Annotated in this window: 33 protein-coding genes, 4 tRNA genes and 3 pseudogenes; 14 read left to right on the top strand and 26 right to left on the bottom strand. The window is 58.7% G+C overall.

Annotated features, from left to right (window positions below):
* Nucleotides 1-634 precede the first annotated feature (634 nt).
* A complete protein-coding gene (gene aceA, locus FSO04_RS33345) occupies nt 635-1,939 on the top strand; it encodes an isocitrate lyase (protein WP_054041024.1) in 1,305 nt (434 codons plus the stop codon).
* A 260-nt stretch (nt 1,940-2,199) separates the two neighbouring features.
* On the opposite strand, the gene FSO04_RS33340 is transcribed toward aceA, so the two are convergent.
* Nucleotides 2,200-2,634, bottom strand: coding sequence for a universal stress protein (locus tag FSO04_RS33340; protein WP_097389632.1), 435 nt, complete (start codon nt 2,632-2,634; stop codon nt 2,200-2,202).
* Nucleotides 2,635-2,868: 234 nt separating this feature from the next.
* Nucleotides 2,869-3,780 (bottom strand): LysR family transcriptional regulator, encoded by a 912-nt coding sequence (locus FSO04_RS33335; protein ID WP_093633358.1) that lies wholly within the window; start codon nt 3,778-3,780, stop codon nt 2,869-2,871.
* Between the two features lie 178 nt (nt 3,781-3,958).
* On the opposite strand from FSO04_RS33335, the gene FSO04_RS33330 reads away from it, so the two are divergent.
* Complete coding sequence (locus FSO04_RS33330; RefSeq protein WP_154565827.1) at nt 3,959-4,819, top strand: (S)-2-haloacid dehalogenase; 861 nt, start codon at nt 3,959-3,961, stop codon at nt 4,817-4,819.
* Nucleotides 4,820-4,902: 83 nt separating this feature from the next.
* A complete protein-coding gene (gene aceB / locus FSO04_RS33325; RefSeq protein WP_154565826.1) occupies nt 4,903-6,519 on the top strand; it encodes a malate synthase A in 1,617 nt (538 codons plus the stop codon).
* Between the two features lie 246 nt (nt 6,520-6,765).
* On the opposite strand, the gene FSO04_RS33320 is transcribed toward aceB, so the two are convergent.
* The gene (locus tag FSO04_RS33320; RefSeq protein ID WP_154565825.1) at nt 6,766-7,167 is read right to left on the bottom strand and encodes a gamma-glutamylcyclotransferase family protein; all 402 of its coding nucleotides are present in this window, start codon (nt 7,165-7,167) and stop codon (nt 6,766-6,768) included.
* Between the two features lie 54 nt (nt 7,168-7,221).
* The gene (rraA, locus tag FSO04_RS33315; RefSeq protein WP_154565824.1) at nt 7,222-7,716 is read right to left on the bottom strand and encodes a ribonuclease E activity regulator RraA; all 495 of its coding nucleotides are present in this window, start codon (nt 7,714-7,716) and stop codon (nt 7,222-7,224) included.
* A 221-nt stretch (nt 7,717-7,937) separates the two neighbouring features.
* Here rraA and FSO04_RS33310 point away from each other — a divergent pair, with 221 nt between their 5' ends.
* Nucleotides 7,938-8,807, top strand: coding sequence for an AraC family transcriptional regulator (locus FSO04_RS33310; protein WP_154565823.1), 870 nt, complete (start codon nt 7,938-7,940; stop codon nt 8,805-8,807).
* 39 nt (nt 8,808-8,846) lie between these two features.
* On the opposite strand, the gene FSO04_RS33305 is transcribed toward FSO04_RS33310, so the two are convergent.
* The 5 genes from FSO04_RS33305 to FSO04_RS33285 form a co-directional block, all read right to left on the bottom strand.
* On the bottom strand, nt 8,847-9,311 hold the full coding sequence (locus FSO04_RS33305; RefSeq protein WP_054041032.1) for a GNAT family N-acetyltransferase: 465 nt from the start codon (nt 9,309-9,311) through the stop codon (nt 8,847-8,849).
* Nucleotides 9,312-9,464: 153 nt separating this feature from the next.
* Nucleotides 9,465-9,541, bottom strand: a tRNA-Asp gene (locus FSO04_RS33300).
* 82 nt (nt 9,542-9,623) lie between these two features.
* Nucleotides 9,624-9,699, bottom strand: a tRNA-Glu gene (locus tag FSO04_RS33295).
* A gap of 61 nt (nt 9,700-9,760) precedes the next feature.
* Nucleotides 9,761-9,837, bottom strand: a tRNA-Asp gene (locus tag FSO04_RS33290).
* A gap of 82 nt (nt 9,838-9,919) precedes the next feature.
* A tRNA-Glu gene (locus FSO04_RS33285) sits at nt 9,920-9,995 on the bottom strand.
* A 1,040-nt stretch (nt 9,996-11,035) separates the two neighbouring features.
* On the opposite strand from FSO04_RS33285, the gene FSO04_RS33280 reads away from it, so the two are divergent.
* A complete protein-coding gene (locus tag FSO04_RS33280) occupies nt 11,036-11,296 on the top strand; it encodes a hypothetical protein (protein WP_199203076.1) in 261 nt (86 codons plus the stop codon).
* Nucleotides 11,293-11,853 carry a hypothetical protein gene (locus tag FSO04_RS33275; RefSeq protein ID WP_154565822.1) on the top strand — a complete coding sequence of 187 codons (561 nt, stop codon included), beginning with the start codon at nt 11,293-11,295 and terminating at the stop codon, nt 11,851-11,853. The genes FSO04_RS33280 and FSO04_RS33275 overlap by 4 nt, the downstream gene beginning before the upstream one ends.
* A 53-nt stretch (nt 11,854-11,906) precedes the next feature.
* Here FSO04_RS33275 and FSO04_RS33270 read toward each other — a convergent pair whose 3' ends face one another.
* Both FSO04_RS33270 and FSO04_RS33265 read right to left on the bottom strand, forming a co-directional pair.
* Nucleotides 11,907-12,680: a DUF2971 domain-containing protein gene (locus tag FSO04_RS33270; RefSeq protein WP_233465060.1), complete on the bottom strand. Its 774-nt coding sequence runs from the start codon at nt 12,678-12,680 to the stop codon at nt 11,907-11,909.
* Nucleotides 12,681-13,195: 515 nt separating this feature from the next.
* On the bottom strand, nt 13,196-13,411 hold the full coding sequence (locus FSO04_RS33265) for a hypothetical protein (RefSeq protein WP_154565820.1): 216 nt from the start codon (nt 13,409-13,411) through the stop codon (nt 13,196-13,198).
* A gap of 221 nt (nt 13,412-13,632) precedes the next feature.
* Between FSO04_RS33265 and FSO04_RS33260 the strand changes: the two genes are divergently transcribed.
* The gene (locus FSO04_RS33260; protein WP_154565819.1) at nt 13,633-14,394 is read left to right on the top strand and encodes a DUF4145 domain-containing protein; all 762 of its coding nucleotides are present in this window, start codon (nt 13,633-13,635) and stop codon (nt 14,392-14,394) included.
* Between the two features lie 992 nt (nt 14,395-15,386).
* Here the strand turns inward: FSO04_RS33260 and FSO04_RS33255 are convergent.
* From FSO04_RS33255 to FSO04_RS33210, 10 genes are all read right to left on the bottom strand, one after another.
* Complete coding sequence (locus FSO04_RS33255) at nt 15,387-16,325, bottom strand: restriction endonuclease (protein ID WP_154565818.1); 939 nt, start codon at nt 16,323-16,325, stop codon at nt 15,387-15,389.
* A 344-nt stretch (nt 16,326-16,669) separates the two neighbouring features.
* Entirely contained in the window at nt 16,670-18,334 is a 1,665-nt protein-coding gene (locus FSO04_RS33250) for an ATP-binding protein (RefSeq protein ID WP_233465059.1), read from the bottom strand.
* A 33-nt stretch (nt 18,335-18,367) separates the two neighbouring features.
* A complete protein-coding gene (locus FSO04_RS33245) occupies nt 18,368-19,579 on the bottom strand; it encodes a DUF4297 family anti-phage-associated protein (RefSeq protein WP_154565816.1) in 1,212 nt (403 codons plus the stop codon).
* A 291-nt stretch (nt 19,580-19,870) separates the two neighbouring features.
* The gene (locus FSO04_RS33240; protein ID WP_154565815.1) at nt 19,871-23,347 is read right to left on the bottom strand and encodes an ATP-binding protein; all 3,477 of its coding nucleotides are present in this window, start codon (nt 23,345-23,347) and stop codon (nt 19,871-19,873) included.
* A 3-nt stretch (nt 23,348-23,350) separates the two neighbouring features.
* Nucleotides 23,351-24,601, bottom strand: a complete 1,251-nt coding sequence (locus FSO04_RS33235) for a metallophosphoesterase family protein (protein WP_168435936.1) — start codon at nt 24,599-24,601, stop codon at nt 23,351-23,353.
* Between the two features lie 130 nt (nt 24,602-24,731).
* On the bottom strand, nt 24,732-26,981 hold the full coding sequence (locus FSO04_RS47125) for an alpha-ketoglutarate-dependent dioxygenase AlkB (protein ID WP_199203075.1): 2,250 nt from the start codon (nt 26,979-26,981) through the stop codon (nt 24,732-24,734).
* Nucleotides 26,982-27,001: 20 nt separating this feature from the next.
* Nucleotides 27,002-28,090 carry an ATP-binding protein gene (locus FSO04_RS33225; RefSeq protein WP_154565814.1) on the bottom strand — a complete coding sequence of 363 codons (1,089 nt, stop codon included), beginning with the start codon at nt 28,088-28,090 and terminating at the stop codon, nt 27,002-27,004.
* Entirely contained in the window at nt 28,071-28,898 is an 828-nt protein-coding gene (locus FSO04_RS33220) for a small ribosomal subunit Rsm22 family protein (RefSeq protein ID WP_154565813.1), read from the bottom strand. Before FSO04_RS33220 ends, FSO04_RS33225 begins: the two co-directional genes overlap by 20 nt.
* Nucleotides 28,899-29,332: 434 nt before the next feature.
* A complete protein-coding gene (locus tag FSO04_RS33215; RefSeq protein WP_154565812.1) occupies nt 29,333-29,485 on the bottom strand; it encodes a hypothetical protein in 153 nt (50 codons plus the stop codon).
* 57 nt (nt 29,486-29,542) lie between these two features.
* Nucleotides 29,543-29,788 (bottom strand): hypothetical protein, encoded by a 246-nt coding sequence (locus FSO04_RS33210; RefSeq protein ID WP_154565811.1) that lies wholly within the window; start codon nt 29,786-29,788, stop codon nt 29,543-29,545.
* Between the two features lie 401 nt (nt 29,789-30,189).
* Between FSO04_RS33210 and FSO04_RS33205 the strand changes: the two genes are divergently transcribed.
* From FSO04_RS33205 to FSO04_RS33185, 5 genes are all read left to right on the top strand, one after another.
* Entirely contained in the window at nt 30,190-30,381 is a 192-nt protein-coding gene (locus FSO04_RS33205; RefSeq protein ID WP_154565810.1) for a hypothetical protein, read from the top strand.
* A gap of 179 nt (nt 30,382-30,560) precedes the next feature.
* A complete protein-coding gene (locus FSO04_RS33200; RefSeq protein WP_325063543.1) occupies nt 30,561-31,190 on the top strand; it encodes an SET domain-containing protein in 630 nt (209 codons plus the stop codon).
* A gap of 808 nt (nt 31,191-31,998) precedes the next feature.
* The gene (locus FSO04_RS33195) at nt 31,999-32,832 is read left to right on the top strand and encodes a DUF932 domain-containing protein (RefSeq protein ID WP_154565808.1); all 834 of its coding nucleotides are present in this window, start codon (nt 31,999-32,001) and stop codon (nt 32,830-32,832) included.
* Between the two features lie 133 nt (nt 32,833-32,965).
* The gene (locus tag FSO04_RS33190) at nt 32,966-35,206 is read left to right on the top strand and encodes a ParB/Srx family N-terminal domain-containing protein (protein ID WP_154565807.1); all 2,241 of its coding nucleotides are present in this window, start codon (nt 32,966-32,968) and stop codon (nt 35,204-35,206) included.
* A 78-nt stretch (nt 35,207-35,284) separates the two neighbouring features.
* A complete protein-coding gene (locus tag FSO04_RS33185) occupies nt 35,285-35,530 on the top strand; it encodes a hypothetical protein (RefSeq protein ID WP_154565806.1) in 246 nt (81 codons plus the stop codon).
* 29 nt (nt 35,531-35,559) lie between these two features.
* On the opposite strand, the gene FSO04_RS33180 is transcribed toward FSO04_RS33185, so the two are convergent.
* The 3 genes from FSO04_RS33180 to FSO04_RS33170 are packed head-to-tail and all read right to left on the bottom strand — an operon-like array spanning nt 35,560 to nt 37,393.
* On the bottom strand, nt 35,560-36,234 hold the full coding sequence (locus FSO04_RS33180) for a hypothetical protein (RefSeq protein WP_154565805.1): 675 nt from the start codon (nt 36,232-36,234) through the stop codon (nt 35,560-35,562).
* Nucleotides 36,227-36,919, bottom strand: coding sequence for a nucleotide-binding protein (locus tag FSO04_RS33175; RefSeq protein WP_154565804.1), 693 nt, complete (start codon nt 36,917-36,919; stop codon nt 36,227-36,229). Before FSO04_RS33175 ends, FSO04_RS33180 begins: the two co-directional genes overlap by 8 nt.
* A gap of 9 nt (nt 36,920-36,928) precedes the next feature.
* Nucleotides 36,929-37,393 carry a hypothetical protein gene (locus FSO04_RS33170; protein WP_154565803.1) on the bottom strand — a complete coding sequence of 155 codons (465 nt, stop codon included), beginning with the start codon at nt 37,391-37,393 and terminating at the stop codon, nt 36,929-36,931.
* Between the two features lie 549 nt (nt 37,394-37,942).
* On the opposite strand from FSO04_RS33170, the gene FSO04_RS33165 reads away from it, so the two are divergent.
* Nucleotides 37,943-38,308, top strand: a complete 366-nt coding sequence (locus FSO04_RS33165) for a hypothetical protein (protein WP_154565802.1) — start codon at nt 37,943-37,945, stop codon at nt 38,306-38,308.
* 303 nt (nt 38,309-38,611) lie between these two features.
* On the opposite strand, the pseudogene FSO04_RS33160 reads toward FSO04_RS33165, so the two are convergent.
* Nucleotides 38,612-39,637: pseudogene (locus FSO04_RS33160) on the bottom strand (IS110 family RNA-guided transposase).
* A 133-nt stretch (nt 39,638-39,770) separates the two neighbouring features.
* Between FSO04_RS33160 and FSO04_RS33155 the strand changes: the two are divergent.
* Nucleotides 39,771-40,781: pseudogene (locus FSO04_RS33155) on the top strand (ISNCY family transposase); the annotation flags it as partial.
* Nucleotides 40,782-41,303: 522 nt separating this feature from the next.
* Here the strand turns inward: FSO04_RS33155 and FSO04_RS47800 are convergent.
* Nucleotides 41,304-41,640: pseudogene (locus FSO04_RS47800) on the bottom strand (hypothetical protein); the annotation flags it as partial.

The raw sequence follows: 41,640 nt of genomic DNA, 5'->3' as shown, positions 1-41,640 counted from the left end.
GGCGGCGGCTGGGCTGGCAAGTCGGCTGGCGGCGGTTCGCGTGAAGGCGGCTTCGGCGGCGGTTCGCGTGACGGTGGCTACGGCGCACGCCGCAGCGACGGCCCGCGTACGGCGCGTCGCGGCAGCTAAGCAGCGACTGCTTGGCAGTCATCAGGCAAGCCTACTTACGTGGCTCGTTTAGCGCGTAAGGCAGCCTGAAAAGACCCGGACGGCCCCGCGCCATCCGTCAGTCGAAAGAAACCGGTGCTCAGGCACCGGTTTTTTTTCGTCCACACTTTGGGCACCGGCGAAATTTCACGATGTGGAAAATTTTTTTGCGTCGTAAAAAATCGTGCTGCAAGGCACAACAGGGCCTATTGCAAGATGGAAAAAGACGTTTCTTAATGCGAAACGCGTGATGCAAGCATTTGATTTTTAACAAAAATAAATATTCGAAAAACGCTCCTTGGCGGCTATTGCGCGGCGATCGATTTGCCTAGACTCTTATATAAGACTTCACGAAACGAAACGCCTCAAACGGCCAGCCGCTTCGACGAAGACCGCAAGTTTCTTGCATGGGACCAGAGTAAGCGCTAAAGCGCCAACTCTGGTCGACAGAGTCACCTATCCATTACAGGCAACCAAGGAGCACACCATGTCGCGCGAACAACAAGCCAAGCAACTCCAACAGCAATGGGAAACCGATCCGCGCTGGAAAGGCGTGAAGCGTACGTACACGGCCGAAGACGTGATCCGTCTGCGCGGCTCGCTGCAAGTGGAGCACACGCTTGCCAAGCGCGGCGCGGAAAAACTGTGGGAAAGCGTCAACAACGAGCCGTTCGTGAACTCGCTCGGCGCGCTGACCGGCAACCAGGCGATGCAACAGGTCAAGGCCGGCCTGAAGGCGATCTACCTGTCGGGCTGGCAAGTGGCGGGCGATGCGAACGTGGCCGGTGAAATGTACCCGGACCAGTCGCTGTACCCGGCGAACTCGGTGCCGCTCGTCGTGAAGCGCATCAACAACACGCTGACGCGCGCTGACCAGATCCAGTGGTCGGAAGGCAAGAATCCGGGCGACGAAGGCTATATCGACTACTTCGCACCGATCGTGGCCGACGCGGAAGCCGGTTTCGGCGGCGTGCTGAACGCATTCGAACTGATGAAGGCGATGATCGAAGCAGGCGCCGCAGGCGTGCACTTCGAAGACCAACTCGCTTCGGTGAAGAAGTGCGGCCACATGGGCGGCAAGGTGCTCGTGCCGACCCGCGAAAACATCGCCAAGCTGACCGCCGCACGTCTGGCCGCCGACGTCTCCGGCACGTCGACCGTGCTGCTGGCTCGCACGGACGCGGAAGCCGCCGACCTGATCACGTCCGACGTGGATGACAACGACAAGCCGTTCCTGACGGGCGAACGCACAGTGGAAGGTTTCTATCGCACGAAGCCGGGTCTGGAACAGGCAATCTCGCGTGGCCTCGCCTACGCGCCGTACGCCGACATGATCTGGTGCGAAACCGGCAAGCCGGACCTCGAGTTCGCGAAGAAATTCGCCGACGCGATCCACAAGGAATTCCCGGATCAACTGCTGTCGTACAACTGCTCGCCGTCGTTCAACTGGAAGAAGAACCTGGACGACGCAACCATCGCCAAGTTCCAGCGCGAACTCGGCGCAATGGGCTACAAGTTCCAGTTCATCACGCTGGCCGGCTTCCACGCGCTGAACTACTCGATGTTCAACCTGGCGCACGGCTATGCCCGCAACCAGATGACCGCCTTCGTCGAAATGCAGCAGGCTGAATTCGCTGCGGCCGAAAAGGGTTTCACCGCGGTCAAGCACCAGCGCGAAGTCGGCACCGGCTACTTCGACGCCGTGACGCAAACGGTCGAGCGCGATGCATCGACGACCGCGCTGCACGGTTCGACGGAAGACGAACAGTTCTTCGACAAGAAGGTCGCTTAAGTACCCTGTGGTCTGATCGCGGGAACGGCAAGGCAGAAAAAAAGCGGCTCCGTTAGAGAGCCGCTGTCAGGGAGGAGCAGCCATCAGGGCCGAAGCACGCCGGTCTGCCCTGATGGCTGGAATCTGGGAGAGATGGCGGTAGTGCAAACAAAGCCAGCACAACGCATTGTGCGGCGAGCATAGGACGCGCCGGCCTCATCGTCGGCGCGTTTTTTTTGCTATGCCGTTTTTTCCCGCGACGGGAATCGCGAGTGCGCACCTCAGCGGTACACGATGACTGGGATCTTCGTATGCGTCAGGACCCGCTGCGTCTCGCTGCCGATCAGCAAACTGCCGAGACCGCGTCGCCCATGCGATGCCATGAAAATCACGTCGCAGCCGCCCTGCTCGGCCGCTTCGATGATGCCGAGGTACGGCGCCGGATGCACGCTGGTACGACTGTCGAACGCGACGCCGACGCGGCGCGCGGCCAGTTCCACTTCTCTCAGGTGCACCTGCGCTTCACGCTCGCTGCGCTGCAGAAACTCGACCGGCGGCTCGATCACCACGTCGGAGAACGGCGAGTACGGATATTGCGGCAGACACGCGTAGGCGGTAACGCGAGCGCCGACGGCCTGCGCGAGATCGATGGCGCCGTCTATCGCTTTGCGTGACAGGTCTGAACCATCGGTCGGAACCAGGATGTGCCTGAACATGATGCCCTCCGTCGCCGGCTGCGTGCAGCGCGGCGTCAGCGTCCCACGAGGCGCGGCTTGAAAGCCGCTTCAATCGATTGTAGGTCGCAGAAACGCGGTCAAGGCCGTCGTGCGGGTCTGTCCGCATATCGGAAACCCGCTGCGCCGGTCCGCGTGGGAGTCGTGTGTGGCGGTTGTGCAGGACGGCATAAGGATCGTTGCGCCGGTCGCCGGTCACCGGGCCGCAGCCGCAACTCAGCCGCCCTCGCCCCAGTAATCAGGATGGCCGTACGTATGCTTGAGAAAGTCCAGAAACAGCCGGACCCGCAGCGGCAAATGCCGGCGCTGCGGAAAAACCGCATGGATGCCGATCGGCGGCGCGGCGAACTCGTCGAGCACGCTCACCAGCCGGCCGGCCGCGATGTCCGTGCCGACCTCCCACCACGAACGCCATGCGAGCCCGTAACCCTCGAGGCACCACTCGTGCAGCACGGCGCCGTCCGAGCATTCCATCGTGCCGGACACCTTGATCGACACGACCTTGTCGCCCTGCTGAAACATCCAGCCGCGCTGCTGGTTGGCGCTCGCGCCGAGCGCGAGGCAGTTGTGATGCGCGAGATCGGCCAGCGTATGCGGCGAACCGCGCCGGCTCAGATACGACGGCGAAGCCACGCACACGCGCCGGTTCTCACCGAGCTTGAGCGACACCAGCGACGAATCCGGCAATTCGCCGAGGCGCACAGCGCAGTCGAAGCCCTCGTTGACGAGATCGACCAACCGGTCAGACAGGTCGAGCGTAATGGATACATCCGGATGCGCAACGGTGAAGGCCGGCACCAACGGCGCAACATGCCGGCGGCCAAACCCGGCCGGCGCCGACAGCCGCAAATGGCCGCTCGCCTTCACGCCGCCTGCCGACACACTGGCCTCGGCGTTCTGCATGTCGTGGATGACGCGCTGGCAATCTTCGAGAAACGCCGAGCCTTCGAAGGTCAGCGTGATCTTGCGCGTCGTGCGCACCAGCAGTTTGACGCCAAGGCGCTCTTCGAGCGCATCGATGCGGCGGCCGATGATGGCGGGCGCGACGCCCTCGGCGAGCGCCGCGGCGGACAGGCTGCCCTTGGCTGCGACGGTAACGAAAGTCTCGATCTGCTTGAAACGATCCATGGGGAGCGGAGCTGCGACGCCTCGAAGGATGTCCCCTTGGGGGCGTTGTGCAGGAAAGTGGTCGGTGCGCGTCAGATTAGGTGTATGAAAGTAAAAGATCAAGTGATGTTTAGCCTCTTTTTTAGCGTGGAGCATCACTAATACAATCCATCCTGACCTCTGATAGGAGTGCACGGCAATGTCGGCCACAACGACACCCTTCCCCAAAGCAGTGATTTTCGACGCGTACGGCACGCTTTTCGACGTGCATTCGGTGATCGCTGCCGCGGAGCAGATGTTCCCGGGCCACGGCGACGCGCTCTCGCAGTTGTGGCGCCAGAAACAGATCGAATATACGCAGTTGCGCACGCTCGCCGATCCTGCGGGTGCGCTCGGCGCACATTACCGGCCGTTCTGGGACATCACGCTCGACGCCTTGCGCTTCGCCGCCAAGAAACTGCATCTGACGCTGGGACGCGCGGCAGAGAAGCGTCTGATGGACGAATATGCGTGCCTGTCCGCCTTTCCCGATGCCGTGCCCGCGCTGCGCCAGTTGCGCGACGCGCCTTCGGCGTCGTCCGGGTCCGCATCCGCGCCTGCGGGCGGCAAAGCCGGGGCAAGCGCAAGTTCAACAAGGCCCGGTCTCGCGATCCTCTCGAACGGCAATCCGCAAATGCTCGACATCGCCGTGAAGAGCGCCGGCATGACGGGCCTGTTCGACCATGTTCTGTCCGTCGACACAGTACGCGCCTACAAACCCTCGCCCGCAGCCTACACGCTCGGCACACAAGCCTTCAACGCAGAGCCGCGCGAGATCGTCTTCGTGTCGTCGAACGGCTGGGACGTGGCAGGCGCGGGCTGGTTCGGCTTCACAACTTTCTGGCTTAACCGGCAAAACGCACCAGCCGAAGAACTGGGCGTCATGCCGCATGGCGTGGGCGGAGGCATGAACGATCTGCTCGCGTTTCTGAAGTCCCTCGCGTCGCCCGGCCGCAATAGCGGCACGGGCAACACCGGCAATCCCGGTGGCAGCCGCACACGCCACAGCCCTGGCGCATGACGGCTACCACCAGGATCGCGCGACGCAATTCAACCGCATCTCAACATTTGCACCTTTGCAATCTGACCGACCAAGGAGAAACCATGGCGAATCCGCTGTCATCGCAATCATCGCTGTCGCTGCCGCTGCCGCAGGGCATGGAAATCACGGCTGAGATCAAGCCGGGCTATGAAGCGATCCTCACCCGCGAAGCGCTCGAACTCGTCGCCGCGCTGCATCGCACGTTTGAACCGCGCCGCCAGCAATTGCTGCAAGCGCGTGTGGAACGCACCAAACGTCTCGATGCCGGCGAGCGCCCCGATTTCCTCGCCGAAACGAAAAGCGTGCGCGAAGGCGACTGGAAGATCGCGCCGCTGCCGCAAGATCTGCAATGCCGCCGCGTGGAAATCACCGGACCGGTCGAGCGCAAGATGATCATCAACGCGCTGAATTCGGGCGCGGATTCGTACATGACCGACTTCGAAGATTCGAATGCGCCGAGCTGGGATAACCAGATTACCGGCCACATCAATCTGAAGGACGCAGTGCGCCGCACGATTTCGCTCGAACAGAACGGCAAGTCGTACACGCTGAACGACAAGATCGCCACGCTGATCGTGCGTCCGCGCGGCTGGCATCTGGACGAAAAGCACGTGACGGTGGACGGCAAGCGCGTCTCGGGCGGCATTTTCGATTTCGCGCTCTTCATGGTTCACAACGCGAAGGACCAGGTTGCACGCGGAACGGCGCCCTACTTCTATCTGCCGAAGATGGAGAGCCATCTGGAAGCGCGCCTGTGGAACGACATCTTCCTCGCCGCCCAGGAAGCCGTCGGCGTGCCGCGCGGCACGATTCGCGCGACCGTGCTGATCGAGACGATCGTCGCTGCATTCGAAATGGACGAGATCCTGTACGAGCTGCGCGAGCACAGCTCGGGTCTTAACGCCGGCCGTTGGGACTACATCTTCTCGGCGATCAAGAAGTTCAAGAACGACCGCGATTTCTGTCTCGCCGACCGCTCGCAGATCACGATGACCTCGCCGTTCATGCGTGCCTACGCGCTGCTGTTGCTGAAGACCTGCCATCGCCGCAACGCGCCGGCAATCGGCGGCATGAGCGCGCTGATCCCGATCAAGAACGATCCGGCCGCGAACGACAAGGCAATGGGCGGTGTGCGCTCGGACAAGGCACGCGATGCCGGCGACGGTTACGACGGCGGCTGGGTCGCGCATCCGGGTCTCGTGCCGATCGCGATGGAAGAATTCGTCAAGGTGCTCGGCGACAAGCCGAATCAGATCGGCAAGCAACGCGACGACGTGCTCGTCACGGCGGCCGACCTGACGGACTTCCGCCCGGAAGCGCCGATTACCGAGGGCGGTTTGCGCAACAACATCAACGTCGGCATTCACTACCTGGGTTCGTGGCTCGCGGGCAATGGCTGCGTGCCGATTCACAATCTGATGGAAGACGCCGCCACCGCGGAGATCTCGCGCTCGCAAGTGTGGCAATGGATTCGCTCGCCGAAGGGCAAGCTCGAAGATGGCAGCAAGGTCACGGCCGAGTTGGTGCGCGAGTTGTCGGCAGAAGAACTCCACAAGGTGAAGCAGGCAGTCGGCGGGGATACAAAGCCGTACGATCGCGCTGCACAAATCTTCGAAGAGATGTCGACGTCGGAGAAGTTCACCGACTTCCTGACGCTGCCGCTGTACGAGGAAATCTGAGTTATCTGAACGGCCTCAGGCACGAGCCTCATTTACGAGCAATAACGACGTCGTACCAGGCCCGCTTTCACCAGCCACGCAAGATGAAAGAGCGGCCTGGGTCGCAAGGCTGACCGACCGCGCGGCCCGACAGGCGTATGCCTGCCGGGCCGTTTTTTTATGTGCTCGCGAGGTGCTCGTTATGCGGTCGTTATGCTTGCGCCGTGTACTCGTGGTGCGCTCGCCGTGGGCTAGCTATGCCGCGCCTCAGCGCGTGCTGCGATACTCGACCCAATCGCCTGACCTGATTTCCGGGTGACCCTTCACCACATTGGGCGCGACCGGATAGAAGCGGCAGTTCACGACGTTACCGTCTACTTTCACTATCACTTCTCGCGCGAGGAAGCGATCTTCGACGCCGGGATACACCGCTTCGATCTCGTCGAGCACCGCCACCAGTTCATCGTCGATTTCGTAGACGTCGCCCGTGACGTCCACGCCCGCTTCGTCGACCACCAGGCCCGGATACAAGCCGAAGTCGAATAGATGGCCGCGCACCGTGGCCGTGCCGAGAAAATTCGGCGCGGCGATTTCGTTGCGCGCCGCAGCATCTCTGAGGTCGTTCACTTCACCGGCACGCAATGTGCCGTATACAAAAACGGTCTGCATCGTCGTTTGCTCTCCTTGATGATGGGTTCGGCTTGCCTCGGCTGTTGCCGGGGTTCAGTTCAACGACGTGCTCGCCACCAGCACGCCGTCGATATCCGCATAGATCCACTCGCCAGGACGTACCAGTGCGCCCGGCAATTGCACCGGCACGTCGCGCTCGCCGGTGCCGAGCTTCTTGCCGCGCCTTGGGCAGGTCGTCAGCGCCGCCACGCCGACATTGACTTCATTGAGCTCCAGCGCGTCGCGCACGCAGCCGTTCAACACGATGCCCGCCCAGCCATTCTGCTCGGCGATTTGCGCGAGGTTGCCGCCCACCAGTGCGCAACGAAGACTGCCACCGCCGTCGACGACCAGCACCCGGCCGGCGCCCTTCTCCTCGAGCGTGGCGCGTACGAGCGCGTTGTCTTCGAACACCTTTAGCGTTACCGCCTCGCCGCTGAAACACTCGGCACGGCTGAAGAGATGAAAGACCGGTTCGAGCACACGCAGTGTGCCCAAGGCCAGTTGGTCCTCGTGTGCGTCGCACAAGTCGGCGGTTGCAAAACTCATGACCTTCTCCTCGGGATCCGTGTACTCGGGACATTATGCAACGTTGACTCCGACGTAACACCTACAATGAGAGGCTCGCGGTGGTTTTGGGTCTGTGCCTTCGGGTCTGTGCTCTCGGGGTCCGCGCTTGATGGCTCTGTGCGTGAGCGCTGCCTGCTTGCGCGTTGTGCGTTTACACCCACTGCAGTTTTTGCGTTCCATCCATTGGATCGATCTTCAAGATGAATTCGTCCACTGACTCAGCCCTGTCGAGCCAGGTCCACTTCGCCGACATCCCACCCGAATTCCAGCCCACGCAAACGCACCCGATCCGCGTGCGCTCGCGGCTGATGCCGTCGGGCTGGCGCATCGCGCGACACACGCATGCATGGGCGCAGGTGGCCTACGCATCACGCGGCGTGCTGCGGGTCGCGACGACCGGCACGACGTGGATGGTGCCGCCATCCCGGGCGATCTGGGTGCCGCCGCACGTGACGCACGAAGTGGTCGCAGTCGAAGAAGCCTTTCTGCGCACGCTCTACATCACCGAAAGCACCGTCCCGGCCGGACTGGATACGCCGCGCGTGGTCGAAGTATCGGATCTGCTGCGCGAAGTCATCGCAGCGCTCGATACGCCAGGCATTTCGGCGACGCGCGAACAGTTGCTAGGCGCGCTCGCGTTAGACGAACTGACGCGTTCGGAGCCACTGCCGCTGTCCGTGCCGATGCCCAACGAGAAGCGTTTGCGCGCGTTGTGCGAGGCTGTGATCGCGGACCCGACGCACGGCGAGTCGCTCGAACAATGGGCGTTAAGCGCGGGGGCGAGTACGCGCACGATTGCGCGGCTGTTTCGTCAGGAGTTGGGCGTGAGCTTTTCGCAATGGCGTCAGCAGGCCATTCTCGCGCGCGCGATTCCGCTGTTAAGCCAGGGACGGCCGCTTTCACATGTGGCGCAAGAGCTGGGCTATCAGAGTCAGAGTGCGTTCTCGGCGATGTTCCGGCGAGCCTTCGGCGAAAGTCCGCGGGCGTTCATCGAGCGTGGCGCTGAACATCGTGTAGAGAGCGGGGATCGGGGCGGCAATGAGGCGGACGAAGAGACCGCGCAAAAGTGACGGCGTAAAGCGTAACCGGCAGCCACTCGCCGCAGTGCGTCAAACGCGCCGCGCCAGATGACGGATCGCCCCGAGTTGCGCCAGACGCGGCCCGGCCAGCTTGTACCCCTTGCGTTGGTACAGCCGCGCGGCAGGATTGTCGACAAACACGCGCAACTGCAACTCGCGCAGCCCGCGCTCGCGCGCCCATTGATGCGACATATCGAGCAGATACGTGCCGGCGCCGAGACGCCGATGCCCTTCGGCAATCTGCACGTCGCGGATATGCAGCGAATCGCCTTCCTGGGTGATGCGCAGCACACCGATCGGCGTGCCGTCCACTTCGAGAATGAAATTCTCCGACTCGCGCCAACTGCCGAGAAACAGATCGCCACGCCAGACCAGATGGTGCCGGCGATAGTAGCCACCCATGTTATTGCGAGTCAGCGCCTCGGCGAACTCGAAATCGTCCATGCTGGCCGGGCGCAGATGAAACGGTGACGGAGCTTCGGTTGGATCGAACATGGTGGAACGACGAAGATGAGTCGGGTCAACGGTAAAACAGGCCGCGCGCGCTGGCAATGGCTGTTTGTCCCGAGCATACCCGGACGATACCCAGGCGGACCGGCTGCGGAAATAAAAAAAGCCCACTTCTTTCGAAGTGGGCTTCTTAAAATCTGGCGGAGCGGACGGGACTCGAACCCGCGACCCCCGGCGTGACAGGCCGGTATTCTAACCAACTGAACTACCGCTCCAGATTTTTGCACCGTGGCTTATGAGCTTGGCTCATTCACCACCTGCACCGCTCATACTACTGACCGAGCGACGCCGATGTCCTGGCGTCCCCTAGGGGATTCGAACCCCTGTACTCACCGTGAAAGGGTGATGTCCTAGGCCTCTAGACGAAGGGGACAACGTACTGCTTACACCTTTAATGAAAAAGCCCGTTCAGGTTTGTATGAACGGGCTTTGTCTGGCGGAGTGGACGGGACTCGAACCCGCGACCCCCGGCGTGACAGGCCGGTATTCTAACCAACTGAACTACCACTCCAGTTTGCCTATCATGACTTGCGAGCGTTGGTTTTTTCTCTGCAAGCTGCGCTGCTTTACTACTACCAAGCGACGCTGATGTTTGGCGTCCCCTAGGGGATTCGAACCCCTGTACTCACCGTGAAAGGGTGATGTCCTAGGCCTCTAGACGAAGGGGACATAATCTTTTCAGATCTGTCTTTATCTTGCTGCTAATTGACGTTAATTTCGTTTCGTCAGCAGCAAAGACCGATATTCTAACTACGTTACAGCGGTTTGTGAAGTCTTTTTTGCTACAAGCTCCAGACTTCGGAACGACTTCACTCTGCTCTGATGGTGGAGGTAAGCGGGATCGAAAAACTCCCTGCAGACCTTTGCCACCAAAGGCTCTCGTGAATCACAAACCCCATCGGGTACGACTTGGGGTACATCATCCACGATCTGATGCTTTTCAACAACATCTACCTCATAACAGACCCGGTAGAAGCCGCTTGTCAGTCAGCAGCAGCGAAGAACGCAATTATACGCAGCCGTTTCCCGTCTGCGCAACTTTTTTCTTGCTTCACGGATTCCCGCGCCCGCAAGGCTGTATATCGAAACCCACAAGGACCCTTCCTTGTAAGCGTCACCTGCAATGTAGGTTCGTTGCGTCAGACCGGCGAGCGATAGCGTGGGTGGCTTTCTCGAGCAGCACGCCGGCAAGCAGTCGAATCGCAGGTTGACGAACTGGGCGCCTCGTCCTCATGCTGCGCGACATCTGGGGCACTGTTTTCGCGTATGAAGAGGTCCTATACATCGAACTTGGCTCCGGACACACGCGCAGGTCGATTTCCCGTCGCGGCGAGATAGAGGCCATCAAGGCGATTGTCAAACGGCCGGCCGCTACAGAAGGCTTTCAGCGAATGCAAAATGCTGGTCTGTTCGACAAGACGTTCGAAGCAGTCGTGCTTCGAGACCCTGGCCTTTTCTCCTGCCGCAGTGGATGCCGCAAGCTTCAAACTTCAACAAAGGAATGGCGGAGCTGCACATTCATCCGGCCATGTTGATGGCGCTCGTGGGACACTACGACTAGGGGAAGGTCGATTTCAGCTCGCCGCACTTCGCGAACTACCAGCACGCAAAGCCGTTTGCCGAACTGAAAGCCACGCTTGACCGATTCGACGGGGAGCGGCCACTATGTTTTGAATAACCGCTCCCACATGACAACAAAGAGGAGTCAAATGAGCAAAGAGCGATACGAAATCTTGAAGCGCCTGAACGAGGCAGAAGGCAATCTGGCTTACATGTTGGCTGTTTTCGGCGACACGCTCGCCGAACGCGAAGGATACAAAGACCTTGAAGGCATGGACGCCATACATTTTTATGTCGTGCACAAGTTCAAATGGCCTCCAGCCCAAGTCCGGGCGATGTCCGCGGCCGACCTACGCTTTGTTTTGACGGAGGAAATGTCCGGTTGGACGGCACCTGTCGACGCCCGATGACCCAGGGAGGCTACCCGCCTCTTTTGAGGCATATTCTGGAAGGCAAGGAATACATGCCAATCATTCGAAGTCGCGATGTCGAGAAGCATCGGGCTCAGTGGCGCGCGCTGATTCGCGACCTTTGCTCCTGCCCGCCCAAGGAGCCGCAGATCGCCGACAGTTTCCACACACAATGGCATGTCTCCGGCCACCGCATACGAGAACTCGTTGCCGACGACGAGCTGCTGATGAACATGCTTTGGGTCTGGTTGCCTCGGTATGAAGGACCGCATCTTGTTCTCTATCGAGGCGAGAATAGAGACCGCTTTCGGGGCGGAAAAATCGGGACTGCATGGAGCGATCAAAGAGAGACTGCCCACATGTTCGCGAGCGGGCTGAACAACATCGGCGAAGGTGGCGTAATTCTCAACGTCGTCGCCTCCAGCGACGCAATCATCGCGGGACCATCCGAACACAGCGCAAATTGGCTGCGGGAGCGCGAGTTCACGGTCGATTGGCGAAAGCTCGACAAAAGCAAGATTGAGCAAATTCAGTTCTTCGTTGCGCACAAGCAATAGGCTGAGACGGGATCGGGCAGTTCGCGAACCATCCTCGCTCTGGCGGGCGCAGCTCAACGATAGGGCGATTTCGAAATGTCGACTTCGGCGTTGACCCCAACCGACTCCAAGAACTGGCTCACATATTCGCGGGCCTCGCGGTCCACGTTCGCTGGCCCGATCACGACTTCCCGGATGCAATGCCGAATGTCAAGTGTTTCGCAATATGGTGTAAGTCCATAGGCGCCGCGTCGCCAACGTTTTTCGGGGGCGTTCTCGTTCATGCGACCGTTTTGTCGCGCAAGGGTGGCGTTGTGGACAATGCGCCACTCCCGCTCGGTCCAAAAGTCGGGGTGCTTGCAAAACGCGCAGACGCGGTCGATGTATTCCCAAGCCACCGTGGAAGCGTCTTTGTCGGTAAACAACGGTTCGATGTCGATCAACATTCTTAAATGTTTGATCTTATCGTCCTCGGTGTTCGGATCCCCATAGAAAACCGACGCAAAACTCCATTCTCCCGAACCTTGCTCGCCAAGCGAGACGGAATATGTAGAATCAAACAAGGGCGCTCCGACCGCCATCCGAAGCGCATTGACATCAAACCCAATTGCAAATCCTGCTCCTTTTTCCGCATAAGCGGCCCATTGCGGAACCGAATCCCTGTCTTCCGAAAAGCAACAGATGAAATAGTCACTGATACCTTGAATGGCCTCGAAATGAAAATCGAGTTTATCGAAAACATCTTTGAGATCCGCGTCGTTTTTTGACTGCGCTTCGAGATGTCGAAAAGCCAGATTCTTGAACCACTCTAATTCTTGCCGGTCGTTTGTCTTTTTCGCGTCGGACACCCACAAACGCCCCCCCCTTCAAAATCGACAAAAACGCCTCGACCCCGCAATAGTGATAGACCGTGTTTGGAATGGCCACGATTCCCCCTCGAACGTTTTGCAAACGCTAGGCTGGTCCCTTTGGATGGGACTTTCCCAAATTAGGCCACAGCTTCACGGTCGCGCCAACGGTTTGTTTCTTGTAGCGTTCGTTTAGGTGCTTGGCGATGGCGCTCCGACGTCCCAGCCTTGGAATGCAGCCCTGTTATAGCTTCGGCCGTCGGCGACGGCTGCGCCAGGGCAACACCCAAGGTGTTATATCAAAAAAGAACGTCTATAAGAACCGCGAGTCAAGACTTGTCCCCGACACGACACGACACGACACGACACACGCACGCGTGGCTTGCTTGTGGCAACTTGCCCCAAGATAGGCTGACGATTGAATTTCTTGTGTCGGGTCTTGAACCGAGAATAAACCATAAGAGACCTTAGAAGAAATAGTCGGTGTGATTTATTTGGCATAGCTCCGAGCTTTCTTAGTCGACCTCGAACGGAAATCCATCGGCCGCCAAGAAATCCACAAGGCGCGGATCGATGCCGAAAATCAGCATGCCGCCGGTGGCAGGATGCTCAACCGTCGACACAATTGTTTCGCCGATTTGCCCTGGCACCTTTGGCAACGATCGCTGCCACAGTTTTTCGGCGTCAAAGAATTTACTTTTGAGATTATAGTTAAACCGAATTACGGTCATCCTCGCATCTCCGTGTCATAACTGATACGTTCGACTGAAATTGATCGAGCGTCCCCGCCCCTGTGCGCTACGCCACTCAGAAGAATAGCGCATTGCCGGAGGCGCATTTCCCATAATGGACCGTATTGGCACCCCAGCAGGCCGCCAGTGGCAAAATCATGCCAACCAGCCGCCATGTTCGGCGGCGGTCGCGCAAACACAATCATCGTTGAGGGGGCCGCATGTTCGGCAGGTTTTTTCGGAACAAGGAAACAGGCGCGCGAGGGGAAACCATTCCCGCGCGCAATGATGGATTCCCGGACACTGGCACGTTGTCCGGCTCCTGCCCTCGCTGCAAAACCCAATCAAGTTTCGAGTCGACCGGAGCGATCCCGGTAACATTCAGCGACATGACCGCCGTCGGCCGCGATGGATCGATGACCCGCGTTCCCTATGACCGGGTGGCCGTGCTCGTTTGCCACCACTGCCATCAAGGCATCGCCGTGGTAGAGGAGCAAATGACGGGCGAGCATCCATCAGCGAGCGCCAGAGGAGGCGGCCAAATCTGGTGGCGCGGCGTCCATTGGTGGCCGTTCCATGGCGGCGTGAGCGATCCAGCGATACCGGCTGGAATCCAAAGCACGTTCGACGAGGCATGCCGGGCCATTGCCGCCAACTGCCCGCGCGCCGGCGCGGTGATGGCAAGGCGCACGTTGGAAGCGGTCGCCGCCGATCGTGGCGAGACTGACGGCCCGCTCGTCAAAAGGCTTGCGGCGTTGGCGAGCCGCGGGCTGCTCCCTTCGACTTTTTCCGATTGGGCGAAGGAGGTGCGGCTTGTCGGAAATATCGGCGCACACTTCGACTTGGAGGAGGATGTCTCCGCGAGGGATGCGGAACAGCTCAGGGACTTCATCGCCGAGCTTTTAAACCACCTCTACGTTCTGCCGAGCAAGCTGGCCACCCGAAGGGCAAACGCAAATCGCACGGCTCCGCCCTCTCGATAGAACTCGCCTCATGTCTACCCAACACGTCAAAGAAGCACAACGAAAAGCGATTGAAGTGCCACTCGCAAGGAACACTCGCAACGAATCATCGGAGCGTCATTCACGCGCTCATTTATGAATCAGATCGTTCCGGAGAGGTATCTTGTTCCGCTCGACGCGCACCTCAAAGACGCTCACACCGACCTGTTCCAAGGAAACGTTCTGGATTGGCCCAGGCACTGGCGGGCAACGCGAAAGACCGATGTTCGCGAAGTTGTTCGTGCGCTAAACACGCTTCCGTCCGTAACGGCCTACTACGACAACACTCTTCGTCTGGTCGACGCCTCGGAGGCTCGGGCTGGCATGTTTGACGGGTCAGAGGAACCGCGGATTTGCAGCGCCTATCCGCAGTTTTCGGCGCCAGAACTATCGCTTCGGGCTTGCGCCGTCAGGCGGATACGTGTCAACGAGCGCGAGCAATAGATGCAGACGAGGCTCTTTCCGTATCTGCCGATGGACGCCCTGGGCAAACGCGAAAAATACATCAGCCGCGACTTCAACGAAAAGCACCTCCCAGCGGTTGGCGTCCACAAACTGCGATGCAAGGTGTTCCATAGCTTCGCCGACCCGTCGCCCATGGCGATAGTCGCAACGCGCCGCTGGCTTAGCGCCCCCGGCCAAGTGCCGCCCGGGACCTTGTGAGCGCTCACGGCGTGGTTGCCACCGAGCACGGCCCAGCGCATCGCTCCCCGACAATGCCCTTGCACCACACCTGAGGGGGCGATCGCGGCCGGCGTTCGGCGTCTCCTGGACAAGTGTCGCCGCAAATTCCATCGCGGCGCGCCGACCGACTTTCCGACGTCCGAACCTCGTCCGCCTCGTGAACTTGATGGGCCGAACCGGTGAGTCACAGCATTGATCGCCCACAAGCAGGAGGCGCGGATGACCGCGCCTCCCACTGGATGCAATAGAAGGCCATTGAGAAGCAACCGCAAACCGCACCCAGGCCAGCTTTACTTAACCGGTTTGGCTTCTCCTCCGAGTTTGGCGGTCAACTTCGATACATCCGGCAAAAATTTGTCGTCAAATTCGAATGTCCCGACCACCTTGCCGTCAACCTCGTTAAACGCAACCTGGGCAAAACCGCCATCTTTTCCATCAAAAAAGCCACCAACAACCAAAGGCTCTCCATCGTAAGAAACTTGCTCGGAATTTAGTGATCTATAATTCGAGGTATAGCCAAACACGATCAAGATTTCCTCTGGCCTCGACAATTTTCCCGCTTTATCCCTAAAATCAACACTTGAACCGAGATTGAATCCAATCTTCAACCATGGATCAGGACCGCTGACCTCATTCTCCCTCAACTCACGAGCCTTGTGCTTGCTAATCTCGGATGACAAAAACAGATTGACGGCATACTGATTAATTGGAATCCACGAATCACCTTGCGCAACCTGGACATCGTTGTCGAAAACAAATTCTCGATTTATTTTATCCTCGGAAAATGAAACATTTACAGATCGCAAAAAATAACGACGCCCGTAAGCTGATAAATCCCTCAATTTCTCGAAATTCTTTTTCCAATTTTCGCTTTTCGCAGCATTAAATTTCAGAAGCCTTATCCCGTTCTTTTTGGCATAGTTTTTAGCAGGATCAGCAAATCCGTTTTTTGAAACAACAATGGTTTGATTGATTCCCACCTTTCGGTGCTTCTCTCGAAATGCTTCAATAATCCGCACATCGACAGGTCTCGAAATGGCCGTGCACTCAATCCCGATCTTAATGTCGCAATTCAATAATTTACTCTCAACGAGTATATCAATTTCCCTATCGATGCCTGCCTCTTGATCATAAAGCATGGCAGATTCACTCACTTTTGCGCCTGCTGGCGCCAGGTGGCGATTAATAATTTTTACGAGCTTCTGAAAATCATTTGTTCGCGCAGGCATTTTACTCCCCACATGCGGCTTGTTTTGTTATGTATAGCGGAATACCACCGATTGCCGACGAGCGTCGTCGCTCATGAAAGATACAGCAATTAAGGCGGTGTCGGGGTTGAAGCGCATGCTCGTTCGCACATGGAATCCACAAATGGCTCAGCAACGTCCGCAAGGCGTCGGGTGGAATCGCGACCGGGTTAGCGTTCGCCTTGCTGTTGCCATCCAAGTAGTCCAACGTCTCGAATTGCGCACAGCGGAAGGGTTAAGTGGGGCAAATTCGATAAGCGCTTTAGGGTGATCGCGGACCACCATCGCCCGGCGCCCCCGGCAGAGCCGGGAGGCTTTACCCTAGGCTACTTGTACCATTCCGCCTTAATCGCGGCCATATCCATGTCCTTCCACTGCTCCCTCCACAGCTCCCAGTACGGAATGTCGTTCGAAGAAGGAGCATTCGTGCACGGATCAATCTGGACGATGGACGGGAGGATGATCGACTCTCCAACTAGCAACGCTTCTCCCTGTCGAAACGATGTCATCTTGTCGATCAGCGATCCCAAGGAGTCTGGCAGCAGTTTCTTGACGTATCCTTGATCCACAGGATTTGTCAGTCGCATCGCAATAAAATTGTTACATTGCGAGAAAATCGTCTCCGAAATTTCGGACGGCCTCTGACTGGCTAAAAGCAAAGTGACTCCGTATTTCCGCCCCTCCTTCGCGATACGTTCAATCGATATTTTCGATGATCGGTATTTTGACAACTCGCTGTTCGGGACATACTTGTGCGCCTCCTCATAAACCAGCAGGATCGGCACGTCGTTGTTGATCTTTTCATTTGGATCTTTTGCACAACGTAGGCGTTTATATATATATCCGTACTCGAAGATCAGACGAGAGATGAGCGATACGGTAATACTTAGGACTTCGAATGGAACACCACTCAGATCGATGACTGTGACGTTGGATTTATTCGACGAGTAGCCAAGCAGAACCTGGAGCGTATCCTCAAAAGTAATGCTTTTTGACTTCTCCCCCAAGAAGAAATCAAGCCGACTATCATTGACCTTGTTTTCCAGGCGGTTGACGAAATTTGTGAGCTTCCCGTAGAGACTTCCTTGCGTCAACTTAGGTTGGCCTGCCTTTTCCTTGTTGCTGGCCGCGTACACCTCGCCCGAATCGATGAGCTCCGTGTTCTTGGCAATCGCATACTCGAGAACCTTCCTGATGTCGAACAGAAGGGGGGAGTCCAGGTGAATTTTTTGCTTATCGGCATCTGATCCCTGAAACTTTTGACGCCGGTCCCAGATGATTGCCTCTTTGAAGATGTTTCTCTGGTTATGGTCGTTAGCTTCCGTATCGAGAAAGAACTCCTCCAACTCTTCACTGTTCAGCATCCAATAGGGTAGCGTCAGATTGGAAACATCTATGAAGTTAGCCGCGGGGAAAGCAGATCTGTATTCCGAATGAATGTCGAAGACAATCACGTGAGAGTTATTAAGTGCGAAGTCGCCCTTCTTTCCCGCTACTGCACGCTGGATGATTGTCGCAAGTGTATGCGATTTTCCTGATCCGGTGGACCCGACGATGGCGATGTGTTTGTTGAAAAATTTATTGCCGTTGATCGGGACCTGTACATCCTTGTTCGAAGCGAGCGTCGAAAAACAGAAACTCTCAGCGTCTTTTACTGAATCGACATAGATCTTCTTTATATCATCGATGTTCGCCGGCCTAACCTCCTTCGGTGGAATGGCGAGCGAATCTCCTCCGCGTTCAAATTTACCATTTCGAAGTATACCCAGCGGGAATGCCTCAATAATATAGTCTCGCTTCCCGCCTTCTCCAACTGCAATCTGAAAATTCTCAATGATTGCGATCAAAACTGCGTTCTCATTATCGGCGATTTTAAGGTATGAACCAACCTTCAGCGATTCCTCTGCTATCTTGAAATTTTCAAGATCGTCGACTACGATCCGAACCTTATCCGGAAAAACAGCTATTACCTGTGCGTTGATATCGTCCATTTTTATCTCGCCTACCATGCCAGCATGAATGAATTAGATAACTGCCTTGATGTCGGACAGTTGTTCGATTTGAATCCTTACGTGACCTACCGAAGGATTATTGTATTCAAAATAGCTTTTCCCAAAATGAAACTGGAACACTTTCCGGGTTTTCGTGACCACTACCAAGGTTGCCTTCAGATCATTCAGAGTATTCAATATTTTTATCTTGATCCCATTGCTGTAACTTGCCTTCTGCGCTATCGAGTTCGGGTCGAAGACCGCACCTTTGTAATCATATCCGTCAACAAACTTGAACCCCTCCATATGCAGGTCTCTCTTTAAAGAGACCAGTTCATCTTCAGCAATCCCCTGAATAAAAACGTACGGACAGAATGGAGAGGGTTCTAGCCGGGAGAGTTTCGCCCATTTCTTGGAAAGAGCAAAGAGTAGATCTTTCAGCTCATCGCGAACATACGATGCGGTGTCGACTTCGATCAAAAAAAATCGCTCAAATGGCGATATGTTGAGTGTAGTGAAATATTCGGCACGTAACGCAGCCAGGTGATGTTTCTTTCCCTTTCTCTCCACGAACCATTCATTGAAGAGGATACTGGCCGTGTCTACTCGCTCCAAAAACTGCTTCTTCGTAATCGTCCTCTTGACCGGATCTGACTGAATCGAGAGTTCCCGGATAACACGAAGTGCATTGTTGTAATAGAAGAACTCTGCCGAGAATGGCTTACAGTTAAACTCCACCTCCAGATGGTCAATCACGTCCTGAAACTGCTTCTCCAATTCTGGGGCATGAATATCCACTGTCAGCACCGACAGAAAGTTAGCAAGGTCATTGTCATCTAAACCCAGCTCTGTGTGATGGTAGTGCTCCACCTTATTAGTTGTGTAGGTGAGAAAGTGCCTTTTTAGAAACTCAACATCGATGCCCTTGCTCAACTTATCCTGCCCGGACGCGTAGTGTCCATTCAGAATGTATTTGATCTTAGGCTTATTCCCTAACTTAACCTCTTTGAAATGAGACAGCATGTACATCACTGCCTCCTTGATAACCGAATGGTTGTATTCTGTTTTCGCATAATACTTGCACTGGACAGCTGACATAGCGGATGCAGTTCGTATGTCGATATCCTCAATGCATTCGACTTCAATGGAATCGTTACCATCGGCTAGCCGCAGCAAGCTTAATATGGAAAGATCAAATTGATAAAAATACCCCCTGATCGTATCGACAGCACTTCTATCGCTCATCTCTATCTTATCCGTTTCACTTCAATGTTTATCATTCGCATCGGACGCGTGGCGTGACTGCACTACAGTCGCCCCGCCACGGAAATCGGGACCGGAACGACGCCGAAAAAATTCGGCATTCGTCATTGGCTGGATCACCAACATCTGTACTTGCCGGGATCACTCCGCCTAAATGAGTCGTCTCGACTCTGATCCCGTTTTCGCCTCCAGGTCTGCGTCCAGATTTCCTATGGAATCACCGCGATAATCAGACTGCGCCTAAATCACGGGTCTGATCTGACGCGCATATCGTCAGGCTGTCACATCGTTTCTCCGCAATTCCACGACGTTCACGGTACTGCTGAACACTTCCTGCACCAACGGACGCAGATGTTCGTGATGTGTGAGGAAGATCACCTGGGTCCGGCCTGATAACTCGCGCAGCGCCTCTAAACCAGCCTTGGCGCGCTCGTCATCGAAATTCACAAACAGATCGTCAGCGATAAAAGGCAACGCCTTCGCATGCTGAAGGTGCAGTTCGAGCGCAGCGACACGCAGTGCGAGGAACAATTGGTCCCGCGTCCCTTCGCTCAAGCCCGAAACCTCCACCTGCTTGCCTCTGGTGCGCTTGGCATAGAGGACCAGAGGGCTCGCCTCGTGGTCAACAACAAGCTTGGTGAATTGATCTAGCGTTAGCTGCGCGAACACCTCACCGGCCCGCTGGAGCATCGGGCCCTGCTTTTGATCACGATATCGGTCGATGGCCCACTTCAGGAGTCTGCTAGCCGTCGCGATTTCGAGGTATTGCTCTGAGGCATCCCCCATTGCGGCTAGCGCTTCCTGACGCTTTGCCTCCGCGATTGCAGCATTCGCTTGCCCGTTGATAGCAGAGAACGTCTGCTGCGCGGTGACCTGCCGCTGCGCGAGGACGTTTAACTGCTCGGTCAACCTGGACAGGTCTCGCTTCGCCCCCTCAAGGATGCCAATGACTGCGGCTGGGTCCTGCTCAGCCACCTCGGCTTCAATGGCCTCCCGTGTCAGGCCATCGCCCTCCCTGAATAACATGCTTGTGGCCTTATCGATCGCTTCCAGCAATGCGCGGCGTCTATCTGATCGATCAACCAGCGGCAATGCCTCCTCAACGGTCTTGACGCCGGCCAACTTCAGCAAGGGCTGGATCCGCTCCTCCGCGGTCACTACGTCAAGCTCCGCGTTCTCCTTCCTTGTCTTGGCTTCCTTAAGCGCTTCGTCCGCCAGCATGGCAGCTTGCGCGGCACTATTCGCTGCACGCAGGCGCGTCATGAGGCGCCGGGCAACCTCTGACCAATCTGGTAGCTTCACGAGATCTTTGTCCAGCAACCGGGAGAGTCGACATGTCTCAGCCTCTAACGCGTCCAGGTCAGCCTGCATGGTCTGGATACGGTTTCGACGGATACCCTCCGCAGCATCCAACTTCTCAGCCACCGTGTTGGCCAGCTCTACCGCGCCCTCTGCTTGAGCCAGCGTCGCCGAAGCTTCACTTAGCTTAGCGGCCTGCAAGGCAGCGCGCCATTGATCCTCCCAGGCCCGATACACCTCAGCGGCCTTTTCGGCTTTGGCTTTCAGCGTCTTGAACGTTCGCTCGCCCTGGGCTATCTGTTGATCAAGGCTTTCCTTCCTAGTCCGCGCTGAATCAGCGCTCTGTACGAATGCGGATGCAGCGGACAAGAGAGCGGCCATATCCGTCGCATCGATAACGGTGACCAACACGGCCCCAAGAGCCTTGGCAAGTGCTTCGACGCCGCCTCCGTATGCAGATTCTTCCCCGTCGAGGTCACGTCTGCATTGACGCAACGTAACCTCGGCGGCGAAAACTGCCTCCCGTTTGATAAGCCATTGGGGCAGATCATCCAGCGCGATGGCATCCAGCCCAATGCCCATGGTGAGCGCGGCCCACTCTGTCTGAAACTGTGCTAGTTCAGCCTTTCTGTCTTCAAGGATCTCCCGTTTGCGAGAAACATCCGCTCGCGCGACCTCCTCCTGCTCGCGAAGGCCCTGCAATTTGGCCGCCTCGGTAGCACTACCTAGCTGCAAGTCCACAAGCTCATCCGCCAGACGGATCGCGACATCTACGGCCTGCGCACCTGCTTCAATGGTGACGGCTCCAGACTTGACATCGTTCCAGGAGTTGTCCCGCTGCCCCCTCGCATCCAGAACTTCGGCGTGAGTCACCACCTTGTGACTTTCCGTGAAATGCTTCTCCTCGAGTCGCAATCGCTCCATCAGGGCTTGCGACTCATCGAGCTTGCCACGTGCATTCCTGACGGCACCCATACGATCCTGTTCCTCGCGCTGGAGAGCCGATATACGAGCAATTGATGGCACATCCATGGTCCGAAGTGCTTCCAGCGACGGCCTCCAGCGCCCTAGCGCTGCGAGCGCATCGGCGAACTGGCGGTCGGCCTCCTCAATGTCAGCCTTGAGAGACTGCCGCCTCGAGCGGGTGCGATCCAGCGTTTGAGCCTCCGTGAGAGCCAAGCGAAGTTCGCCTGGAACCTCCGACGCCACAAGTCCTTCAAACTGCTCCTGGAGCATCTGGAGATCGTGCTTTCTCTCCTCCACGGCTTCTTCTGCGCCAACCATAGCCTGGTGCAGCGCACCGTGTTCGCGCAAGAGATTTGTCACGGTCTTCAGCGACAGTGCCCCAGGAAGGCTACCGCGCAAAGTCTCCTCGTCTGTCGGCCAGCCGAGTTGGGAAGCCGCCGCAAAAGCAGCTTCAAGCAAGCGCCCGACCTCGGCCCGCCGCAGCGGCAAATCACGCTGATGGTTCGCACAGGCACCTCGAGCCTCGTCAAGTAACTCAATATCCTTCGACAAAGCGAGAATCTCATCGTCCGTTGTGATCTCACCTCGCTCACACTGGCGCGCGTCAAGATCCTTGCGTCGCTCCTCAAGCACCCTGTTCGATCCGGCGAGGCCAGACTGTCCCGAAGTCAGGTCGACATACGCAGTTGACGGAAGCTCAGTAACGTCCCCAAGCTCGCTGAGCTCCGCTTCTTTGGCAGCCAATTCCCTGAGAAATGGTGCCAGTCGGCGCACTCGCTCAAGCTTCGACCGCAGGAATTCGAGACGCAAGTGCTCCGCCCTGGCCTCCGCAATCTCTTCGTTGATCCCGTCGAGAGTGTCCTTCGCTTCGGACCAGACCTTGGTACGCACGTGCGCCGCCTTAAAATCCGCACCGGCCTCAATAAAGCGAGCCTCGGCTTGAGCGTACTCACTACTAGCTCCGCGTCTCGTCCACAACTCCCCAACCCGATTCTCCAAAGCTTCCCTGACGGGACCTAATCCGCCAATACCTGCCGCCGACTGGAACAATACACGCCCCAGATCCTTCGAAGCGTCGAGGATACTGCGCCCTCCTTCGACCAGACGTTCATGGTCAAGGCAGAACATCTGCTCGAAAAACTCCTTGGTTGCGCTGCCAAGAAGTGGTAACAGATAATCATCGGGTAGTCTCTCGTCGTTCGGGGTTCGAAGCTGCGTCCGGCCGCGCGCGCGATGGAAAACCACTTCGCCCTCCTGGCTCCCCAGGATACCCCCCAGGCGCAACTCGGTCAGTTCGTGCAGGAATGCAAGTGGAGTGCGGGCGGGCATGCCAAAAAGCAACTCCAGCACGGCATTTCGAACGGTTGATTTGCCTGCCTCGTTGGGTCCGACGACGACGTGGAAGTCGTGCGCCGCCTTTGGAAACGCAAGGGACTCACTGTCAAACTTGCCATATTTGATCAGGTCAAGTTGTTGGATCCGCATGCTTTAGTCTCCCTCGGCCAGACGCATCAGCAGTGCAGGAGAAACGTGCCTCACGAGCTCGGACAGATTCCCTGATCTCGCAAGCGCCAGCAGCGGAACATCTTCTTTAACTTCAGAATTCACCTTGCCGAAGAACGGCTGCAGATCTCCGTTAAGCAACGCCAGAAACTCCGGGTCATTGGCCGCTTCCTTGAGAATTTCTTGCAGGTCAGCGATGGCGTCCATCCGCGCGTGATAATCGCTCGACTGTAATGTCGGACTCGTTGCGACCTTTATTTTCTCCAACCACAGCTTCTCGTTGCCGATGACGGCTATCTGGTTCAGCACCTCTGCACGCAATTCTTTGGCTTTGCCGAACAGCACCCCGTGCACGGGGCTTTGACCGGTCAACGTAACGCGCACAGCCCGGGGCACATGTCCATCCGAAGAAAGCAGGTTCTCCAGAGTTACTCCGACCTTGCGGGCAACGTCTTCCATCGAGATGCAATCAGCCGCTTCCACCTGGACTGACTCCCACCGCAGCACATCCAGGAACAGTCTATCCACGATGGTATGGCCGTTCTCCACAGTGACCAGCACAGCGCCGCGGCGTCCGGCCTCACGAATATGCCGCCCCTGTAAATTCCCGGGGAAAACGATGGTGGACTGTTCAGACCAGAGCTGAAATTCGTGAACATGGCCCAGTGCCCAGTAGTCGTAACCCTTCGCCTGTAGTTCTGCGCGTGAACAGGGAGCGTAATTGGCGTGTGCGCTGTAGCCTTCCAACGCCGTGTGCAATACACCGATGTTGTAATAACCTTGCACGGGGTCTCGATAGCCAAGCGCCAGGTTTTCGACAACGGCCTTATCCCTAAAGCTTTGACCATGTAGGGCGACCTTGAGGTCGTCCAGCTTGTGGAGATCAGGCTTGCGCGAGCTGAAAGGAATGACATTATCTGGAAGCGTGAGCTTCTTGGTCATCTCGTTCTCGGCGTCGTGATTGCCATAGAGCAGAAATACGCGGATGCCCGCTTTGCGCAAACGTCCCATCTGCTGACCAAAGAAGATTCCGGTGTTGTGATCTCGCCAGTCACCGTCATAGAGGTCTCCGGCGATAATGAGAAACGCCACCTCCTCTTCGATTGCCCGGTCGACGAGCCTACTGAGTGCCTCGCGCGAGGCACTGCGCAGTTGAGCTGTTGGCGCGTCGGGATAGGCACTCAGTCCGTGCAACGGACTGTCAAGATGAATATCAGCGGCATGAATGAACTTCACGCTTTCCTCCCTTTGCTCGTCGTCCCTTCCCACCGATTGAAGGTCGTCTTCGCGCTTGTGCACCGGGTTCGACGTAAAGAGTTCTACCACTAGCGGTAAACCGTCGAATTGCTGAAGACCAGATTCGCGCTTACGACCCTTTATCTTTTTTGCGGCTGGCTGCACCCTTCGCTTTTGTCGTGCGAGGATTTACTTTCCGGAAGGTCAGTGAGATCCGTCGCCCACGCAAGGCCGTTCCTTCCTTCTTTCGCTTTGGGATCTCGTGGGTCCACTCTTCGCGCACTTCGCCATCGAGAACAACGGCACTTCGGCGCTGCAGTACCCGTTCAATCTTCCGCAGCCCATCTGGACTACGAAACAGCATGCCCCATGATTCGCCAAGACTGATCGTTACTACTGCCCCGCGAAAACAGCCCGGACAGTCAATATGTTTCGCGATGCCTTGGCTAGCCACGTATTCGTTCACGATAACCTGATCTGGCAATTCGCCGACCAGGCCGTGTCGCAGCAGGCGTTCGGCCAGATCCGCGGCCCAGCGGGGAAGCGGTCCCTGATAGGCGGAACTCTCCACCATACGCGCCTTGTAATCGTATTTCCACCCATAGTGCTGAACTCTTCTCGACAGGTCCGTGAGCCAGGTGCCGCGCTCAACCTCTGCTAGCAGAGCGAGCTCCTGCTCACCTGAAATAAAGTCCGGAATAGTCAATAGCCCAGGCGGATCATCAGGCAGTCGAACCGGTTGCAACACGCGCTGACCGATGGCTAGCTCCCCGGACAGGCTTGCGGCGGGTTGTATGGACTCAATCGACTCCAGCAATGCTGCGCGTGGCGGTGACGGTAGACGTTCGGCAACGCTGCCGATCGCAATCCAGTCCCGGAAATGATCGACATCCAGCTCGTCGGCGAAGGACACGCTATCGTTCAGCGCAAGGCTCAGTTCGCCCTTTACCTTCAGACGATGTCCGGTCTTGTCCACACTCAGCTTGCCACTGCCTGACGCGGTCAGTTCGGCGTCAGCTATCCGAAGGCACCGACGAAGGCTTGACGGGTGCAAACGCCGCGCAAGTTCGAGGGCCTGGTTGTACGTGGGCTCGTTATCGAAATCCGCACGGAACCACTCCCCACGTCGGCTTGTCTTGCGATCTGCCCAGGGCCGGTCGCCGTCAAGAAACTGCACCTTGTCGCTTCCCAAAACCCATGACGGCTTAGGAGCGAATCGATCTGGCCAGCAGTGTGTCGCATTCCCTGCGACGGAAGACAGGTGCCATGTACGCACCGCCAAAATTTCCCGCGCAGCAGGAGATCCCCGGAATTGCTTGTCGAGATCACGCATCCCCGTCAACAGCCCGGAAAGCATCGCCCCGGTCCACCATACAGCAGGCGGCATGGATGGAAGATCGTCCACCCAACTGACGAAATTCTCCGCCTTCGGGCGCAGCAGAACCAGCTGAAGCGCGAGCCCAAGAGGGTCGCGCTCAGCGCGTCGCACATCTATTACTGCCGCGTCAGAAAGGATGGCCTGCGTGTGGTCGCGCAACTCCGCCAATGCCGCACCGTCTGCGCCCAGTTGCGCGGCGCTGTCTACGATCGTTTCCAGGACCTCCGCGGGCCGCCACTCTTCCCGGTAGTTCACCGCGCCAATTACTTCACGGATCGCCGCCCACAGCGGCGAGACCAGGGCGTCGGGACCATTACGAGCCCATAACGGCACGCCCAGCCATGGGGCGCCCAGCGCGGCCGCCGCGTTCTCGCGAGTCGCTCCGGTCGACAGAGACTCACAAAGCACATCTAGCCAGGGATCTATTGCCGGCACTGCCCAGACTGCCATCGCAGCCGCTCCGCGAATGGAATCCCACTGCGCGGGCGCACGATACAAGGTCGTCAATTGCGGCCGGTTAGCCGCCGGCAGTATCTGGGTGGTCGGTTTGACCTCAACCGGTTGAGCCGGCATTTCGATGTTACTGAACCCTTTTGCCATCGCGACGAGGCGCGCCCGGTCGCCTTCCGTCGGGACCGAGAATGCTGTCACGCTCGACAGGTGAATTGGCCCGGGCCAGAGAACCTCCTTGTCATCACACGCTACCGAATGCACCAGCGCGTCGATCCACTGTCCACTACGATAAATGGCGGCCGGCAAGGATGGGAGTTGACCGGAATCAATCCAGACGACCACAGAAATGCGCCCGCCTTGTTTCAGGTCGTCACAGACTGCTTCTACTCCAAGGCTCAGTCCGTCCGCGTCGAAGGGACTGGGCCACCATTCGTCAGCCACGAAGCGAAGCCAGTCCCGACTGTCGAGCACGAACGAAAGACGCGGCGACGCGGCGCCACCCGCTTTTTGCGTTGGCACAGCGGCGCCTTCAGGCGAAAGCCAGTCCATCTGTGAGGCAGACTCTCTTGTCATCGGGCGAGCAGCGCTGGGCCGGGTAAATCAGCAATCTGACTTGCACTCAGTGCGAATGGACCGTCGACCAGCGTCAGGTTATCGCGCGCCCGTGCGCACAACATGTACATACGTCGAAAAGCCTCAGTTGAGTTACATGGAAGGGACCTGTCCAGGTCCTGCAAATATACAGCATGGAACTCAAGTCCAATCACCGACTCACTGCTAAGCACTGTAATGCCTGTATCGAGCAACCGGATGTCCTCCGCCGCCCCCTTCCCACCATTGACATAAGCGTCAATCCGGGTACCCGGCGGCAACGCTCCCACCAGTTTTTCCTGAACCTGAAGGACGTCGTCCCGCCGGTACACAATCACCCCGATCGCCTGCGCGCGATTCTGAAAGCGTGTGGCGACGAGCGCGACGAGTTCCTCCCAGCTTCGAGGCTGTACGAGGCGCGGAATCTCGCCGCCGCGTCGACGCTGAACGATCCCGGGCGGCAAAACCTGAGAACGATGAAAATGCTCGGCAACGGCGGCAATCTCCGCGGTGTTCCGGTGATTCGCCTGCAGGCGGATAGGTACAGGCATACCGGCGTCGAAAATGTCCTGCAATGACGCGCGCAGCGAATCGGTAGTCTGGTCCTCGTCCGCGAAAATGGTGAGCGTTTGCGCGCCAAATCGCACGGCCCACCGAAAAAAACCAGCGGGCAGGTTTTGCCCCTCGTCAATCACAAGATGCTCGAGCGTCGGCACGACCTCCGCCGCTGCGAAGTCTCCGATAATAGTGTCCCAGTCGTATACATACGGTGACAACTCCGGCACATTCCGGGCGAAGCGGTCATAGTAGGTTTTCGCGATGAAGGCGCTCATGGTCTTCGCTACCAGCGCCTCGCCATCCAGTTGCCCCGCGAGCGCAGCGAGCATCTTGTTTCGTGTTACCAGCACGAGTTTCTTGTCGAGTTCCCTCAGGAACTTCGCACGAAGCACGGCCAGACTGGTCTTCCCAGACCCCGGCGGTCCCACGACGAACAGACTTTCCTCGGGATCATGTTCGTAGACGACCATCTGCTCATCAGCCAGATCGTCAAGCTTTGGCAACTTCATTGGTGCGTCCTTTCATCTGAATCGTGGTCTTTGCCGGTCGGTACAGCAACGCGTAGTGCACGTCCTTGGGTGATTTGTTCGTGTCAGCGAAGCGCTCCACGTCATCGACCGCGAGCTCGAAACCACCTTGCATCAAAGCGTCCCGGAATGTCGGATATTTCGCATCAGCGTTCCGGTTCGCACTGTTCGTGTAAAACACCGCAGCGGGACCAGGCCCAATGCTGGAAACTGCCGTCAGGATAGAGGCTACGAGCAACCCGACGTCAATAGTCGGGCTGGCAAGCAGATACGATGCGACCACAAGCGTCCATTCGCCTCGGGCGGGTCCAAAATCGACCCGGCCCAGATCATCGCCGAACCAGCAGGTTGTCTGAGGGTGGAACGCTCCGTACTCCCGGGCACGCTCGGCGAGCAACGCTCCTAAACTCAGCATACTCGTCGCGCGATCAACGCCGAAGTACCGGAACGGCTCCTGTGGGCCCAGCGATGCCGCAAAGGACAGCCCTGCTGTAAACGGTCCGCAGCCGAGATCAACGACCGTCGGACGTGCGATGTTTCCGTGGTCTCCAAGTAATCTGGCGAATGCATGACGCAATTCGTCGAGGTGCCGCCCCTGGTTATATTTTGCGTACAGAAGGGCTCTGTCGTCCCCGCTCAGATGGCCGATGGAGGCATTGAAATCTGCCTGGCCACCCCCGATAACATCCCGGAAAATCTCGTTTCTGGGCCATCCCAAAAAAGTTGCCGCGGTTGTCCGATGGTCGTTTTCTATCCGTTGGTCGATTTCGCTACTAATCAGCTGCGTCAACCACGCTGGTGTCGTCATAGTTTGTCAGTGCCGCCCGTCACAAATAACAGTACACGCGCCATGCGATACATTGCTTCACTTGCTGGACCCGCAGTTTGCGAATGTATTTAACTGGCACATCAATCGGACGCTCCGTAAAATCGGCAACGATGTTATGGCCCAGCCTTTTATAAACAATCGTCCGATTCTTCTGCGTGCAACGCACCCCTTTACTGGACGCCCGTCCAAACTGCTATAACGACCGTGATGGCAATAACTTGAGCGGCCATCCGATTAATTTATTCATTCCGGCAAAGCCTCGCGCAAATAATGCATTCCGCATACGACGCGCCCGACAAAATCACGATGTAGCAATCCGCTTTAATTTTTATTGGCGAGAGGGCGGTGCTGGCATCACCGGAGTGCTCATCGAAATGGCCGGCTCGCCCGCCAGTTCACTCAGGCGAACCGTCGCCACCGGTATCGTCCGAGCGACGGTGCGGCTGGCGCCCGAACTGCGCTTTCTGAAGAATCAGAGTCGTCGTCACGAACTGATAGAACGACGCAAGGCCCTGTGCGATCTGGATTCGCCGTCCATCAACCTGCATGAATACGCCTACAGACACGCCGGCGCCAGAACAGGACGGATAGCGGTTCCCTACCGGTCAGTCCACGACTTCGCACACGCCCCATGGTGTATGGATGACCGTACCGGCTAGCAGCCGGCCGGCTTCGGTCAAACGTGCCCGGAACCGGACCTGCATTCCATTCGCCGCGGACACGAACGGACCAATCTCGAGCACTTCAAGCTCACCGTCCTGACACAGGATTCTGGAACCGACGGGGGCACTCGTGCGCACGCGTGCGCCGTTGCTCACCTGCTGCCCGAATATCGGGTCGTTGAAACTCATGCTGAGACAGTCTCCGGCTGTCGGGCCGTGCCCGGGACGTCATTGTCAACGGCAAACACAGGAGTATGGTCCTCTGGCAAATGCGCGAGAATGCTCTCGGGTAGGCAGTTTGCCCAACGCATCGAGATAGTCACATCTACATGCGGTGCGTCGTCAGGCAAAAGCATAGATAGGATTTGTCCGTTCTGCTGGCCGGGATTCTACCAACCATTCCTTTGCCGCCAAAAGCCTTCTCCCGGTAACGCCACACACATGGCATGCGGATCACCGCCTGCAAGCACTTGCCAACGCCCCGTCAGGCAGATACACCGCCCTGCCGCCCCATCGACGCATACCGCGCGCCGCCCCGGCCGCTGGTAGAATCGCTCGCTCAGAAAGCCTCCCCCGGAGCATCGTGCATCATGGAGTACCGCGTGAGTTATGAGCACAGTCTTGCAAGCTCGCCCGATGACTTCATCGCGCGCGTCGCCTCGCAACTGGTCGACAATGTTCCTGCAAACATTCCGCGCGCCCTGCTCCCGGAATTCATTGCGGACCTGATCCTGGAGCGCTCGCCCCAGATCGGTAGAATCCGATACATGAGGATCCTGTAGGTCCTCCAGACTGTGCTCATCTCCTGCGCGACACCCGTTCGCGTCGGTCGGTATCTCATTACGCCTGTATCGCTGGCGTGAAAAATAATGGCATCGCTTGAAAAAGGAAATTCGACCGGGCACTCTATCCCGGCTGCCTGACCCAGTTCCTCCGTTCCGCAACCGTCCCGACCATGCCCTTGAAGAACGATTCCGATACTGTTGCGCGGACGCCTGCCGATACCACACGTCGTCGCAACCGGTTCGCTGTTCGCCGGTCACCGGTTCACGGCTGGGGTGTATTCGCCACGCGCACACTTGCCGCGGGCGAACAGGTGTGTGAATACAAGGGCGAGCGTATCTCCTGGGACATGGCGTTGCTCCGTCACCCCCGCGATCCTGCGCATCCGGACCATACCTTCTATTTCGACATCGGCGACGGCACCGTCATAGACGGTGCGGTGGGCGGCAACAGCGCCCGGTGGATCAATCATGCGTGCCGCCCCAACTGCGAAGCGGAAGACCGCAATGGCCGGATCTTCATACAGACCGTGCAGCCGATACGAAGCGGCGAAGAGCTCAGCATCGACTACGCGCTTTGCGTGGAAGGCCGGTACACCCGTCAGTTGCGGCAGCGGTACGCCTGCCACTGCGGCTCGCCGGACTGCCGGGGAACCATGCTGGCCGAACGCAGATGGCGGCTCAAAGCGACACCAGAGTCAACGCCCGCGCCGGACCGGCTCGCAGACGTCGCGAATTCGAGCGCGGCACCACAGACAGCCGCCCCCATTGTCGAAAGACAGTCTCAGGACGCGCTGGTCGTTGCGTAGCATTCGGAAACGCCTTCGGCGGCTAACCCTGCTCCGCTGGACGGCGACGACCGGATCTCACAGAGTAGCGTTTCGCAGATAGCGAGCATCGGCTGCGCCGTGGCATAGCGCCGGCCTTGCACGTCTCGACACGCTCATACGGCGTGTTTTGTGAACGTAGGCCACCCGATCGCTTGATGACCTCACGTGACCATCCCTCGTCCGGCGTGGTGGTCTGCCTCCTCCGTCCGGTCGCACCCTCTCGCCACCACATCCCGCTTCATACGTTCAGAGCGCCTGCACTCGTCCGGATCCATCCGGATCGAACCCGACGTCGGCACCGACGGCGCGCCTTGTCCGTCAGGGTCGATCGGCGTTGCCACGTACCTTCCCGGGCGCCGCCCTTCGCTTGCGCTACGGGCCGGGCTTTCGCGCTGAGCGTCGAGCCGCGTACCGCGTCTCGCCCCTGTCGGGCATCAATCCCTGGCGCAGCAGTCAACCCCGTCATCTTCTATCCGGCACGGCCACCTGTCCGGTCAACTCGCGTCACGGCATGCACCGCGCTCCCAGGTTGCCGCCCTGACCACGCGACCGTAGCCGATAGCGGGCAGGCGTCAAGGGGCGAGGGACCGTGTTGCCCGCACCCCTCCCTCGCCTTTTTTCCTTGACGCCTGCCCGCTATCGGCTCCTTGAGTCGCACGGGCGGAAACCCGGGAGCCTGGCGGCAGCAAAGCCAACCCCGGGTTCCACCAGGAGGTGTCCAGCCGCAACGGCAAGACACGTCCCCTCGCCCGGTTCAAGCCCTCAACCTTTTGCTGTGGAGATTGCCATGCAACTCGCTTCCTCTTTCCGTTACGGTTCCCCGATGCTCCGCTCGGACTCGCCCCTGTCGGATGACCAGATCCGCCGCGTTGCCCCGTCCATCTTCGCCGACGGCAAGCACGAAAGCCGCTCCGAGCGCTACACCTACATTCCGACCATCGACGTGCTGCGCGGCCTGCGCAACGAAGGCTTCCAGCCCTTCATGGCCTGCCAGACCCGCGTACGCCACGACGACCGCCGTGAGTACACGAAACACATGCTGCGGCTTCGCCACGCCGACCAGATCACCGGCGACGAAGCCAATGAAATCGTGCTGCTGAACTCGCACGACGGCACGAGCAGCTACCAGATGCTCGCGGGCGTGCTGCGCTTCGTCTGCCAGAACGGCATGGTCGCAGGCGACAGCGTCCGGGATATCCGCGTGCCACACAAGGGCAACATCGTCCAGAACGTCATCAACGGCGCATTCGACGTGCTCGACGGCTTCGATCTGATCCGTGAGCAGAAGGACGGTATGCGCGATGTGGCGCTCGACCGCGACGAACAGAATGCGTTCGCACGCTCCGCGCTCGCGCTGCGCTACGACCCGACCGACACCGAGGCACCCGCGCCCGTCACCGAAAGCCAGTTACTCGCTCCGCGCCGTTTCGAGGATCGTCGTGACGACCTCTGGACGGTCTTTAACCGCGTCCAGGAAAACCTCACCAAGGGTGGGCTGCACGGACGCTCGCGCACCGGGCGCTCCATGTCTACGCGGCCTATCACCGGCATCGACCAGAACGTGAAACTCAACCGCGCCCTCTGGATGCTGGCGGACGCGATGCGCCAGATGAAGGCGTAAGCACGGCACGGGGATCACTTACAACGCCCCCGATTCCGTCACCTTCTGTCAGGACTCCTATCCGGGTCAGGTCCTGGCAGCATCCAGCACCACCCTGACCCGGAACTCTCTTTCCAACCTTCTGGAGTCAATCATGCAAGCCCATGAAATCGAAACCACCGCCACGGTGAGCGCCGCAGAAGTCGCACCGGTTCTCGAAACCACTTTTGGCAACGAACAGCCGGTCGTCACGGTCCCCTATTCCAGCCTGAGCCGCTCGCCGCTCAACGCCCGCACGAAGCCTCTGTCCGGCATTCCAGGCCTTGCGGCGAACATCCGTGCGAAGGGACTGCTACAAAACCTCGTCGTCCACGAGATGAAGGGGGCGCGCGGCAAGCAGCGCAGATACGGTGTCTGCGCGGGGCAGCGCCGCGAAGCCGCGCTCGACCTGCTGTTTGAACAAAAGCACATCTCCGCCGATTACCCGGTACCCGTGCGAATCGTCAGTGAAGGCGAAGCCCTCGCCGTTTCGCTGATCGAGAACAGCGAGCGCGAAGGACTCGACCCGTTCGACGTGCTACGTTCGTACCGGATGCTGGCCGAGGAAGGCCGCAGCGTCGATTACATCGCCGCACTCTTTTCTGCGTCACCGGTTACGGTCAGGCGGCGCATGAAGCTCGCCAACATTTCCCCGAAGCTGCTCGCGCTGCTGCGCGAGGACGCGATCACGCTCGACCAGCTTGCCGCGCTCGCCCTCGCAGACGACCACGAAACGCAGGAACATATCTGGTTCGACGCGAACGACTGGCAGCGCCAGCCGAATTATCTGCGTCAGGCAATCACGCGCGCCGAGATCGACGCGAGCCGCAGCCGCCTTGTGCGCTTCGTCGGCCTCGCGGCCTACGAGAACGAGGGTGGCTACGTGCGCCGCGACCTGTTCAGCGACGACCAGCACGCAGGGTACATCGCCGACGCGGAACTGTTGCAGCGCCTCGTTGCGCAGAAGCTCGACGCCACCGCCGAGGCAGTCCGCGCCGAGGGTTGGAGCTGGACCGAAACGCGCGTCGAGCGCGATTTTCTGGAACTGAACCGCCACGGCAGGCTGCGCCCCGTCCAGCGTCCGTATACAGAGGACGAGCAGAGCGAAATGGATTCGCTCACCGCGCGGCAGGGCGAACTGGCCGAAAAGCTCGCGGCACTGTCGGAGGACGACGAAGATGCCTACGAAGAAGCCGACCGACTCAACGAGGAAATCGAGCGCGTCAACACAGCGATCATTGCGCTCGAAAGCCGAGCCGTGGTTTGGGATATGGATCAGATAGCCGAGGCCGGTGCGTTCGTGATTGTTGGCCCGCAGGGCGAACTGATCATTGAGCGCGGCCTCGTGCGGCGCGAGAACAGCGCGGCCCTTGACGCGGCAGGCGCGACCGTCACCGGCACACCGGACGCCCAAACGCCCGAAGCGGCAGATACGCCGCCCCCGAAAGTCAGGCCTGTCCACAGCGCGAAACTCTGCCAGCGGCTTACCGCACACCGTACCGCCGCTATCCACGCGGAACTGGTCGCACAGCCCGCCATCGCACTCGCCGCCATCCTGCAGCAACTGATCCCACAGGCACTGCCCGAACACTACGGGCATGCGTCCACGCGTGGCTGTCTGGTGCTTTCCGGCGAGAACAATCACGACGCCCTGTTACGTGCAGCGGACGATCTGCCTGCCAGCCCGGCGTGGAACGCCATCGAGACGCAGCGCGCACACTGGATCGCGGAACTGCCCGCCAGACTGGCCGACCTGCTGCCGTGGCTGATGCAGCAGGACCTCAGCACGACCCTGCTCGACCTGCTCGCGTTCTGCACCGGCCCCCTGCTCGATGGCATTGAGAGCGAGGAAAAGCCTCACGCGATCAATGCGCTGGCGGGCGCGCTGAACCTCGACATGACCCGGTACTGGACACCGACCCGCGCGACGTATTTCGATCACGTCAGCAAGGCGCGCATCGCGGAAGTCGTGTCCGCCGCTGTGTCCCCAAAGGTTGCCGCCGACCTCGGGAAGATGAAGAAGGCCGACGCCGCTGCGGCCGCCGAACTGCGGCTCGCAAAAGCCGCATGGCTCCCGGAAGTACTCACCGATCGGGAAACACCGGCCACGCCTTCGTGGGAAAGCCGCGACGACGAGGATGGGAACAACGACGTGGATGTAGGAGACGGTACAGGCGAAACGCCGGACAGCAAGGACGACGAAGCGCAACCGGCCGCCGGGAGTGGCACCGGACACGTCAACGATATGCCTCCCGATACAGCGCGCGCTTCCGGCACGGGTAAGGCTTTGGCGCCGTGGCCTTTCCCGACCGCTGGGAGCATGAACAGCGCACAACCCGGTCCGCTGGCGAAATAGCCTCGCCCCGAACACGGGGCGAAGCGGGCGGCAGGCCCGTATCACTGCCGCCTGCTTACCTGAACCGGAGAATCCATCATGCCCAGACGTATCCGTATGGCCGTACTCGCGGCCACTACCCAAGGCGCACCCGATTTCTATCTGGCCTTTGTCGCCGTCACCAACGAGCAGTACAACATCGGCGATCACTACGATCTGGCGCGCGCCCACGCCGAGGATGAAGGCTATCAATATCCGATGATCGCCTTCGATCAGAATGACGCGGCAACACTCGCGCTTCGGCACGTCGATGCATTCATGAACGACGAAACCGACGAAACCTGATCGTAGCGGACAGGCTCTCCGCCTGTCCGCTACCGGTTCGCATATCCAGCCTGCGCGACATGCAAGCCTGCCCACCAGCCGGCCCCCACCCCGGCTCCCAATATCAGCAGCAGAACAACGAGCGCGCTCCAGAATAAACGACGCAGCACCCGCACGGTGCCATGCGCAGCCGTCTGTCCGGCGACCGCGATCTGCGCAACCGCACCGTCCAGCCGCTTCCGTTGTTCGCGCGCTGCGACAGCCGACACACCCACAAGCCGGTTACCCGCCGCGCGCGCAATCCGGTCTGCCGCCCGCTCCGCCAGTATCTTCAGCGACTGCTCGTTCAACGCAGCCAGTGTCACACGGTAGCGCGCCTCGTGCTCGCGAGTGATGTCCTCGGCCAACTTGATCGTCTCCCTGCAGCGAGCGAGCGCGTCACGGTGTTTGCTCATCAGTGCATCGGTCGCCGCCTCTGCTTCCCGGCGCACTGCGTCGAAACCGCCATCGCCCGCACGGCGGATACGCTCGGGCATCGCCTCATACAGCCGCGCGTAGTATTCGAGCACGGCAATGACTGACCACAACGCATCGTTGTCGCGCAGGTTGAGTGCCCCAGATATCCGGCGCATGCGCAGCAAGCTCATATCATCGGGCACTTCGCCCGCGACATCGAGAAACAGCCGGGCGAGCGCATCAGGCGACTTCGCCCTCCGGTTACGCATTGGCCGTCACCCTGGCGAACATGTCGCTATACAGGGCACGCCAGCGCAGCAGTTCCGCCCGCTCGCCGATGTGCATCGTTTCGGCCGCCCTGCGGATCGACAGACGCTGACTGCGAAGCTCGTCGGCAACCCGATCCGCCAGATCGGGAAAGTCCAGCGACTGGCCCTGCGCCTCGACAGCCTTACGAAGTTTCGACTCGCGGTACAGCGTGAACTTGTCCGGCGTACCGAAGTAGCCATTGCGCACAACGTGCGTGAGCGCATGCGGGAACGTCTCGCCAAATTCCATCAGCAGTTCGAGACTGTCACGCTGCCGATTGATAACCCACAGCACAACGAGACGCCGCGCCAGCTCATCTAGCGTACCGGCAAGTGTCCCGCCATATTGCGCGAAGCCCGTCTGACTACGTGCCGCCGTGTTGACGACGACCGTCGCATCACGGTGTGCATCGCAGAAATTGACGAAATCTATCCAACCTCCTGCCTCGTCCAGATCACATGATGCGCATTCGACCTCGTCATGGACAGCCTTCATGACATCGGGATTGGACGTATCCGTCTCCACCAGTACGACATGGACATCTGAACGACGCAGATAATCGACCAGCGCCAGCGTGACGAAGCTCTTGCCGACACCGCCCTTGCTACCGCCGACCATATAGATAGGGTGATTTTCCGTTGCCATTTCATACCTCTACAAGTTGTCGGTATCCGGCCTGATCGGAAATCCGAGGAAGCCCTTTACCGGCGTGGATTCCGGCCTGGTTATTCCCCCATCCCTTTTCTTTTGTGACTCGGCACGTGCATTGCCGGTATGCGATGACCTCGCCTGATTGGCTTTCTTTACGCGAGACAATGCCGCATCAGTATTTTTTCTGACATGCCTCTCCGTCTGTGCAGACCTGCCCTCTTTCACTGCACGCTGCATCGCATATCGCAACGTGGCCGCACTGATTTCCACCCCATCCTGCGCGATCTGCTGGACGATTTCTTCCTGCGTGTAACCTTTTCTCTGTGCGCCAATGATTTGAGACTGCATGGATTTCATTGCATCGCGAACATTGACGCGATGCTCATGCGCGGGCTTTTCCGGCAGCGCATCGAGACGGCGCGCGGCAGCATCCCATTGCGCCTGGGTAAAGCTCTTCACCACTGGCATCATCCGCTCCTGCACGCTGCCTTCGCGCCATCTTGCTAAGGGGAATAACGCGCGTCAACCCCTGCAAACAGGCGTAAATCGAAGCAGTGGACCGTGCTGGAACGACCAGGAATTTGGCGGAACAAGAAACTTTTTTGCGCTGTCGCATGCTGGCAACGCGCAGGGATTGGCGTGCGCGCGGGTCGTGACAAGTTCAGATTTCCGGTCGAGTGATCGCCTGATCTTTACATTGGCACCAGACAGCATCTGGAATCCATCGCGCTCATGCTGCGCCGGACAATCGCGAGATTTGATGCCGGGTATCTGAACGGTGCGATTCTTACTGCGCAATCTATGGGAGTTGTCCCATTCAAGTTGCGCGCGCGGCATCACCCTCGCATGGGGCATCGGTACAGTATCGGACATTTTTCTGCGCAATGTCCGATAGCCATGCTTTCGTATGCTGCGCCAGAACGTCCACCATCACGTTTCCAGCGAAACAACGTATTTGTGCGGGCAGGAGGACCTGCTCACGCGATACGCCGGCTTTCTCTACCAGGCCGGTTCATCTTGCTGCGCACGGTGCTTCGTTTTCCAGCGCGTGCGAACACGTTTTCTTGTGGCAGTAGTGAATCTATCTGCGCGGTCACGGTCAACCCCGCTCACGGGATTTGCGAACGGCAAATTCAAGAACATAAAAACAAGGGATGGCAGGATAGGCTATCGCCGGTTTTGGGCGTCATGTGCGACGCACTTCTACTAGATAAACAAGATCGAGGCCTCAGCAATCTTGCGCTTGCTAACAAGCGTTCGCGCGCCGATCAGGATCCTGTTGCGTATTCCGGTAAGGTGATCGATCAGATCAACGGGAATATGGCGAACTGTATTCGTGGCCGGCAGAATAGCTCGCCGTCTGCAGCGGAGTTGAGAGGCTGAGAAGTCGTCACTGTTCTGCCATTTTGGGATTTTGCATAAAAGAAATTAGCAACAATTGAACTGTAGAGGCTAAGTTGTAATCTATGGCCAGCCCGAATTTTGCAACCTCTGGTTCCGACGTCCTCGTGGCTTGCGCAAATCTATCCGGAATCCATGTTCCGCGATGAAAATCGCACCGGTCGATCCTCATAATGTCGGCAGCTGCTGTGAGCTGTACAACTTGTCAGGTTCTTCGTCCGGTCGCTGTGCCGTTGGATCATCAGATTGCCAGCAGTCGCAAAACCTGGTTGGGTAAGCGATAAATCAGTCCGCGAGCTTCAGGCGTGCGGCATCGTATGTGGTGTGCCTGGTTAGCACCGCCCAGGCGATGCGCGCGAGCTTGTTAGCGACGGCACACGCGACCACGTTTGAATGCCGTCGTCTCAACATTGAGCGAATCCACTCCCCGAGCCGGTCAGTACGCTTTTCTGCACGCTGGATAACGGCGCGCGCGCCTTGCACGAGCAGATGGCGCAGGTGCTTGTCGCCACGCTTGCTGATTCCGCACAGGACACTTCGGCCGCCCGTGCTGTGCTGTCTTGGCACCAGTCCGATTGAGGCTGCGAAGTTCCGGCCGCCAGCAAACTGCGCGACGTTGCCGACTTCCGACGCGAGAAGGCTCGCCGTGATGGTTCCGATACCGGGAATCGACAGCAACCGGGCAGCGTTCTCGTCTTCGTGTAGTTGCGAAGTCAGATCGCGCTCGACATCGTCAATCTGCTGGTCGAGGTACCGATAATGAGCATGAAGCCGGTGGATGAGCTGGATTAACCGCGGCGGCAGATCGTGAACCGCAAGCACATCAGGCAACCGACGTAGCGTGGCTCTCGATAAAGGAACGACGATGCCGAACTCAAGCAGTACGCCGTGGATCCGGTTGATGGTGGCCGTGCGTTCAGTCACCAGGCCTTCACGCGCCCGATGCAAGGCTGCCAGTAGCTGCTGAGCTTCGGTTCGCGGCTCGACAAAGCGCATGGCGGGCCGGGATGCAGCTTCGCAGATCGCTTCGGCGTCGATGTAGTCGTTCTTGTTGCTCTTCACAAAAGGTCGCACATACTAGGCCGAAATCAGCTTTGCCTGGTGACCCATTGCATCGAGCTTGCGTGCGAGCCAGTGCGCGCCGGGGCACGCCTCCATAACCACGGTAACCGCCTTCAGATTGCTGAAAAACGGAATCAGCTGTGCGCGCGAAAGTTTCTTGCGGAACACCTCGTGACCCTTCGCATCCTGCGCGTGCAGATGAAAAACATGCTTGCCCAGATCGATACCGATCAGCGTGACCTCGTTCATGGCGCCCTCCTTTACGTTCGACCGAACTTCCTATCGTAGAACGGTCGCTGGGATCGGGCTGGCCATTTCATTATGTCCGCTTTTGGGCGGCATAAGCTTACCCGGCGTCGAGCCTCCGGCGCCGGAGGCTGCGATGGCTGCAACGGACAGGATCACGATGACGATACGAGAGCTGGACAGGTTCAAGGTCATCCAGGCGGTGGCGAACAATCTGCTCAAACCGTGGCGCGCTGCGCAGCGGCTCGGCCTGACGACGCGACAGATACGACGGCTGGTCGCGCGCCTGCGTGAAGATGGCCCGGCGGGTCTGGTGTCCGGCCGATGCGCGAAGCCGAGCAACAACCGGCTCGATGCCGGCACCGCGGTTCGCGCGCTGGCGATCATTCGCGAGCGCTATGGCGATTTTGGCCCGACGCTGGCGTGCGAGAAGCTGCTTGAATGCCATGGACTGCGGCTGGCCAAGGAAACCGTCAGGCGACTCATGACCGATGCCGGCCTGTGGATTCCGAGGCGTCAGCGGCCGCCGAAGATCCATCAGTTGCGCAGTCGTCGGGCCTGCGTGGGCGAGCTGGTGCAGATCGACGGCAGCGATCACCGGTGGTTCGAGGAACGGGCGCCGGCGTGCACGCTGCTGGTGTACGTCGACGACGCGACCAGCCGGCTGATGGCGCTGCACTTCACGGCCACCGAGTCGACCTTCAGTTACTTCGAGGCGACACGCGGGTATCTCAGGCAGCATGGCAAACCGGTGGCGTTCTACAGCGACAAGGCCACCGTGTTCCGCTCGGCGCAGACGTCGACGACGGCCGGCAAGGGATTTACGCAGTTTGGGCGGGCCCTGTACGAGCTCAATATCGAGTCATGGTGTGCGAACAGCAGCCAGGCCAAGGGGCGGGTTGAACGGGCGAATCTGACCTTGCAGGACCGGCTCGTGAAGGAACTGCGGCTGCGTGGGATCGATACACATGAAGCCGCGAACGACTATGCGCGCCACTTCATCGCTGACTACAACACGCGCTTTGGCAAGCCACCGAAGAGCGCGTTTAATGCACACCGGTCACTGCGCGACGACGAAGATCTCGAGCTGATCCTGACGCACCGGGCAACACGCTGCGTGTCGAACACGCTGACCATCCAGTACGACCTATAAGGACTTTCCTTTTTTGCAAGCTCGGGGTTCATTCATCCATTCGTTTGACTCCGATGTGATCGGGCAGACATCTGACATTTAGCGGCGAGACAGACTGCATACCTATAAACGGCCTTCTATGAGCAGGAAGTTGTCAAGGCCTTTCACGACCTGACTCACGAATCATCGACCAGGTCCTTCGGGCGGCTCCAGTTCGGAAGCGCCGTAGCGGGGGGGCAAGGGCGGCTGCCTGTTCGCGAGACCGCCGTCAACCATTGCTGTGATCCATTGTGGTCTGAAGCCGATCGTCGCGCCCGTGAGACTCCAGTGTCTCACCGCCTTCTATCCGCCGGCACCAGGCCAGCCTCATCCAGTATGCGCGTTACGCCGGAATCACCTACCGGGAACACGCCCCATCTTGAGAATCGGTTGCATTAGCAACCCGGCCGTTTAGCGGGCATGTTCACTCCAGACCGTATGTGCTGCATAGTTGCCTAACCTACCGTTACCTCCTGCCTGCCAAACCTTTGGGGGGCCTTACGCCGACTTCAACTGCGCTCCTTCAGGGATCATCCCGTCCTTCAGATAGCGCCACAGCGCGATCGCGAGGCGCCGCGCTACCGCGACGATGGCGATGCGCCGCGCCCGCCGATTCGGTCCCGTGCCCTGCGTGCGCCGGTTGAACCACTGTGTCAGCGCACTGCCGGGCTGGTAGCGCAGCCAGCACCACGCCATCTCGACCAGCAGTGGGGGGCGACAATGAGTACGTCCGGTGTACCGACATTCATCTTGGCCGGTAGTGAGGAGTCGGAGGCGGCGTAGCCGCCGAAGACGACGAACTGCCGGCGGCGCCGGATCGGCGGGGCTTAGGATG

Source organism: Paraburkholderia madseniana, assembly GCF_009690905.1.
GTDB lineage: Bacteria > Pseudomonadota > Gammaproteobacteria > Burkholderiales > Burkholderiaceae > Paraburkholderia > Paraburkholderia madseniana.
The sequence above is the reverse complement of the archived record's forward strand: the minus strand, read 5'-3'. Positions and strand labels throughout refer to the sequence as shown.

Bases quoted from the DNA above. Each gene is read 5' to 3' on its own strand.
- aceA (WP_054041024.1), top strand. From the start codon at position 635: ATGTCGCGCGAACAACAAGCCAAGCAACTCCAACAGCAATGGGAAACC.
- FSO04_RS33340 (WP_097389632.1), bottom strand. From the start codon at position 2,634: ATGTTCAGGCACATCCTGGTTCCGACCGATGGTTCAGACCTGTCACGC.
- FSO04_RS33335 (WP_093633358.1), bottom strand. From the start codon at position 3,780: ATGGATCGTTTCAAGCAGATCGAGACTTTCGTTACCGTCGCAGCCAAG.
- FSO04_RS33330 (WP_154565827.1), top strand. From the start codon at position 3,959: ATGTCGGCCACAACGACACCCTTCCCCAAAGCAGTGATTTTCGACGCG.
- aceB (WP_154565826.1), top strand. From the start codon at position 4,903: ATGGCGAATCCGCTGTCATCGCAATCATCGCTGTCGCTGCCGCTGCCG.
- FSO04_RS33320 (WP_154565825.1), bottom strand. From the start codon at position 7,167: ATGCAGACCGTTTTTGTATACGGCACATTGCGTGCCGGTGAAGTGAAC.
- rraA (WP_154565824.1), bottom strand. From the start codon at position 7,716: ATGAGTTTTGCAACCGCCGACTTGTGCGACGCACACGAGGACCAACTG.
- FSO04_RS33310 (WP_154565823.1), top strand. From the start codon at position 7,938: ATGAATTCGTCCACTGACTCAGCCCTGTCGAGCCAGGTCCACTTCGCC.
- FSO04_RS33305 (WP_054041032.1), bottom strand. From the start codon at position 9,311: ATGTTCGATCCAACCGAAGCTCCGTCACCGTTTCATCTGCGCCCGGCC.
- FSO04_RS33280 (WP_199203076.1), top strand. From the start codon at position 11,036: ATGAGCAAAGAGCGATACGAAATCTTGAAGCGCCTGAACGAGGCAGAA.
- FSO04_RS33275 (WP_154565822.1), top strand. From the start codon at position 11,293: ATGACCCAGGGAGGCTACCCGCCTCTTTTGAGGCATATTCTGGAAGGC.
- FSO04_RS33265 (WP_154565820.1), bottom strand. From the start codon at position 13,411: ATGACCGTAATTCGGTTTAACTATAATCTCAAAAGTAAATTCTTTGAC.
- FSO04_RS33260 (WP_154565819.1), top strand. From the start codon at position 13,633: ATGTTCGGCAGGTTTTTTCGGAACAAGGAAACAGGCGCGCGAGGGGAA.
- FSO04_RS33255 (WP_154565818.1), bottom strand. From the start codon at position 16,325: ATGCCTGCGCGAACAAATGATTTTCAGAAGCTCGTAAAAATTATTAAT.
- FSO04_RS33250 (WP_233465059.1), bottom strand. From the start codon at position 18,334: ATGGACGATATCAACGCACAGGTAATAGCTGTTTTTCCGGATAAGGTT.
- FSO04_RS33245 (WP_154565816.1), bottom strand. From the start codon at position 19,579: ATGAGCGATAGAAGTGCTGTCGATACGATCAGGGGGTATTTTTATCAA.
- FSO04_RS33240 (WP_154565815.1), bottom strand. From the start codon at position 23,347: ATGCGGATCCAACAACTTGACCTGATCAAATATGGCAAGTTTGACAGT.
- FSO04_RS47125 (WP_199203075.1), bottom strand. From the start codon at position 26,981: ATGGACTGGCTTTCGCCTGAAGGCGCCGCTGTGCCAACGCAAAAAGCG.
- FSO04_RS33225 (WP_154565814.1), bottom strand. From the start codon at position 28,090: ATGAAGTTGCCAAAGCTTGACGATCTGGCTGATGAGCAGATGGTCGTC.
- FSO04_RS33215 (WP_154565812.1), bottom strand. From the start codon at position 29,485: ATGCAGGTTGATGGACGGCGAATCCAGATCGCACAGGGCCTTGCGTCG.
- FSO04_RS33210 (WP_154565811.1), bottom strand. From the start codon at position 29,788: ATGAGTTTCAACGACCCGATATTCGGGCAGCAGGTGAGCAACGGCGCA.
- FSO04_RS33205 (WP_154565810.1), top strand. From the start codon at position 30,190: ATGGAGTACCGCGTGAGTTATGAGCACAGTCTTGCAAGCTCGCCCGAT.
- FSO04_RS33195 (WP_154565808.1), top strand. From the start codon at position 31,999: ATGCAACTCGCTTCCTCTTTCCGTTACGGTTCCCCGATGCTCCGCTCG.
- FSO04_RS33190 (WP_154565807.1), top strand. From the start codon at position 32,966: ATGCAAGCCCATGAAATCGAAACCACCGCCACGGTGAGCGCCGCAGAA.
- FSO04_RS33185 (WP_154565806.1), top strand. From the start codon at position 35,285: ATGCCCAGACGTATCCGTATGGCCGTACTCGCGGCCACTACCCAAGGC.
- FSO04_RS33180 (WP_154565805.1), bottom strand. From the start codon at position 36,234: ATGCGTAACCGGAGGGCGAAGTCGCCTGATGCGCTCGCCCGGCTGTTT.
- FSO04_RS33175 (WP_154565804.1), bottom strand. From the start codon at position 36,919: ATGGCAACGGAAAATCACCCTATCTATATGGTCGGCGGTAGCAAGGGC.
- FSO04_RS33170 (WP_154565803.1), bottom strand. From the start codon at position 37,393: ATGCCAGTGGTGAAGAGCTTTACCCAGGCGCAATGGGATGCTGCCGCG.